At 70.6% G+C, this 47,115-nt stretch carries 41 protein-coding genes, 1 tRNA gene and 1 pseudogene (1 of these 43 cut by a window edge); 16 read left to right on the top strand and 27 right to left on the bottom strand.

Going from position 1 to position 47,115, the window contains the following annotated elements; genetic code table 11:
* The first annotated feature begins 163 nt into the window (after nucleotides 1-163).
* Nucleotides 164-1,402, top strand: coding sequence for a family 16 glycosylhydrolase (locus tag ACZ6QQ_RS14130; RefSeq protein ID WP_465876482.1), 1,239 nt, complete (start codon nucleotides 164-166; stop codon nucleotides 1,400-1,402).
* Nucleotides 1,403-1,437: 35 nt separating this feature from the next.
* Here the strand turns inward: ACZ6QQ_RS14130 and ACZ6QQ_RS14125 are convergent, their stop codons facing one another.
* Entirely contained in the window at nucleotides 1,438-2,382 is a 945-nt protein-coding gene (locus ACZ6QQ_RS14125; protein WP_465876481.1) for a threonine ammonia-lyase, read from the bottom strand.
* A gap of 121 nt (nucleotides 2,383-2,503) precedes the next feature.
* Here ACZ6QQ_RS14125 and ACZ6QQ_RS14120 point away from each other — a divergent pair, with 121 nt between their 5' ends.
* A complete protein-coding gene (locus ACZ6QQ_RS14120) occupies nucleotides 2,504-3,625 on the top strand; it encodes a DUF4352 domain-containing protein (RefSeq protein WP_465876480.1) in 1,122 nt (373 codons plus the stop codon).
* A gap of 7 nt (nucleotides 3,626-3,632) precedes the next feature.
* Here ACZ6QQ_RS14120 and ACZ6QQ_RS14115 read toward each other — a convergent pair.
* Both ACZ6QQ_RS14115 and ACZ6QQ_RS14110 read right to left on the bottom strand, forming a co-directional pair.
* Nucleotides 3,633-4,037: pseudogene (locus ACZ6QQ_RS14115) on the bottom strand (ATP-binding cassette domain-containing protein); the annotation flags it as partial.
* A gap of 72 nt (nucleotides 4,038-4,109) precedes the next feature.
* The gene (locus ACZ6QQ_RS14110) at nucleotides 4,110-4,646 is read right to left on the bottom strand and encodes a PadR family transcriptional regulator (RefSeq protein ID WP_465876478.1); all 537 of its coding nucleotides are present in this window, start codon (nucleotides 4,644-4,646) and stop codon (nucleotides 4,110-4,112) included.
* Nucleotides 4,647-4,846: 200 nt separating this feature from the next.
* Between ACZ6QQ_RS14110 and ACZ6QQ_RS14105 the strand changes: the two genes are divergently transcribed.
* The 4 genes from ACZ6QQ_RS14105 to ACZ6QQ_RS14090 all read left to right on the top strand — a co-directional run bounded on the left by ACZ6QQ_RS14105 (nucleotide 4,847) and on the right by ACZ6QQ_RS14090 (nucleotide 6,569).
* Complete coding sequence (locus ACZ6QQ_RS14105; protein WP_465876476.1) at nucleotides 4,847-5,203, top strand: STAS domain-containing protein; 357 nt, start codon at nucleotides 4,847-4,849, stop codon at nucleotides 5,201-5,203.
* A 125-nt stretch (nucleotides 5,204-5,328) separates the two neighbouring features.
* Complete coding sequence (locus ACZ6QQ_RS14100) at nucleotides 5,329-5,850, top strand: large conductance mechanosensitive channel protein MscL (protein ID WP_465876474.1); 522 nt, start codon at nucleotides 5,329-5,331, stop codon at nucleotides 5,848-5,850.
* A gap of 65 nt (nucleotides 5,851-5,915) precedes the next feature.
* Nucleotides 5,916-6,170 (top strand): hypothetical protein, encoded by a 255-nt coding sequence (locus ACZ6QQ_RS14095; protein ID WP_326561531.1) that lies wholly within the window; start codon nucleotides 5,916-5,918, stop codon nucleotides 6,168-6,170.
* 21 nt (nucleotides 6,171-6,191) lie between these two features.
* Nucleotides 6,192-6,569 carry a hypothetical protein gene (locus tag ACZ6QQ_RS14090; protein ID WP_465876473.1) on the top strand — a complete coding sequence of 126 codons (378 nt, stop codon included), beginning with the start codon at nucleotides 6,192-6,194 and terminating at the stop codon, nucleotides 6,567-6,569.
* 26 nt (nucleotides 6,570-6,595) lie between these two features.
* Here ACZ6QQ_RS14090 and ACZ6QQ_RS14085 read toward each other — a convergent pair whose 3' ends face one another.
* Nucleotides 6,596-7,528, bottom strand: coding sequence for an SCO2521 family protein (locus ACZ6QQ_RS14085; RefSeq protein WP_465876471.1), 933 nt, complete (start codon nucleotides 7,526-7,528; stop codon nucleotides 6,596-6,598).
* A gap of 282 nt (nucleotides 7,529-7,810) precedes the next feature.
* On the opposite strand from ACZ6QQ_RS14085, the gene ACZ6QQ_RS14080 reads away from it, so the two are divergent.
* Complete coding sequence (locus tag ACZ6QQ_RS14080) at nucleotides 7,811-8,782, top strand: FAD-dependent oxidoreductase (RefSeq protein ID WP_465876470.1); 972 nt, start codon at nucleotides 7,811-7,813, stop codon at nucleotides 8,780-8,782.
* A 128-nt stretch (nucleotides 8,783-8,910) separates the two neighbouring features.
* On the top strand, nucleotides 8,911-13,266 hold the full coding sequence (locus tag ACZ6QQ_RS14075; protein WP_465876469.1) for a HEAT repeat domain-containing protein: 4,356 nt from the start codon (nucleotides 8,911-8,913) through the stop codon (nucleotides 13,264-13,266).
* Nucleotides 13,267-13,304: 38 nt separating this feature from the next.
* On the opposite strand, the gene ACZ6QQ_RS14070 is transcribed toward ACZ6QQ_RS14075, so the two are convergent.
* The 4 genes from ACZ6QQ_RS14070 to ACZ6QQ_RS14055 all read right to left on the bottom strand — a co-directional run bounded on the left by ACZ6QQ_RS14070 (nucleotide 13,305) and on the right by ACZ6QQ_RS14055 (nucleotide 18,338).
* On the bottom strand, nucleotides 13,305-14,264 hold the full coding sequence (locus ACZ6QQ_RS14070; protein WP_465876468.1) for an SCO2522 family protein: 960 nt from the start codon (nucleotides 14,262-14,264) through the stop codon (nucleotides 13,305-13,307).
* Nucleotides 14,261-15,181, bottom strand: a complete 921-nt coding sequence (locus tag ACZ6QQ_RS14065) for an SCO2523 family variant P-loop protein (protein ID WP_465876466.1) — start codon at nucleotides 15,179-15,181, stop codon at nucleotides 14,261-14,263. Before ACZ6QQ_RS14065 ends, ACZ6QQ_RS14070 begins: the two co-directional genes overlap by 4 nt.
* Nucleotide 15,182: 1 nt before the next feature.
* Nucleotides 15,183-17,024 carry an SCO2524 family protein gene (locus tag ACZ6QQ_RS14060; RefSeq protein WP_465876465.1) on the bottom strand — a complete coding sequence of 614 codons (1,842 nt, stop codon included), beginning with the start codon at nucleotides 17,022-17,024 and terminating at the stop codon, nucleotides 15,183-15,185.
* A 276-nt stretch (nucleotides 17,025-17,300) separates the two neighbouring features.
* Entirely contained in the window at nucleotides 17,301-18,338 is a 1,038-nt protein-coding gene (locus ACZ6QQ_RS14055; RefSeq protein ID WP_465876463.1) for a helix-turn-helix transcriptional regulator, read from the bottom strand.
* A 63-nt stretch (nucleotides 18,339-18,401) separates the two neighbouring features.
* On the opposite strand from ACZ6QQ_RS14055, the gene ACZ6QQ_RS14050 reads away from it, so the two are divergent.
* On the top strand, nucleotides 18,402-19,121 hold the full coding sequence (locus tag ACZ6QQ_RS14050; protein WP_465876462.1) for a PP2C family protein-serine/threonine phosphatase: 720 nt from the start codon (nucleotides 18,402-18,404) through the stop codon (nucleotides 19,119-19,121).
* Nucleotides 19,122-19,192: 71 nt separating this feature from the next.
* Here ACZ6QQ_RS14050 and ACZ6QQ_RS14045 read toward each other — a convergent pair whose 3' ends face one another.
* Both ACZ6QQ_RS14045 and ACZ6QQ_RS14040 read right to left on the bottom strand, forming a co-directional pair.
* Nucleotides 19,193-19,504 carry a hypothetical protein gene (locus ACZ6QQ_RS14045; RefSeq protein WP_465876461.1) on the bottom strand — a complete coding sequence of 104 codons (312 nt, stop codon included), beginning with the start codon at nucleotides 19,502-19,504 and terminating at the stop codon, nucleotides 19,193-19,195.
* Between the two features lie 100 nt (nucleotides 19,505-19,604).
* Nucleotides 19,605-20,501, bottom strand: a complete 897-nt coding sequence (locus tag ACZ6QQ_RS14040; protein ID WP_465876459.1) for an NAD-dependent protein deacetylase — start codon at nucleotides 20,499-20,501, stop codon at nucleotides 19,605-19,607.
* Between the two features lie 220 nt (nucleotides 20,502-20,721).
* Between ACZ6QQ_RS14040 and ACZ6QQ_RS14035 the strand changes: the two genes are divergently transcribed.
* Nucleotides 20,722-21,513: a DUF4184 family protein gene (locus tag ACZ6QQ_RS14035; RefSeq protein ID WP_465876457.1), complete on the top strand. Its 792-nt coding sequence runs from the start codon at nucleotides 20,722-20,724 to the stop codon at nucleotides 21,511-21,513.
* A 170-nt stretch (nucleotides 21,514-21,683) separates the two neighbouring features.
* Here ACZ6QQ_RS14035 and ACZ6QQ_RS14030 read toward each other — a convergent pair whose 3' ends face one another.
* Nucleotides 21,684-21,866 (bottom strand): DUF397 domain-containing protein, encoded by a 183-nt coding sequence (locus ACZ6QQ_RS14030; protein WP_465876795.1) that lies wholly within the window; start codon nucleotides 21,864-21,866, stop codon nucleotides 21,684-21,686.
* Entirely contained in the window at nucleotides 21,863-22,444 is a 582-nt protein-coding gene (locus ACZ6QQ_RS14025) for a Scr1 family TA system antitoxin-like transcriptional regulator (protein ID WP_465876455.1), read from the bottom strand. The genes ACZ6QQ_RS14030 and ACZ6QQ_RS14025 overlap by 4 nt, the downstream gene beginning before the upstream one ends.
* Nucleotides 22,445-22,924: 480 nt before the next feature.
* On the opposite strand from ACZ6QQ_RS14025, the gene ACZ6QQ_RS14020 reads away from it, so the two are divergent.
* Entirely contained in the window at nucleotides 22,925-23,452 is a 528-nt protein-coding gene (locus ACZ6QQ_RS14020) for a hypothetical protein (protein WP_465876454.1), read from the top strand.
* Nucleotides 23,449-23,655 carry a hypothetical protein gene (locus tag ACZ6QQ_RS14015; protein ID WP_465876452.1) on the top strand — a complete coding sequence of 69 codons (207 nt, stop codon included), beginning with the start codon at nucleotides 23,449-23,451 and terminating at the stop codon, nucleotides 23,653-23,655. Before ACZ6QQ_RS14020 ends, ACZ6QQ_RS14015 begins: the two co-directional genes overlap by 4 nt.
* Before the next feature lie 6 nt (nucleotides 23,656-23,661).
* Here ACZ6QQ_RS14015 and ACZ6QQ_RS14010 read toward each other — a convergent pair whose 3' ends face one another.
* Nucleotides 23,662-23,940 carry a helix-turn-helix domain-containing protein gene (locus ACZ6QQ_RS14010; RefSeq protein WP_465876451.1) on the bottom strand — a complete coding sequence of 93 codons (279 nt, stop codon included), beginning with the start codon at nucleotides 23,938-23,940 and terminating at the stop codon, nucleotides 23,662-23,664.
* 36 nt (nucleotides 23,941-23,976) lie between these two features.
* Between ACZ6QQ_RS14010 and map the strand changes: the two genes are divergently transcribed.
* A complete protein-coding gene (map, locus tag ACZ6QQ_RS14005; protein WP_465876450.1) occupies nucleotides 23,977-24,744 on the top strand; it encodes a type I methionyl aminopeptidase in 768 nt (255 codons plus the stop codon).
* Between the two features lie 15 nt (nucleotides 24,745-24,759).
* Here map and ACZ6QQ_RS14000 read toward each other — a convergent pair whose 3' ends face one another.
* The 9 genes from ACZ6QQ_RS14000 to ACZ6QQ_RS13960 all read right to left on the bottom strand — a co-directional run bounded on the left by ACZ6QQ_RS14000 (nucleotide 24,760) and on the right by ACZ6QQ_RS13960 (nucleotide 38,859).
* Entirely contained in the window at nucleotides 24,760-25,503 is a 744-nt protein-coding gene (locus tag ACZ6QQ_RS14000) for an acetoacetate decarboxylase (protein ID WP_465876449.1), read from the bottom strand.
* A gap of 3 nt (nucleotides 25,504-25,506) precedes the next feature.
* The gene (locus tag ACZ6QQ_RS13995) at nucleotides 25,507-26,808 is read right to left on the bottom strand and encodes a cytochrome P450 (protein WP_465876448.1); all 1,302 of its coding nucleotides are present in this window, start codon (nucleotides 26,806-26,808) and stop codon (nucleotides 25,507-25,509) included.
* 10 nt (nucleotides 26,809-26,818) lie between these two features.
* Entirely contained in the window at nucleotides 26,819-28,390 is a 1,572-nt protein-coding gene (locus ACZ6QQ_RS13990; RefSeq protein WP_465876446.1) for a long-chain-fatty-acid--CoA ligase, read from the bottom strand.
* 48 nt (nucleotides 28,391-28,438) lie between these two features.
* Nucleotides 28,439-29,893, bottom strand: coding sequence for a beta-ketoacyl [acyl carrier protein] synthase domain-containing protein (locus tag ACZ6QQ_RS13985; protein ID WP_465876444.1), 1,455 nt, complete (start codon nucleotides 29,891-29,893; stop codon nucleotides 28,439-28,441).
* Complete coding sequence (locus tag ACZ6QQ_RS13980) at nucleotides 29,890-35,469, bottom strand: type I polyketide synthase (RefSeq protein ID WP_465876443.1); 5,580 nt, start codon at nucleotides 35,467-35,469, stop codon at nucleotides 29,890-29,892. The genes ACZ6QQ_RS13985 and ACZ6QQ_RS13980 overlap by 4 nt, the downstream gene beginning before the upstream one ends.
* A 9-nt stretch (nucleotides 35,470-35,478) precedes the next feature.
* Complete coding sequence (locus tag ACZ6QQ_RS13975) at nucleotides 35,479-35,943, bottom strand: acyl carrier protein (RefSeq protein ID WP_465876442.1); 465 nt, start codon at nucleotides 35,941-35,943, stop codon at nucleotides 35,479-35,481.
* Nucleotides 35,940-36,518 (bottom strand): FcoT family thioesterase, encoded by a 579-nt coding sequence (locus ACZ6QQ_RS13970; RefSeq protein WP_465876440.1) that lies wholly within the window; start codon nucleotides 36,516-36,518, stop codon nucleotides 35,940-35,942. The genes ACZ6QQ_RS13975 and ACZ6QQ_RS13970 overlap by 4 nt, the downstream gene beginning before the upstream one ends.
* Nucleotides 36,515-37,402 (bottom strand): (3R)-3-[(carboxymethyl)amino]fatty acid oxygenase/decarboxylase, encoded by an 888-nt coding sequence (gene scoE / locus ACZ6QQ_RS13965; protein WP_465876438.1) that lies wholly within the window; start codon nucleotides 37,400-37,402, stop codon nucleotides 36,515-36,517. Before scoE ends, ACZ6QQ_RS13970 begins: the two co-directional genes overlap by 4 nt.
* Before the next feature lie 119 nt (nucleotides 37,403-37,521).
* Nucleotides 37,522-38,859 carry an FAD-dependent monooxygenase gene (locus tag ACZ6QQ_RS13960; protein WP_465876437.1) on the bottom strand — a complete coding sequence of 446 codons (1,338 nt, stop codon included), beginning with the start codon at nucleotides 38,857-38,859 and terminating at the stop codon, nucleotides 37,522-37,524.
* A gap of 226 nt (nucleotides 38,860-39,085) precedes the next feature.
* Here ACZ6QQ_RS13960 and ACZ6QQ_RS13955 point away from each other — a divergent pair, with 226 nt between their 5' ends.
* Together ACZ6QQ_RS13955 and ACZ6QQ_RS13950 are read left to right on the top strand one after the other, a co-directional pair.
* Entirely contained in the window at nucleotides 39,086-39,637 is a 552-nt protein-coding gene (locus ACZ6QQ_RS13955; protein ID WP_465876436.1) for an RNA polymerase sigma factor, read from the top strand.
* Nucleotides 39,630-41,015 carry a WD40/YVTN/BNR-like repeat-containing protein gene (locus ACZ6QQ_RS13950; RefSeq protein WP_465876434.1) on the top strand — a complete coding sequence of 462 codons (1,386 nt, stop codon included), beginning with the start codon at nucleotides 39,630-39,632 and terminating at the stop codon, nucleotides 41,013-41,015. The genes ACZ6QQ_RS13955 and ACZ6QQ_RS13950 overlap by 8 nt, the downstream gene beginning before the upstream one ends.
* Before the next feature lie 118 nt (nucleotides 41,016-41,133).
* Here ACZ6QQ_RS13950 and ACZ6QQ_RS13945 read toward each other — a convergent pair whose 3' ends face one another.
* From ACZ6QQ_RS13945 to ACZ6QQ_RS13935, 3 genes are all read right to left on the bottom strand, one after another.
* Nucleotides 41,134-42,213 carry a COG1470 family protein gene (locus tag ACZ6QQ_RS13945; RefSeq protein ID WP_465876433.1) on the bottom strand — a complete coding sequence of 360 codons (1,080 nt, stop codon included), beginning with the start codon at nucleotides 42,211-42,213 and terminating at the stop codon, nucleotides 41,134-41,136.
* A gap of 94 nt (nucleotides 42,214-42,307) precedes the next feature.
* Complete coding sequence (locus tag ACZ6QQ_RS13940) at nucleotides 42,308-44,233, bottom strand: fibronectin type III domain-containing protein (RefSeq protein WP_465876431.1); 1,926 nt, start codon at nucleotides 44,231-44,233, stop codon at nucleotides 42,308-42,310.
* Between the two features lie 145 nt (nucleotides 44,234-44,378).
* Nucleotides 44,379-45,410 (bottom strand): HupE/UreJ family protein, encoded by a 1,032-nt coding sequence (locus ACZ6QQ_RS13935; RefSeq protein ID WP_465876429.1) that lies wholly within the window; start codon nucleotides 45,408-45,410, stop codon nucleotides 44,379-44,381.
* A gap of 371 nt (nucleotides 45,411-45,781) precedes the next feature.
* Here ACZ6QQ_RS13935 and ACZ6QQ_RS13930 point away from each other — a divergent pair, with 371 nt between their 5' ends.
* A complete protein-coding gene (locus ACZ6QQ_RS13930) occupies nucleotides 45,782-46,453 on the top strand; it encodes a type 1 periplasmic-binding domain-containing protein (protein WP_465876427.1) in 672 nt (223 codons plus the stop codon).
* Nucleotides 46,454-46,525: 72 nt separating this feature from the next.
* On the opposite strand, the gene ACZ6QQ_RS13925 is transcribed toward ACZ6QQ_RS13930, so the two are convergent.
* Nucleotides 46,526-46,598: transfer RNA gene (locus tag ACZ6QQ_RS13925), tRNA-Lys, on the bottom strand.
* A gap of 130 nt (nucleotides 46,599-46,728) precedes the next feature.
* Nucleotides 46,729-47,115, bottom strand: the 3' portion of a protein-coding gene (locus ACZ6QQ_RS13920) for an ABC transporter permease (RefSeq protein WP_465876425.1). It continues 939 nt past the right edge of the window; only the last 387 of its 1,326 coding nucleotides appear in the window; the start codon falls outside the window, past its right edge — the gene reads right to left on this strand; it ends in the stop codon at nucleotides 46,729-46,731.

Below are 47,115 nucleotides of genomic sequence, written 5' to 3'. Positions count from 1 at the left end.
GGCCCACCCCCCCCCCCCCCCCCCCCCCCCCCCCCCCCCCCACCCCCCCTCCCCCCCCCTCCCCCCCCCCCCCCCCCCCCGATCCGCCGTTCTTGCCGGAATTGACTTAGTTATTAGTTAACAACCTTGCCAGAAAGCGTCATGTTGTTATAGAAGTATTTCCATGCGTATACGACGGACCGCCCTGGCTCTCGCCCTGCTGGGGGCAAGTCTGGCCACCCTCCTGACGGCGCCGGTGTCCGGCGTCGCCCAGGCGGCGCCGGGCGCACTCACCTGGAGCGACGAGTTCAACGGAGCCGCGGGCACCAGCCCCGACGGCAGCAAGTGGAAGTTCGACATCGGTGGCAGCGGCTGGGGCAACAACGAGCAGCAGTACTACACCAACTCCACCCGCAACGCCGCGCACGACGGCGCCGGCAACATGGTGATCACCGCCCGCCGGGAGAACCCGGCCAACTACCAGTGCCACTACGGCACCTGCCAGTACACCTCGGCCCGGCTGCTGACCGCCGACCGGTTCACCCAGACGTACGGCCGCTACGAGGCCCGGCTGAAGATCCCGCGCGGCCAGGGCATCTGGCCGGCGTTCTGGATGCTCGGCACCGGGTCGCAGGGCTGGCCGGGCAACGGCGAGATCGACATCATGGAGAACATCGGTCGGGAGCCGAACACGGTCTACGGCACCCTGCACGGCCCCGGCTACTCCGGCGGCAGCGCGATCAGCAGCGCGTACAGCCTGCCCGGCGGACAGGCGTTCGCCGACGCCTTCCACACCTTCACGGTCGACTGGGCGCCGGACTCGGTGACCTGGTACGTCGACGGCATCCAGTACGCCCGCAAGACCGCCGCCGACCTGCGCGGCAACCCGTGGGTCTACGACCACCCGTTCTTCATGATCATGAACGTGGCGGTCGGTGGCTACTGGCCCGGCTACCCCGACGGCACCACCCAGATGCCCCAGCAGATGCTGATCGACTACGTCCGGGTCTATGCCTGGAACACCGGTGGCGGCACGCCCCCCACCGGCGGCTCACTGATCGGGTACGGCAACAAGTGCGTCGACGTGCCCGGCGGCACGCCCACCGACGGCAGCCAGTTGCAGCTCTGGGACTGCAACGGGACCGACGCGCAGCGGTGGAGCTTCCCCGGCGACGGCACCGTCCGGGCGCTGGGCAAGTGCATGGACGTGGCCTGGGGATCGGTCGCCAACGGCGCGAACATCCAACTCGCCACGTGCAGCGGCAACCCGGCCCAGCAGTTCGTCCTCAGCGGTGCCGGTGACCTGGTCAACCCGCAGGCGAACAAGTGTGTCGACGTACGCGACTGGAGCACCGCCAACGGCGCCAAGCTCCAGCTCTGGACCTGCCTCGGCGGCGCGAACCAGAAGTGGCGGCGCGGCTGAGCCGGTGATGAACGGTCGCCTGGGCGCAACCCCGCTCAGGCGACCGCCGCGGCGGCCAGCACGGCCGGATCGACGTTGCCGCCGCTGATCACCGCTACCGTCCGGCCGGGCGGCAACTCGGCCGGACGGAACAGCCGGGCGGCGGTGGCCACCGCGCCGCTCGGCTCGACCACGAGCCGGGCCCGGCGGACCAGGTGGGCGGTGGCGGCGGCGATCTCGTCCTCGGTGACGGTGACGATGCCGTCGAGGTGTTCGCGCAGGTGCGCCAGGGTCAGCTCGGCCAAACTGGTACGCAGCCCGTCCGCGCTGGTCCGGTGGGTGCGGGCCAGGTCCCAGACGACGAGTTCACCGGTGGCGAGCGACTCCTGCGCGTCGGCCGCGTACGCGGGTTCGACGCCGTAGACACGGGTCGACGGGGAGAGCGCCTTGATCGCGGTGGCGACGCCGGAGGAGAGGCCACCGCCGCCGACCGGGACCAGCACCACGTCCACCTCGGGCAGGTCCTCGACGATCTCCAGCCCGATGGTGCCCTGGCCGGCGATGACGTTCCGGTCGTCGTACGGCGGGATCAGCGTCCGGCCCCGCTCGGCGACGATCCGCTCGGCGGTGCTCAACCGCTGCGCGGGCGGCACGAGCAGGACCTCGGCGCCGAGCGTACGGACTTGTTCGATCTTGATGGCGGGTGCACCATCCGGGATCACCACCGTGCACGGCACCCGGGCGGCGCGGGCCGCGTACGCCAGCGCCTGGCCGTGGTTGCCGGAGGAGTGGGTGACCACGCCACGGCCGCGCTGGGGCTCGGTCAGCCGGGCGACCGCGTTGGTCGCGCCGCGCAGCTTGAACGAGCCGACCGGCTGGAGGCTCTCCGGCTTGAGCCAGAGGTCCGAGTCCCAGCCGGTGGGCAGCAGCGGGGTACGCACCACCCGGCCGGTGATCCGTGACGCGGCGGCCCGGATGTCGTGCAGCGTCACCAGATCCATTCGATCATCATGCCGCAGGAACGGCTCCGGCAACCGACACCGGAAACCCCGATCTTGAACGGGCAAAGCAGCACTAAAGCCTAGAATCAGGCAAAGTGTTCCGCGTGATCGGGGGACCGCGATGCCCACGCCCGACCCGCCGGAGAGCGGCCCGCCCGAGCCGTCCCCGGACCCGGACCGATCACCACCACCCCGGTCACAGCCACCGGCTCCGTCCGAACCGGCCCCCGCGTCCGGTCCACCGGACCAGTCCGGCCCGCACGCCCAGCCCTGGACCTGGTCGGTGGACCCGGACCCACCCACCCGCGAGCCGACCCCGGACCCGGAGGGCGGCCCCTTCGTGGACGACCCGCCACCCCCGCCGCCCGTCACCGGGCCGTCGGTGCCCGCACCACCCGCCACGCCACCGGCGGCGGCACCGCCCGACCGGCCGCCGGACTGGTCCACCCCGGACACCCCCGCCGTCGCCCCGCCGATCGGCGGCGACCCCTGGCCGCCGCCCCCCGACCAACCATCGCCGTACGCCGACCCGTCGGCACCGTGGGCCGACCCCTCGCCCGAGCAGCAGTACCCCGAGCAGAGGTTCTCCGACCAGCACCACCCCGACCGGCAGGACCCCGAGCAGCCGTACCCGGACGAGCCGGGTCCGTACTGGCCGGACCGAGCGCCGTGGCTGGACGAGCAACCCGAACAGCCGTACGCCACACCGGTACGGCGACGGCGCCTCTGGCTGCTGCTCGGGGTGAGCGTCGCACTGGTGCTCTGCTGCTGTGCCGGGGTGGTCGGAACGGCGCTGACCTGGGGCGGCGACCTCTACGCCGAGGTGGAGAGCCGGGGCCAGCGGATCGTCGGGCTGAACCAGCCCGGCCGCGACGGCGACCTCGAATTCCTGGTCCGCGAAGTCAGGTGCGGCGTCGGCCGGGTCGGTGACCCGCTGGTCAACCAGGCGGCGATCGGCCAGTTCTGTCTGGTCGAACTGGCCGTACGCAACGTCGGCAAGCGGCCGGTCTTCTTCACCGACACCCTCCAGCGGGCCTACGGACCCGACGGTGAGCAGTTCGGTGCCGACAGCGGTGCGAGCGTGCTCGCCAACTCCGACCGGCAGGTCTTCCTCAGCGAGATCAACCCCGGCAACCAGGTGACCGGTGCGGTGGTCTACGACATTCCGGCCCACGCCCGGATCGTCCGGCTCCGGCTGCACCACGCACCCACCTCACTCGGCGTGGTGGTCCGGGTGGAGTAACCGCTCAGCCCACCCGAAGCTCGGACACTGCCGTGCTTCGCTGGTCCAGCCGGGCCAGCGCCGCCGACCGCGCTGCTCGCCGCCCCGTGCCGGCGAGCAGCAGCGGCAGCGCGACGTTCTCCGCGGCCGTCAACTCGGCCACCAGTTGGCCGAACTGGAACAGCACCCCGCACTCGGTCCGGCGCGGCCGTGAGCGGGCCGCCTCGGACCAGGTGTCGAGCCGGTGTTCGCCGTAGTGGACCTCCCCTGAGTCGGGGCGGAGGATGCCGGCCAGGCAGAGCAGCAGGGTGGACTTGCCGCAGCCACTCGGGCCGGTGATCGCCACGATCTCGCCTTCGCCGACCGTCAGGTCGATCCCGCGCAGCGCCGGGGTGCGGCCGTACGCCTTCACCAGGTTGTCGACGCGTAGCAGGGGGGTTCGGGTTCGGGGTCGCGGTCATCCGTGCTCCTCGCTCGGCTTGGTCGGGCTGTTCGTTCGGCTCGGTCACGGCCGCACCTCCCGGTGCCAGTCGGAGACGCGTTCCAGGGTGATTTGCAGCCACCGCAGGTCGGCGTCGAGATGGGCGATGGCGAAGTCGGCGGCGACCACCTCGGGGAGGCTGGCCGTGGCGTCCGTCTTGGCCTGGGTCAGCTCGCGCAGCCGGAGCATGTGCGCCTGCCGTTGCGCGATCAGGTATTCGCGGGTCCGGTCGGCGCCGACCACCAGCAGCGCCACCGTGGCCTTGACGAACAGGATGCTGCTCACGTAGGGCGCCGGTGGCTCGACCACCTCCAGCCAGGCGTCGAGCGCGGCGCGCCCGGCATCGGTGAGCGCGTACGACGTGCGGTCCGGCCCGCCGTCGCGGTCCTGGCCGACCGGGGTGACCAGGCCGTCCCGGGTGAGTCGGCCGAGGGTGGCGTAGACCTGCCCGTAGCCCACCGGCCTGGTCCGGGGCAGGCGCTCGTCATGGGCCCGTTTCAGCTCGTAACCGTGCTGCGGCCCGGCGGCGAGCAGCCCGAGCAGCACCTGTGCCGTCGACACGGCTCGACTATTCATTGAATGAATAGCCTCGGTCAAGCCCCCGCCCCGCCTCCGACACACACCGCGCGGACGACCTTGGGCGGGGGCGCCCGCCTCCGGTCGCCGAGTGCCTAGGAAGATGGGCACGCCAACCAGGGCGTGCGGTCCTGCCACCGAACCCACCGGTGGAGTACCGTTCGATCGATAACAGGAGGTCGCGAATGTCCTTGACGGTGCACACCGAGCAGCGCGGCGACGTCGTCGTCGTGGCGGTCGCGGGCGAGCTGGACATGGCGACCGCGCCCCAGTTGCAGGACGAGATCACGGATCTGCTCGACCGGGGCAGGAGCCGGCTGGTGTTCGACCTGTCCGAGCTGACCTTCTGCGACTCGACCGGACTCTCCGTCTTCGTACGCGCGAAGAACAGCAGCGACGAGGCCGGCGGGGTGGTCCGACTCGCCGCACCGCAGCGCGGCGTGTTGCGCATCCTGGAGGTCAGCGGCCTGGTCGACGTGTTGCAGACCCACCCCTCGGTGGAACAGGCCATCTCGGCGGACCAGACCCCCGCCTCGTCGTAGTCGCACACCCGGTCATGACGCAGTGACCGCCCGGTCCGCCGCGGGGCGGGCCAGGCGGCACTTTTCCGTGCGCCACCGACGGGGCATAGGTTGTCGGTCGACACCGCCAACCTTCGGAGAAGCGAATGCTCAAGGGTTTCAAAGACTTCATCATGCGCGGCAACGTCGTCGACCTCGCGGTCGGCATCGTCATCGGCGCGGCGTTCACGACCGTGGTCAACCAGCTCACCCTGTCGTTCCTCAAGCCTCTGATCCAGCTGTTGGGTGGCTCGTCGACCAGCCCCGCGCCGACCGGCGCGCCGGGCACGCCCGGCACGGAGACGGGGCCACCGCCGGGGGCCTGGAAGGTCGCCGGCGTCGTGTTCGACTGGGCCGCCTTCGTCAACGCGGTGATCACGTTCTTCATCACGGCGGCGGTGCTCTACTTCCTGGTCGTCCTGCCGCTCAACAAGCTGGCCGAGCGCCGTCGCCGGGGCGAGGAGCCGCCGCCCGCCGCACCGAGCGAGGAGGTCAAGCTGCTGACCGAGATCCGCGACGCGCTGGTGGCCGGCGGTCGGGTGCCCGCGCAGCACCGGGAGTCGTTCGACAACCTGACCGGCCGCGACCACCCGCCCGCCGGTCGGGAGTACCCCTCGGCCGGCCGCTGAGCGGCCGGCACACAACTTTCCCCCTCCCCGCACCCTATCGAACACGTGTTCGATAGGGTGCGATCATGGAACAGCGAAAGCACTGGTGGAACGGCAAGTGGGGACACCTCGCACGGCGTGACGTCTACCTGCGGACCGACGCCGACCAGTGGCACCTGGAACAGCGTGCCGGCGGCGCCGAGGGGATCTCCCGGTTCTACGAGTTCGACAGCGAGGACGAGGCGTACGAGGCGGTGCGCGGCCTGCTGGTCGGACCGGACAACTGGCGGGAACTCTCGGCCCGGCCACCGGGACTCGGCAGTGGTGGTTTAACCGGCTGACCGGGCGGGAATCGCCCAGACATGCACACCGATGTCCCGAACAGCGCCGAACCCATCGCCCAGGTGACCAGCGGCATGCGAGTGGTCGATCCGGGCGGCGAGGAGGTGGGCACCGTCGTCGCGGTCCGGCTCGGCGACCCGAACGCGGTGACCGCCCAGGACCCACCGACCGGTCACGGCGTACTCGGCGCGGACGTGCCGCACACGGAGAACGGGGACGAGCCCGACGTACCGCCGGACCTGGCGGCCCGACTGCTGCGTACGGGCTACCTGAAGGTCGACAGCCGGGGCCTGCTCGCCCACGATCTCTACGTCGAGGCCGACCAGATCGCGAAGGTGAACCAGGACGTGGTGGAGCTGACCGTCGACCGGGCCCGGCTCATCCCCGAAGCCCGCTGAGCCGAACCGACGCCCGCCGAGCCCGGCTATCGGGACGGGGTTTCCAGCAGGGCGATGGTGCTGAGGCTGACCTGGTCCCGGATCCGGGTCACCGACGACTGCCACTGCCGGCTGAACCCCGGCCGCCGCTCCAGCGCCTGCCAGACCGACAGCACGGACTCGTCCAGCCGGGCGGCGGGCATCCAGAGGTGCAGCAGGCAGTCGATCGCGGGGCGGAGCCGGTCCAGCTTCTGCGACCGCGTACCCGGCCCGGTGAGGCTCGACTCCATCAGCGACAGCAGGGTGGTGAGCAGCCAGTCGTGCAGGGCCAGGTCCTCGCAGAGTTCGACGATCGCCTGCACGTCCTGCTCGGCCACGGTCAGTTCCAGCGTACGCAGGGTGTCCGACTCGACCCGGAAGGTGCCCTGCAACTCGGCCGCCGGGTCCTCGGCCGGGATCACCGCCCAGCGCAGGCAGGTGCGCTGGGCCCGGAACGGCGGCCGGTGGTCCAGCGTCGGCGACGCCTGCACGGTGTCCATGAACCGGGCGCTGATCGCACCGAGGTTCAGCGCCGAGGCCTGGTACGCCGAGCCGAGGAAACCACGGGTCACGTCCCGTACGTCGATCTTGCCGATCGTCTCCACCTGCCCCGGCCGGGAGAGGTAGTGCGACCAGACCAACCGGCGGTTGGCGGCGGCGCGGCCGATCCGGGTGTGGCTCGACCCCTGGAGCACGTGCCCGCCGGTCACCGCGGCGTGTGAGACGACCGTGCCGACGCCCCGGCTGCGACTGCCGGAACCGGTCGGCAGCCGGCAGTCCACCCCGGTGAGCTGGTCCGGCGAGACGGCGTACGCGATCGGTCGTTCGGAGCGGCGGACCCGTTCACCCACCAGCAGGTCGAGCAGTGCGGCGGTCCGGTCCAGCGACAGTGCGGTCGAGTTCTGCAACAACCCGGTGTGGACCTCGCCCACGGTCAGCATGGCACCTCCGCAACGTCACGCGTCGCCACCGGCCACGGTCACGCCGTGGTCAGGGCCGATCGACCGGTTTCATCCCATCATCGGACCGGCACGCAACGTACCGGACACGCATGGGCGCGAATGACAATTCCCGGTTTTCACGTGCACCCCCACGGGAAATACCGCCGGCCGGATCAGACGTCCGGGCGGGCCGAGCGGTTTCTGTGGGAAGTCCCGGATGCGCCTTTTCACCGAACTTCCGGTGGGACGGCCGGAACCCATTTCGCACCATAGGCTCGTCTGGTGACTCCTGCGAACATAGACGTACTCGTCGTCGGTGCCGGGGTGACCGGTCTGACCACGGCGGTGTGTCTGGCCGAGAGCGGGCGTACCGTGCTGGTCCGGACCCGGGACCGACCGGCGGACACCACCTCGTTCGCGGCCGGCGCGATCTGGGGACGGGTCATCGCGGCGCACGAACGGGCGACGCACTGGGGTGAACAGACGCTCTCCCTGCTCAAGCCGCTGGCCCGAGCCGCCGGGACCGGGGTACGCCTGGTCACCGGCGTGGAGGCGACGCGGGTGCCGAGCCCGCCGCACCCGTGGTTGAGCGGCGTCGACGACTTCGAGGTCTGCCCGCCGGCCGACCTGCCCGCCGGTTTCGTCTCCGGCTGGCGCTACACCGCGCCGGTGGTCGACATGCCCCGCTACCTGGAATACCTGGTACGCCGGCTGCACCTGGCCGGCGGCCGGATCGAGCGGGCCACCGTCGGCTCGTTGAAGCGGGCGTCGACCGAGGCGCCGGTGGTGGTCAACTGCACCGGCTCCAGCGCGCGGGAACTGGTGCCGGACGTCGAGGTGCAGCCGACCCGTGGCCAACTGGTCGTGGTCGACAACCCCGGTGTGGACTGGTTCTTCGCGGAGAGCCCGACCGGGACCACCGAGCTGACCTATTTCCTGCCGCACGGCGACCACGTGGTGCTCGGCGGAACGATGGAGGTCGGACATTCCGACGCCACACCGAGGGCCGAGACGGCAGCGGCGATCGTGGCCCGCTGCGCCGCCGTCGAACCCGCCCTGGGCCGGGCCCGGATTCTCGCGCACCGGGTCGGTTTCCGGCCCGTACGCCCACGGGTGAGGGTGGAGGAATTGGATCTCGACGGCGGTCGGGTGATCCACAATTACGGGCACGGCGGCAGCGGGATCAGCCTTTCCTGGGGCTGCGCACTGGAGGTCGTGAACATGATCGAAACACGTACGGCAACCTCGTCTTGAAAATCATTGGCGCCGATGTCTTCGTCGGCCGCCGATACTGCTGTCGGAGGAGGGACGGGGGACAAAATATTCTTGCCTCCCATTGATACGGTGACGTCACGTGCCGCTCACGCCGCATAGGAGCCGCCGTGACCAAGGTCTACGTATCAGCCACTTTCCGAGATCTACAAGAATGTCGCGCCGCGGTGCAGCTCGCGCTGCGTCGGCTGCGGGTCGAGGACATGGCGATGGAGTCCTATGTCGCGGAAGATCGACGACCACTGGAAAGGTGTCTGGCTGACGTCCGTGAATGTGACGTCTACGTGGGCATCTTCGCCTGGCGCTACGGTTTCGTGCCCCCCGGTTACGGCCGGTCGATCACGGAGTTGGAATACCGCGAGGCACTGAACCACGGAAAGCCGTGTCTGATCTTCCTGCTCGACGAGGAAGCACCCTGGCCCCGCCGGTTCGTGGACCGGGGCACGGAGGCCGAACAGATCGAGGCACTCCGGGCCGAACTCGCCGACCGGCACATGTGCAGCATCTTCACCGAACCGAGCGACCTCGCCGCCCGGGTCACCGCGGCGGTCGCCATGCGACTGGCGGAGACCGACTGGGCGGCGGGACACGGCCTCAACGCCCTCGGTCAGGACACCGTCCAGCGCTACTTCTCCCGGCTCCGCCAGCACTACGGCGTACTGAACCTGGACGCGTTGACGCCGACGGAGAGCGAGGACTACCTCCAGATCGGGTTGGCCTCGGTCTTCGTCGAGCAGTCCGTACGGGCGGATCCGCCGCCGGCCGAGATGCCCCGCGAGTGGCGTCGCCGGGTGCCGACCAACGGGATCCTGAGCAGCGAGGACGTGCCGACCTCGGTGAACCCGACGGACCTTCGGCACCTCCAGGAGTCGTACCGGGCCAAGCCGTTGCAGCGGCTGTTCGACGTACTCGCCTCACCGGAGCAGCGGGCGGTGGTGCTGCTCGGCGATCCCGGCTCGGGCAAGTCCACCGCCGCCCGGTACCTGGCCCTCGCCCTGGCCGGCGGGCACCCCGACGACCGGCTCGCCGCCCTGGTCGACCACCTCCCGCTCCTGGTCGAGCTGCGTTCCTACGTCACCCTCGCGGCCGAGAACCGCTGCCAGGGCTTCGTGGACTACCTGGACCACCGCGCCCACACCGACGGGTTGGGCATCGACCGGACGGCCCTGCTGCGCCACCTCACCCTCGGCCGTACGGTGGCCGTCTTCGATGGCCTCGACGAGGTGTTCGACCGCCGACGCCGGGAGGAGGTGGCCAGCCAGATCGCCAACTTCGCCGCCGACTTCCCCCAGGTACGGGTGGTTGTCACGTCACGGGTGATCGGCTACTCCCGGCGGATCCTCACCGACGTCGGCTTCACCCACTTCACCCTCCAGGATCTCGACCCGGACCAGACCTCGGAGTTCCTCGGCCACTGGTACCGGTTGGCCATCCACGACCAGCCGCAGGAGACACTGGTCCGCCGGGCCCGGCTGCTCGACGCGATGCGGCACTCGCACGCGATGCGGGAACTGGCCGGCAACCCGCTGCTGCTGACCATCCTGGCGATCATCGGCAAGCACCAGGCCCTGCCGCGCGAGCGGTGGCGGCTCTACGACCACGCGGCCACCGTGCTGGTCGAGCACTGGGACGTGGACCGGCACCTGCGCGACCAGCACCAGGACCCGGACTTCATCGGCACCGAGGACAAGAAGGAGTTGCTGCGCCGGCTCGCGTACCGGATGCAGTCGGCCGAACGGGGTCTGAGCGCGAACTACATCGCGGCCGAGGAGCTGAGCGAGGTCTTCGAGGACTACCTGGTCGAGCGCTACCACCGGGACCCGGCCGCCGCGCGGTCCATCGCCCAGTCGATGATCAACCAGTTCCGGGAGCGGAACTTCATCCTCAGCCGGTACGGCCCGCACCTGTACGGCTTCGTCCACCGCACCTTCCTGGAGTTCTTCTGCGCCGACGCGGTGCTGACCAAGTTCCAGCACGACCGGGTGCTCACCATCGGCGAAGTGAAGGACCTGTTCCGCCGGCACTGGGTGAACCCGTCCTGGCGGGAGGTGCTCCGGCTGCTCGCCGGGGCGCTGCCCGAGGAACGCGCCGCCGAGGTGATCGACCTGTTGACCAACGAGATGAACCGGTCCTGGCCGCCGACCGCGTTCCCCGCGCCACCGTGGAACCTGGCCCTCGCGGTGCAGTGCCTCGCCGAGGTCCGGACGATCTCACCGGTGGTGGCGAAGCCGGCCGCCGCCCTGCTCCGCAAGGTCATCCTGGTGCTGGAGCACGGCGTGGCGATCAACGACCGGGAGACCGCCACCCTGGTCGAGGAGGAGATCCTGCCGGCCGCCCAGGCGATCGGCACCGGCTGGCCGGGCCGGGAGGCGTACCTGTCCTGGTACCGGCGGCGCGGCGTCCGGGTGGTGTGGAGCCCGGTCTCGGCGTACGCCGCCCGGCTGGCCGCGATGCTCTCCACCCCGGCAGAACGGATCGACGACCTGTTCGACGAGGTGCTCGGCGGACTCGACGACAGCTCCGCCGCGTACGCCTGGGTCGCCGGCCTGGCCGAGGTGGCGCAACTCGCGACCGCCACCGAGGACAGCCCACCGCATCGCGCCGCCGCCGAACGGGTCCGCGGCCGGCTGATCAAACGCGCCCGCCACGACGGGTACAGCGGGGCGCGGCTCACCGCCGTGCAGGCCCTCGGGGAACGGTTCGGCACCGATACCCGCGCCCGTGACCTGCTCGTCGAACGCGCCCGCGAGGACGGGTACGCCGGAGTCCGGCTCGCCGCCGTGCAGGCCCTCGGCGAACGCTTCCGGGGCGAGGCGCCGGTCCGGAACCTGCTGCTGGAACAGGCGGGCGCCGACAGCTTCGCCGGCGTCCGGCGGGCCGCCCTCCAACTCCTCGGCGAGCGGTGCGGCGGTGACGACGAACTGCGGCCGATCCTGCTCGACCGGCTCGCCACCGACGTCGACGCCGACGTGGTCCGGATGGCCGCCCAGGTCCTGATCGAACGGTTCAACGCCGCCGGAGAAGCACGCGACCTGCTCATCGGGCGGGCCGGCGGCGACGAGGACCCGGTGGTGCGCCGGGCCGTGGTCCGGGCCCTCGGCGAACGGCTCGGCATCGACCTGGTGGTCCAGACGGTGCTGGTGGAACGGATCCGGGCGGACAGCGACGCCGGGGTGCTCCGCGCCGCCACCCAGTCCCTGGTGGAGCGGTTCGGCCCGGACGAGGAGCTGCGTCAGCTGCTCGTCTCCCGCGCCCTGGACGACGCCGACGAGGTGGTCCGCCGGGCGGCGCTGCGACTGCTGATCGAGTGTTTCGCCCACGAGGTGCCCCTGGGCGACCTGCTGGTCCGGGTGGCGCGGGTCGACCGGGACGCCGACGTGCGGTTGGTCGCCGTACGGGCGCTGGCCGACCAGGTCGGCACGGCACCGGACGCGGTCGGCGCGCTCACCGAGCTGGCCCGTACCGACGGGGCGCCCCGGATCCGGCTGGTGGCGGTCGGCGCGCTGGTCGACCGGGTCGGGATGGACCCCGGCGTACGGGACGTGCTCGCCGGGCTGGCCCGCGCCGACACCAGCGCGGCGGTACGGCTCGCCGCCGTACGCGCCCTTGCCGAGTGGGTGACCGAGCCCGAACTGCGCGAACTGATCGTCGAACGGGCCCGTGGCGACAGCGGGGCGGAGGTCCGGCTGGCCGCCGTACGCGCCCTGGCCCGTGAGGCGGGCACGGACGCGCAGGTGCACGCCGTACTCGTGGACCGGGCCCGGTGCGACCCGGACGGTGGGGTCTTCGCGCACGCCTCGGCCGTGCTGGCCGGGCTGACCGACGACGACGAACCCGCCTGGGAACTGCTCGCCCGGCGGGTCGGCGTCGACCGCAACCCCCGGCTGCGGCTCGCCGCGATGCGGATGCTGGTCGACCGGTTCGGTAACCGGCCGGAGTTGTCCGACGTCCTGCTCGACCGGGTCCGCCTCGATCCGGACCCGGAGCTGTTCCGGGTGGCGGCGACCGCGCTCGTCGGCCTAGTCGGGCCGGACGTGGCGCAGTGCAAGGCGTTGATGAGCCGGGCCGACAGCGACGACGCCCCGGTCCGCTGCGTCGCGGTACGGATCCTCGGCGAGGAGTTCGGCCGCGACCGGGGCGTACGCGAGCTGCTGATCGACCGGGCCCGTGACGACGACGACGTGCAGGTACGCCGGGAGGTGCTGCGGGTCCTCGGTGAACGGCTCGCCGACCACCCGGAGGTGCGGGCGCTCTTCGTCGAGCGGTTGCACGACCACGACTGGTCGGTACGGGTCACCGCCGTACGGCTGCTCGGCACCCGGTTCGGCACCGACCCGCAGACCCGTGCCCTGCTCACCGAGCTGGCCCGTAACGACGCCGATCTCGGGTTCCGCCGGTTCGCCGGGCAGGCGCTGACCTGGTTGCCCGGTGCGGACCCGGACCAGCTGCCGGACGTGCCGCGATGAGCCCGAACCCCTACCGGCCGGACCGGGACACGCGTCGGTCAGTCCGAGATGAACACGTACTCGATCCGTTCGACCAGGTCCTTCGGCACGTCGACGTGCTCGTGCCGGCTGCGGGTGTGGATCTGGTCGAGCACCGCCGGGCCGATCGACACCTGGCTGAGGATGGTCCGGACCGCGTGCTCGATCGGCAGGAACCGCGACCCGAGGACCGAGAAGGTGCGGTACGCGCTGAACGGTGCCGCCCTCGGGTTGAGCCGGACCACGGCCGGCAACTCGTCCCAGTCGTCCGGCCACTCCTCGACCTGGTACGGGTTCGTCACCCCTTCACCCTCGTGGCGCAGCAGCCCCAGCCGCATGAGCTGCCACACCCCGGCGAGGAAGGGGCAGGACCAGCGCAGCTGCCCGTCCTCCTCGTAGTCCCACAGCTCGACGTCCATGAAGATCGAGTGCCGGTTGGCCGCGTTCTGCGACGGCGGCTGCCAGGTGTAGTCGCTCATCGCCTGTGCCGGTCCGCTGGCCGGGGAACGTTTGCCGTTGCAGAGCCAGCCGGTCTCGGTGAGCGGTGGCCGCTCGCCGTTGGTCTCCGGGACCGGATCGGAGACGAGCTGGTCGAGCACCAGTTTGGCGAGCGGGATGTCGTCGGCCTGGGCGCAGCCGGACTCGCGGGCGAAGTAGTCGATCACCAGCCCGGTGCCCTCGGTCGCCTCCTGGAGTTGCCGGACCACCTCGCCGGGCGTACTGAACCGGGTGAAGTAGTCGTCGATGAGGAAGCAGGTGCTGATCCGGGCCCGGCCCTTGGGCACCCGGTCGATCGCCGCCTGCCGGGCCGCCGCCGCCCACGGCGCGACCCGGGAGAAATGTCGTCGGAGCTGTTCGACGCCGCCGGCGAACTCCTCGATGTAGAGGTGGCCGAGTTCGATCGAGAGATGGGACAGGGGGACCGACTCGACGCTGCGTCGGGCCGCGGTCTCCTCGAAGCTGACATCCGGTTTGGTCACAGGGTCTCCCAGGCCGCGTCGTCGACTAAACGTTTGGCGAGGGAGGAGAAGGCCTCGACCGTCTCCAGGTTGGCGATGCGTCGGGCGTACACGTCGTTGTCGGAGATGAGCTGCTCACGCCATTGCAGGACCGGGTCCAACGGCACCGAGCCGATCATCATGGTCCGACCCACCCGGTTGTTGCTGGCCAACTCCAGCAGGTCCTGGTTGCACTCACGCAGCCAGGCCACCTGCGGTGGCTGGAGTCCCTCCAGCTCCGGTGAGTCGGGGTCGACCACGGCCGTACGCACGAAGCGCAGCCCATTGATCAGGTCATCGTGTTTGTGGCCGCGCCGTACGCCCGTGTCGAGGATTCCCTTGGCGCCGTACACGAGGCCGGAGGCGGCCAGCACGTGTTGCCTGGTCCAGCGGTGGAACACCAGCCAACGGGCCTTGACCGAACGCAGTTCGGGCGACGCGGTGGCGGCGAGCACGATGTCGGTGGCGTACGACCGACCCGCGCTCAGGTCGATCAGGCTGAGTTCGAACTCCTCTTCGAGCCGGAGGAAGAGCCGGATGCACTGCCGGACCCGTTCCTCGCTGCTCGGGAACTCTCCCCCGCCGATGTCGCCGGGGAGCAGCATCAGCCGTCCCGCGCCCGGTGGCCGGTTGCGCAGGCTGGCCCGGTCGGATTCGGTCCACACGTCGATGCGGTGCGGCTCGGCGCACTCGCCGTTGAGGTAGACGTGCATCCCGGTCTGGGTGGTGGTGCCGTGCACGGCGTTGTCGATGTTGAAGATGGCGCCGGCCGTGGGTGAGCCGAAGTCGAAGTCGAGGTAGCAGACGTCGGTGCCCTGCAACGCGCTCCGGTAGAGCACGTTGCTGCTGGTCACCGAGCGGCCGGTGCCGCCCTTGTCGGAGGTCGCGAAGATCAGCATGTCAGCCCGCCTCGGAGACGTCACGGCGGGCGGCGTTCAGCTCGTCGAGCGAACGCAGCACCTCGGTCGCGAGCGACGTGGCGGTGCCGGGCCGATCCTGGAGGATCTCCCGCGCTCTACGCAGGTTCACCCGGATCAGGTGCAGGGTCTGCTGCATCTTCGGGCCGCCCTCGCCCGCGCCGCTGAGCAGCTCCATGTCGTACAGGTGCTCGGCCTCGCTGAGCAGGTCGGATGCGTAGTCGGCGAGCCGGTCGCTGCGCAGCGGGGGCCGGTTGAGCATGTTGGCCGTGGTGACCAGCCCCTGCACGACCCGCTCGGTGTAGTACCAGGAGGTGCCGTCCTGGGTGGGCTTGAGCTGGCGGAAGACCTTCGCCGGCTGGTCCCAGAGGCTGCGGCCGGTGCCGCCGTCGAGCCGCCGGGCGGCCAGGTGGTCCCAGACCCGGTCGGCGAGCTCCAGCAGCGCGGCGCGTTGCTCGGCGTCGCTGAGCAGGCCGGCGATGAACGCGGTCCGTTGCAGCAGCAACGCGGAGAACTCGCTGACCATCCAGCGCAGGCGCGGGCCGTCGAGCTGTTCGCTGCCGCTGAGGGTCAGTCGTACGCCGGGTGAGTGCAGGGTCAACGCCGGGTCGGCGTCGAACGGGCGGCGGGTGATCCGGGCCCGGTTGGCCAGCTCACCCAGGACCAGCCCGACCCGGGACAGCTCGGCGTCCGAGCCGCGCTCCTGCATCAGGCCCTTGACCGCCAGCGAGGTGACCAGCAGCGTGTAGTAGTCGGAGGAGTCCTCGTCGGTGGTCCGCCACGGGATGTCCTCCAGCGGCCACCGTTGCCCGTCGCCGAAGGTGGCGACCGTGGCCCAGTAGGTCCTGGTCAACTCCCACCGCAGTTGCAGCGCCCGGGACAACCGCTGCTGCTCGTCGTTGAGCAGACCGAGGATCCGGGTACGTTCGGAGAAGAGGTCCTCGATGGCGTCCACGGCGATGACGGTGAAGTAGAGCCAGGGCAGCTCGTGCGCCACGCCCTTGGCCTGGTCGCCGACGGGCTCGTTCGTCTCGACCAGCGGGGCGTCGTTGACGATTCCCCAGGCCCAGCCACACTCGAACAGCCGGTTGGCGCTCTCCAGGTCGGCGACCTGCCCGGACCCGATCAGGACCTCACGGAAGGTCGCCATGGTCTGGCGCAGGGCCCGGCGGAGTTGGGAGACGATCTGGCGCTGCGGCAGCCCGGCCTGGTTGACGGTGCGGATCAGGGCCCGGCCCTCGGTGGAGTCCACGTCGAAAACGTTCACCGCGAAACTGCGCAGCAGGCCGACCATGGCCGCGCTGAGCCGGGTGCTGGCCATCGTCTCCAGTTCGGTGATGTCCTGGAGGATCTCCTCGCGGCGGACCGCGCCCCGGAACACCCGGAGGAAACCGATCGTCGCCAGCGACAGGGTGACCGACATCGCGAACGAGTCCACGATGTCCAGTTCGCGTTGCTGCTGGGTGGCCGGCTGGGCGGGATCGTCAATGCCGAAATAGCTGCCACCCGAAAAATTGGGCGTACCGGACTCGTGCGTGTAGCGCTCGAAGTATTCCCGCAGGATCTGTACCAGCACCAGCGGTATCTGGGTGGCCGTGCCGAGCGGGCGGAGGACCTTGATCATTTCATCGGCGGTCTCGTCCGGACGGTCGATGTTGAACGCGTCCACCTGGGTCGCCGGCAGGAGCAGACAGAGCAGTTGCTCGGCGTCGCTGATCGAATTGGAGCCGTTCTCACCGCCCCACACCCACCGGCCGTCGCGCCACGACGACCGGACGACGGCCGCCCAGATCTCCAGGAGCTGCTGACGAGGCTGAATCCTCATCGCTCGTGCACCACCATCCGCCAATTGTCATGGTTCCAGGTACGCCGGAGACCCGCGAAGCAGGTGATTATCGATCAAGGTTCGGCGCGAATGCGACCCGGAACCAGGTCAGTGAATCAAGCAAAGAAGCTGGCCAGCCCAGGGATTAAATGATCTTTCTACAGTGGCGCCACGAATCATGGCGACCACCCCCTCTCACGGGCCCAGTCCTATCTGCCAATGATGTCCTACGCGTCAAGGGTGGGGAAATTGATCAATTAGCCACAGTGGTGCTGGTCAGACAGGCTGGGTCGGTCCGGTCAACTGTCGGCGTACCGCCCAGAGGGCCGCTTCCGTACGCGACGCGGTGCCGGTCTTGCGCAGCAGATTCGACACGTGCACGGTGACCGTCCGAACCGAGATGCCCAATGATCTCGCCACCTGCTTGTTCGACATCCCGGCGGCCAGACAGCCGAGCACCTCTATCTCCCGCGCGGTCAGCTCCGCACCGGCCAGCTCCGCACCGATCGGCTCGGCCGGCAACCTCGGGTGCTCCGGCAGCGGCTCCCGGACCAGACCCTCCGGCCCGTGCCCGCCCCGCGTCGCGAGCAGCTCGGTGAGCCGGTACGGATTCCCGCCCGTCCGCTCCCGCACCGCCTCCACCAGGTCCCGGTCCACTGGCCCGTCCGGGTACACCTGGGCCAGCACCGCCGCCACCTGGTCGGCGGTCAACGCGCCGAGGTGCTGGCGTACGGCACCGGGCGCACCGGTCAGCCGGGCCAGCGTACGGGCGGCCAGCTCCGGCGCGAGCGCGGTCTCCGGTGGCCGGCTGGCGACCATCAGCAACGCCGGCAACTCCGGTGCGGCGGCCAACTCGCCGATCAGGTTCAGGCTCGCCGGGTCGAGCGCGTGCAGGTCCTCGACCACGATCACCGCCGGCCCCGCCCCGACCAGCGCCCGTACGGTCGCCACCGCCAGTCGGAGCAGCGTGCCGGGGGCGTACCGCTCACGGGGTGCGTTGGGGTGCTGGGCCAGCCAGGCCAGTGCGTCGGCGGGCAACGGCAGACCGGTGGTGTCCCGGCCGCTGAGCACGGCGGCCAGCCAGTCGTACGGCGCCGGACTGTGCACCCGCGCGGTGCCGAACAGCACGGTGCTCGGCCGGGGGTCGTCGAACCCGTCCAGCGCGGCGGCGAGCAGCAGGCTCTTGCCCACTCCGGCCGCCCCGGTGATCACCACCGTACGGCGGGTCGTCGTGCCCGAGCCGGCCAGGCTGGACCAGGCGCGGGTCAGCTCGGTCAGCTCACCGACGCGCCCGACCATGGGGACCGGCATCATGGACCAACCCTACGCAACAGTGCGTAGAGACGATTCGGTGCTCCGCTTGGCATGCTGCACGGCATGAACCTGCGCCTGCGTACCGCGATCGTCAGCGATCCCGGCCTGGTCCGCACGAACAACGAGGACGCCGCCCACGCCGGCGAACGGTTGCTCGTGGTCGCCGACGGCGTCGGCGGGCAACCGGCCGGCGAGGTCGCCAGCGAAATCGTGATCCGGAACCTGCTACCGCTGGACCGGGGCCCGATCGACGGCGACCCCACCACGGCACTCACCGGGGCGCTCCTCGCCGCGAACCAGCAGATCGCCGAGACCGGTCGCTCCGACCCGAGCCGAACCGGTCTGGGCACCACGGTCACCGCCGTGCTGCTGATCGCCGACCGGCTCTCCGTGCTGCACGTCGGCGACTCCCGCTGCTATCTGGCCCGCGACCCGAACTTCTACCAGCTGACCAGGGACGACACCTTCGTCCAGGAGTTGGTGGACCGGGGCGCGTTGACGCCGGAGCAGGCCCACCGGCACCCGCAGCGGTCGCTGATCACGCAGGCGGTGCAGGGCGGCGAACTCGTCCCGGCGACCGTGGTCGTACCGGTGGTGGCCGGGGACCGGCTGCTGCTGTGCAGCGACGGCCTCTCCGACGTGATCGACGACGACGCGATCGGCGAGGCGCTGGCCCGGTACGCCGAGCCCCAGCAGTGCGCCGAACAACTGGTCAAGCTCGCCCACCAGGGCGGCGCCCCGGACAACGTCACCGTCATCATCGCCGACCTCTTCACCGCCTAGCCCCGCTCCCTCATGATCCCGGAGAGTTCGGTTCGCCATAGGCCGAACTCTCCGGGATCATGGAAACCTGCTCACAGGCCGAAGACGTCCTCGGCCGCACCGTCGCGGGCGCCGTCGACGAAGCCCCGGAAGGCGGGATCGGCGGGGTCGGCGGTCACACTGGTGGTCGTCTCCCCGGTCGCCTCCGCCACCGCGTCCACCAGTGGCGGATAGTCCAGCTCGACGTCACCGAGATCGTCCTCGTCCGCGTCGGCCAGGCTCAGCACCTGCTGGAGGTCGTCCGCGGAGGTGTCCTGGTCCGTCGCCCAGTCGTGCCCGATCGAGTAGCACTCGTCGTACAGGCCGCGTTGGTCGTCGGTCCAGTCGTCGTCGTAGTCCGGCACGCTGCGCCTCCTTCGGGGGCCGTTCCCTTTGCAGCATGCCCGGCCGCACCGCGAGGACGCGCAGAGACGACAAAAACTCACACTTCGGGTACGCCCGGGATCAGCTCGCCACGGGTCGGGTCGCCGGCCCGGTCCCGGCCGGCAGCCGTACGGTCAGCGGCTCCGGGCAGAGCCGGACGAGTTCCGGCAGCACCACACCGAGCGGGGCGTCGATGGTGAGCGCGGAGTACGTCTCGCCCCGGGTCGGCCCCTGGTTCACGATCATCACCGGGATGCCGAGTTTCGCCGCCCGGATGACGAACCGGCGACCCGACATCACCGCCAACGACGACCCGAGCACCAGCAGCATCCGGGCGTTCTCCACCAGGTCGAAGCACTCCCGTACCCGGTCGGCGGGGACCGTCTCGCCGAAGAAGACCACGTCCGGCTTGAGCGTGTCGCCGTCGCACGCCGTACACCGGACCATCCGGAACCGGTCCACCTCCCGGTCCGACAGGTCCACGTCGCCGTCCGGGTTGACCGCGGTCGCCTCCGCGTCGAACCTCGGATTCGCCAGGCCGAGGCGCCGGTCCAGCTCGGCCCGCGAGGTCACGTCGCCGCAGCCGAGGCAGATCACCTTGGCCAGGCTGCCGTGCAACTCGATCACCCGGTCGGCGCCGCCCGCCTGGTGCAACCCGTCCACGTTCTGGGTGACGACGCCGGTCACCAGCCCCCGCCGCTGCAACTGAGCGACCGCGCGGTGCCCGGCGTTCGGGCGGGTCCGGGCCATCCGCCGCCAGCCGAGGAAGCTGCGCGCCCAGTAGCGCTGCCGGGCCACCGGATCCCCGGTGAAGGTCTGGTACGTCATCGGGCTGGTGCGCACCAGCGCGCCGCTCGGGCCCCGGTAGTCCGGGATCCCCGAGTCGGTGGAGAGCCCCGCCCCGCTGAGCACCACGACACCGCCGCCGGCCAGCGACCCGGCCAGCTCGGCGCACTTCTCGGCCGTACCCTCATGCACCCGTCCATGCTGCCGCACCCGGCGGCCGATCGACCAGGCGCGGCGAACAACGTGGGCGATGACTCAGACGGTACGGTGCAGCCGTCGACAATTCCGGCTGATTGAGTTATTTCGCCCGTTTCACGAATGGCTGACGGCGGCGGTTCGGCGCACCGCGCCGGGCCCGTGGCGGTTAGCTGGAGCAGACCGGCCACGTACCACCGCGCGGATCGGAGGAACCATGCCGTTCACCGGCAGCCACCCCGCCGCCGTACTGCCGTTCCTGCGCTCCGGGCTGGTGCCGTCCGCCCTGATCATCGGCAGCATGACACCGGACCTGCCGTACTTCGTCCCGCTCAGGTTCTCCGGGAGCACCACCCACACGCTGACCGGGGCGCTGACCGTGGACGTACTCCTGGGAGGGTTGGCCTTCGGGGTGTGGCAGGCGGTGCTGGCGCCGTTCGCGATCGCCATCGCCCCGGCGGCGCTACGGAATCGCCTCGATCCCCGGCTGCCGCGCGGGCTCCTCTTCCACCTGCGAAGCCTGCGCCGGCTGGCGCTGCTCGGCGCCTCGCTGGCGGTCGGCGCCGCGACCCACGTCGGCTGGGACTCGTTCACCCACGTCCCCGCCTGGGGGCCGACGCACATCGCCTGGCTGAACGGGATCCACGCCGGGATCCCCGGCTACCGCTGGGTGCAGTACCTCAGCACCATGCTCGGCGCGGCAGCCCTGGTCGTCTGGTGCGGCCACTGGTGGTTCACGAGTACGCGCCAGCCGCGCAGCGACGCTCCTGCGGCGATGCCGCCCCTGGTCGCAGGCGCGGCATGGGCCCTCATCGGGTTCGCCACGGTTGCCGGCGGCCTGCTCGCCGCCCGCCCCGCCTACCTGAACGGCTCCGGCCCGTACGTCACCGTGTTCCTGGCATTGACCAGGGGCGGCGGTGCCGGCCTGATCGCCGCCGTGGGCTGCGCCCTCGGCTGGTTCTACTACCGCAAACAGTCACTCACCACCCCACTGCCCCCGCACCGATAACAGCCCACACAGCAACGCCCCACCCGCACTCGCTCGCGATCTAGGGCAAATGGGGGTGATCGGAGATCATCAAACACGTATATGCCCTAGATCAACGGCGTCAGGGACGGGCCACAGACACAGCAACGCCCCCACACCGAGGCGGTGCGAGGGCGTGAAGTCGAAGAGGGTCAGTGCTGCTTTGCGAGGCCGACGAACGCGCGCCACGCCTGCGGCCCGAAGGCCAGGGTGCCGCCGTCACGATCCTTGGTGTCCCGCACCAGGACGCGCCCAGGGAGATTGTCGGCCACCTCTACGCAAGACCCACCGTTGACCCCGGAGCGGCTGGACTTACGCCAATTCGCACCCGTCATGTCGTCCATGCCTTCACCGCTTTCTTGATCAGCTCGATGGATTGCGCTCTGGGGAGCGAGTCGCTCCTGATCGCCTCCGGTCGACCTTGCACAATCGGCCGATGCAGGATCGTCTCGTCTATCACAAAGACGAATCTCGTCGGAGAGTCGCGTTTGAGAGCCCCCTGCCGCTCCAGCCTGGATGCCAACAGCTCCTCGGCCGTCTCGCGGCTCATCCGCGCATCCCGCAGCACCGCTCGCGCGTACGCCTCCGTCTGCAACATGCCCGGTAGGTAAAGCGGCTCGAACCAGCGCAGGAGTGTTGCCTTCTGCTCATGGTCGAGCCAGTCCCGAAGCCAAACCGGCTCAGCCTCGAAACTGGTGAGTTTGACCAAGAGGCGTTTGTAGACCCCGCCGGTTTCGAATGCCGTATCGACGGCAGTGACGTAGTCGGTGGTTGGTGGTCGGTGTCGGGTCTCGACGGAGCTGACGTGGGTTGGTGAGAACTTGACCAGACGCGCCCACTCTTCCTGGGTCAGGCCTCGGGACGTGCGTGCCGCAAACAGTTCGTCAACCAGTAGATCAATTGCCGCGCCCATCTACTCAACCTCCACTCGGATTCCCTCGGCAACTACTCGTCCCACGCACCACTACGCACATCATCGCTTGACCAGCGCAAACAGTGCGTGAGGGTATCGACAGTAGTGCAGTCCTATCCAGACTGTCATCAGGCGGGACCACCCGAATCCGGCTACCCGATCGCGCACTGCGAAAAAGACGGGTGGAACCGCGTGGACCACCCCGGCCTTCCCTATCCCCCGGGGTGGTCCGCATCCAATACGGAGCAGGAGGTGTGCGATGTTCAGGACCATTCGCGATTGGTGGATCATCCGTCGACCCCGATCACGAAAGATCATCGAGCAGGGGACCGGACAATCGGCCGAGCTGTGGCGTTTCAGTGCCCCTATGGGGGTAGCAGAACGCCACAGCCCGGCGTGGCACAGTGCGCCAACTGCCGAATACCAGCCGAGGATCTTCACGCTCGGGCAGTTGACGGCGTACCGGGTGGGGCGGTCGCGGTGAGTGGGACGTTTCGGGTGCGGGTGGGAGACATCCTGGACCTGGCCGCCGGGGACTATCTGATCAGTCCCGATCCGTCGACCGGTGGCAAAGACCTCCGGGTACGGGTGAAGCACGTCCCGCCGGGCGCGATCGGTTGGCAGGGCGACTGGTTGAGCCTGCTCGCCGTCGAACTGCTTCCCGGTGACCTCGACGGTCGCGACCTGGCGCTGGTTGTACACCGTCGCGCCCTACCCGAACCACTGACGGGACGACACGGAACCTCGGCACACGACCTCGGGCTGCACGTGCCGATGCGGCCGATGTGGATCTGTCGACTCGACGCGATGCCGTGGCCGTGCGCCGAAAGCAGGCTCCGGCTGATCGGAGGCTACCGGGGGCAGGAAATAAGTCTCTGCTGCTACCTTGCCACCCAGTTTCAGCAGGCGATGACCGACCTGCACACCCTCAACCCGGACACCGCACCCGAACCGCGCGCCCTCTACGAGCGGTTTCTCGGCTGGGTGCCGATCCGCAGGTCCCGATGACCGAGCTGACGAAGATCACCGTCAACCTGACTCCGGCAGCCGAGGCGGCGTTGACCAGACTTGCGGTTGTCCAGCGGGATACGCGTACCGATGCGTTGAACCGGGCCCTGCGACTGGCCGCACTGATGCTCGACCTGGCCCCCGACGGACATTTCACGCTCGTCCAGCCGGACGGTTCACTCGACCGCGTTCATTTCGTCTGAACGCGGCTACGAGGCCAGCCGGTCCGGCAGGCGGCGTACGGGCGGCATGGCGAGCGCGTCGGCCAGGTCGTTGAGGTCCAGGTCGAGAACGTCGGCGAGGGCGGCGACGGTGAAGAAGGCGGGGGTGGGGATCGCGCCCCGCTCGATCTTGCGGAGCGTGTCCAGGGAGATGCCGGCGCGTAGCGCCACCTCGGCGGCGCTGCGGGTGCCCCGGGCCCGTTGCAGCATCCGGCCCAGTGCGAGTCCCCGTTCCCGTTCGTCCTCGGTCAGCGGTGTACGAACCATGGCCTGGATAGTAATCCTAGTATTAAAATACCAGGCATGGTTGTGCTCAAATCAGAAGCCGAGATCGCCACGATGCGCGAGGCCGGACGGATCGTCGCCACCACCCTGGCCGCCGTCGCAGCCGCCGCCCGCGTCGGCGTACGCCTCATCGATCTCGACGAACTCGCCGCCGGGCTGATCGCCAGCGGCGGGGCCAAGCCGTCCTTCCTGAACTACCACCCCTCGTGGGCACCGATGCCCTACCCCGGCGTGCTGTGCCTGTCGGTCAACGACAACGTCGTACACGGCATCCCGGACCGCCGGGTGCTGGCCGAGGGCGACCTGCTCTCCATCGACTGCGGCGCGTACGTCGACGGCTACCACGGCGACTCGGCGATCACCGTCGCCGTCGGGGAGATCGACGCCGCCGCCCGGCGGCTCGCCGATGCCACCGACCGGGCCCTCGCCGCCGGCATCGCCGCCGCCACGGTCGGCGCCCGGATCGGCGACATCTCGCACGCCGTCGAAACCGTCGCCCGCGAAACCGGGTACGGCCTGCCGGACGGCCTCGGCGGACACGGGGTCGGCACCGCCATGCACGAAGCACCCTCGGTGCCGAACACCGGCCCGGCCAACCAGGGCATGGTGCTGGCCGAAGGACTGGTGATCGCGATCGAACCGATGCTGCTCGAAAGCGGATCGAGCCGCTGCCGCACCCTTGCCGACGGCTGGACGATCGCCACCGCCGACGGCAGCCGGGCCGCCCACGCCGAGCACACCATCGCCGTCACCGCCGCCGGCCCGGTCATCCTGACCGCTCCCTGACCCCGGCCGGGCCGGCTACCCGTCCCCGGCGAGGTAGTCGTAGACCGGTCGTACGGGGCCGAGGCTCAGGTCGGTGACGATGTGGGTGGCCGAGACGATCTCGCGTACGGGCAGGTCCGCCAGCGGGGCGAGGACGTGCTCGAACAGTTGCAGCCGGGCGGGCCCGGTCCACGCCTCGACGATGGTCACGTCCTCGATCTGGGTCCGGGTCAGCTCGCACACCCGTTTCGTGGCGTCGTAGCCGACGACGAACTTCACCGCGAAGGTGGGGATCGTGACGCTGGCCCGGGCCTCGTCGGGATCCAACGCGTGGTGCTTGTAGCCCATCGTCGCGGTCGCCACCCGCAGCGAGCCGTAGTCGAGGGTGCCGACCAGGGCCGCCTGGTCCACGTAGAGGCGGGGCGAGCCGAGCACCTTCGGATAGGCGTTGATCTCGCGACCGATGGCGATCGCCGGGAAGTTGTCGACGTACATCGAGCTCAGGTACTCGCCCCGCTCACCGTCGAAGCTGACCGCGATCGCCTGACCCGCCTCGACGTACGGCCCGTACGCCGTCACGTCGCCCATCTTCATCAGCTCGAACCGGACGATCGGGTCCTCGACCAGCAACGGTTCCGGTGTCACCGCGCGGGCCGCCTCGAAGTCCGTGCGGTAGTAGATGTTCAGGTACTCGCGGTTGGTGAACCGGGGAATCGCCGGTGCGTACGCGGGCGCGGTGAGCGGCGTCGTGTAGCGCTGGCGGACCTCGTCGGCGCGCACCCGTCACCCGTTCCGGCTCAGGCCCGGCACGGACCGGGTCCGGCCGACCCGCAACGGCAGGATGGTCGGGCTCCGGTGCCCTCGGGTCGCGCCCATCCGGGGCCGCCCCGCCATTTGCAGGTCGGGGAAGCGGGCGAAGACCTCACCCACCATGATCTCAGCCTGCAACCGGGCCAGGCCCGCTCCGATGCAGTGGTGCGCCCCGCCGGAGAAGGTGACGTGCTCGCGGCTGTTGGGGCGGGTCACGTCGAACCGGTGCGGGTCGGTGAAGACGCCCGGATCCCGGTTCGCCCCCGCGATGAAGTGGATCAGGATCGAGCCGGCCGGAACGGTCTGTCCGCGAACCGTCACCGTCTCGCCGGCCAACCGTACGATCAGCCGCCCGGAGGGGTCGAAACGCAGCGACTCCTCGACCACGTTCGCGGCGATGTCGGGATCGGCCAGCAGCAGGTCCTTCTGCTCCGGATGTTCGAGCAGCAGGCGTACGCAGTTGTTCAGCAGGCAGGCGGCGGTCGGCTGCCCGGCGATGAAGACCAGACCGAGCAGGGCGACGGCCTCCCCGTCGTCGTCGGTGTCCCGGACCACCTCGCTGATCAGGTCGTCACCCGGTGCCTTGCGACGCTGCGCCACCAGTGCGGCGAAGAACGCCGTCATCTCGACCAGGGCGGTACGCACGTTGCGGCGTTCGGTCATCGTGTGCGGACCGTCCACGGCGTTGACGAGCACGCTCGCCCACCAGATCTGCCGGTCCCGGTCGCCCCCCACCGGAATGTTCATCATTTCCCGCAGGATCTCGTACGGCACGTACTTCGACACCTGGCTGACCAGGTCGAACTCGCCCCGGTCGGCGATGTCGTCGAGCAGCCGCCCGATGATCGCCCGGATCTGCGGTGCCCGCGCCCGCAACGCCCGGGGCGTGAACCAGGACGAGACGAGGTTGCGCAGTCGGGTGTGGTCCGGCGCGTTGAGCGAGAGCAGCGACCGCTCGATCGGGTTCACCAGCCGGTCCTGGTCGTCGTCGGCCATCGTCCAGTCGGGTCGGCCGGGTGCCGGCGGCAACGCCCCGAACCGGGGATCGGTGACCACCGAGCGGCAGAACGGCTGGGAGACGGTGCACAGCACGCCGAGCCGGCTGCGGTACAGCTCCCCCTGCTCGCGGATCCGCTCGTAGAGCGGGAACGGGTCGCTGGGCTGCCGTACCCGGAGCAGGTTCGCGGCATGGTCGCCACGCCACGCGTAGAACTCGGTCCGACGCTGGTAGCGGCTGAAGTTGAGTGCGGCCCGAGCCGCGAAGCTGATCGCCATGATGCTCCCCTCAGTTGACCTTGCGTTGCCGGCCGGCCCACAGGCGGTCCCGGAGGGTTCGCCGGAGGATCTTGCCGCTGGGTGTCCTGGGTACGGTGTCGACGAAATCGACACTGGTCGGGATCTTGAACTGGGCCAGCCGCTCGCGCAGGAACGCGGTCAACTCGGGTGCGGTGAGCGTGTGATCCGCCCGTACCACGACAAACGCGCAGATCCGCTCGCCCCAGGTCGCGTCCGGGGCACCGACCACGGCCGACTCGACCACCGAGGGATGTCCGCTGATCGCGTTCTCCACCTCGGCCGGGTAGACGTTCTCGCCGCCCACGATGATCGTGTCGTTGATCCGGTCGCGGATGAACAGGTAACCCTCGTCGTCCACGAAACCCGCGTCACCGGTGTGGATCCACCCGTCGACCAGCGTCGCGGCGGTCTTCTCCGGCTGGTTCCAGTACTCCACCATCCGCGCCGGGGTACGCAGCAGCACCTGGCCGACCTCGCCCGCCGGCACATCCGTACCGTCGGTGTCGACCACCCGCAGCCCGACGCCCGGATAGGGACGGCCGGCGGCGGCCAGCCGCGTACCGTCCGGGCGGTGCTCCGTCGGCGGCAGGCAGACCGCCGTGTTGCCGGTCTCGGTGAGCCCGTAGATCTGCGCCATCTCGCAGTCGAACATGTGCAGGCAGCGCCGGAGCAGCGCGTCGCTGATCGGCGAACCGCCGTAGACCACCTTCCGTACGGAACGGAAGTCGGCCGGGGTGACGCCCGGCTCGTCCACCACCAACCGGAGCATCGCCGGCACCAGGCAGGTCGTGGTGATGCCGAGTTCACGGATCAGTTCGACCGCCCGCTCACTGTCGAACACCGGCAGCACCACGTTGGTGACACCGGCGTTCAGCCCCTGGGTCAGCCACCAGATCCCGCCGATGTGGAAACCGGGCAGGGCGATCAAGCTGCGGTCGTCGGCCCGCCAGTCGATCCAGTCCAACCCGTGCTCGGCCAGCAGCTCGGTGATCGCGAAGAAGGTGCGTTGGGCGAGGACCACGCCCTTCGGGGCGCCGGTCGTACCGCTGGTGTAGACCTGTAGCACCGGAGTGTCCCGCCCCAGACCGGCGGCCGGGTCCGGGGTCGGGTGGTCGCCGTCCCGCCACCGCGCGTACTCGTCGGCGGCCAGCGGCACCGTGGCGCGCAACCGGGGCAGCCCGGCCGCGATGCCGGCCACCACATCGGTCAGCCGTGGCTCGACGAACGCCAGCTCGCTGCCGGAGTCGCGCAGCACATGGTCGACCTCGGGCCCGGTCAGCCGCCAGTCGATCGGCACCAGCACGGCACCGAGCCGGGCGCAGCCCAGCAGCAGTTCGTAGTACAGCTCCGAGTCCCGGCCGAAGTGCGCCACCCGCGAGCCGGCACCGATCCCGGCGGCGGCCAGCGCGGCGGCGGTGGCGCCACCACGCCGGTGCAGCTCGCCGTAGCCGAGCACGGTCGTGCCGCAGACCACCGCCGGGTGGTCCGGCCGGTCCACGGCGTGCCGCCCCACGCTGTCCTGCAACGTCTGCCCCGTTCGGGCGGTCAGGGTAGTGGTCACGCGATACCTTTCCGGACGGTCGGTGCCAGGTGCGCCGATGAGGAACGGTCAGTGCCAGGTGTACGAGTCCAGCCAGTGCCGCCGGCCAGGGGCGAGCAGTGGGGCCGGACGGTCGGGTCGCGGTTGCGCCGCCGCTTCGAGCAGCACGTGTGCACTGGTGCCGGTGAAGCCGTACGCGTTGACCCCGGCGAGCCGCCGCCCGGTGACCGGCCAGGGTGTGCCGGCGGTCGGCACGCTGACCGACAGCCGGGACCACGGAATCCGGGGCGACGGGTCGGCGAAGTCCGGCTGACCGGGCACGGTGGCGTGACGCAGGGCGAGGACCGCACGGAGCAGCCCCGTCGCCCCGGCTGCCGTCTCCAGGTAGCCGATGTTGGCCTTCCCGGATCCGACCAACAGTGGCGGGGCGTCGGCCCGCTGCCGGCCGTACGCGGTGGCCAGCGCGTCCATCTCGACGGCGTCGGCGGCCTGGTCGGAGCTGCCGTGCGCCTCCACGTAGCCCACCTCGGCCGGCTCCACCCCGGCCGCGGCCAGGCAGTCCCGGATCGCGGTCTGTTGGCCGGTCGCGGACGTACCGACCAGCATCGCCCGACCGCCGTGCTGGTGCAACGCACTGGCCCGGACCAACGCGTACGGCGACAGCCCCTCGGCGCGCGCGTCCCGCTCCCGGACCAGGACCAGGACCACGCCGCCCTCGCCCCGGACGTAACCGTCGGCGCGGGCGGTGAAGGGGCGGCAGCGGCCGGTCGGCGAGAGCATCCCCGCCCGAGCCGAAACCGCGGTGGTGAACGGGGAGAGCACCAGGTGGGCGGCGCCGACGATCGCCACGTCGCACTCGTCGCGCCGCAGTGCCACACCGGCCAGGTGCAGTGCGGCGAGCGCGGACGAGCAGGCGGTGTCGACGGTGAGCGCCGGACCGTTGACCCCGAGGGCGACCGCGATCCGTCCGGCGGCCGCGCTCGGTGCCACCCCGGAACTCATCCAGCCGGACAACTCGTCGTCGGGTACGCCGTTGCGGACACCGGCCACCCCGTACTCGGAGGGGGTCGACGCGACGAAGACGCCGACCCGCCGGCCGCGCAGGTCGCCGAGCCCGGCGTCGGCGACGGCGCGGCCGGTCTCGGTCAGCAGCAGCCGGTGCTGCGGGTCCAGGTAACGCGCCTCCTGCTCCGGGACGCCGAAGGCGGCGGCGTCGAACAGGTCGATGTCGTCCAGGTATCCGCCGCTGCGCAGCAGGTCGGCGAAGGGTGCGACATCGTCGGCGGCGAGGTTCCACCGGGGCTGCCCGAGGCTGTCCACCGGCACGTCGGCGGATTCCGTCGGCACCGCCCGACCGTCGCCCACCACGGCCCAGAAGCCGTCCGGGTCGGTGATCCCGCCGGGCAGCCGGCAGCTCGCCCCGACCACCGCCAGGCCCTCGGTCTCGGCCTGCCGCTGCCGGGCCAGGAGCAGGATCAGCTGGCTCCTGGTCAGCGGCTCCAGCGACTCGATGTACGCCTTCACGCGCCCAGTTCCTTGAGCGCGGCCAGTTGCGCGTCGGCGTCGTCGAGATCCGGCCCGGACCGGCCGGCGGTGATCTGCTCGTCGCCTTGCAGGTGGCCGGCGAGGAACTCGGCGAGCAGGTCGGCCGCCGGGTGGTCCAGGGTCACCGAGACCGGCAGCGGCACCCGCAGCGCCGCCTCCAGCTTGTTCTTCACCTCGACCGCCGCCAGCGAGTCCAGGCCCAGGTTGGTGAACCGGGTGTCGAGCGGGATCTCGTCGCCGGTGTCGTAGTGCAGCACCCCGGCGACCGTCTCCCGAACCAGCTCGACCAGAAGTGCCGTACGTTCGGCGGCCGGCAGGGCCCGCAGCGCCTCGACGTCGACCGTCCGTACGGTGTGCGCCGCCCTCCGGGCGACCAGCTCGTAGAGCGCGTTCGGCAGCGGCCGGGTCGCGGCGAACGTCGTCCAGTCGGACTCGCCGACGATCACCTGCGGTATCGGCTGCTGTGCCGGCTCCTGCGTCGGCTGCTCCGGCTGCGACAGCAGGGTGGCGAGCGCGCGCTGACCGTCGTCGGGCTGGATGAAGCCGATGCCCTGCTGGGTGAAGGAGGCCCGGCGCTGCTCGCTCAGCCCGGCGGCCATGCCGACCTCGGTCCACGGACCCCAGTCGATCGCTATGCCGGGCAGCCCCAGCGCCACCCGCGAGTGCATGAGCGCGTCCAGGAACGCGTTGCCGGCCGCGTAGTTCGCCTGCCCGGCCTGCCCGAAAACACTCGAACTGGACGAGTAGCCGACGAAGAAACGCAGCTGCGGCAGCTTGGCGGTGGCCTGGTGCAGCAGCCAACTGCCGTACACCTTGGCCTGGAACACCGTCTCGATGTGCTCCCAGGTCAGCGCGGTGACCGGCCGGTCGGCGAGCACCCCGGCGGCGTGCACCAGGCCGCCGAGCGGCGGGCCGTCCTCCGGCAGCGCCTTGAACAGGGCCTCGACGTCGTCGGGTCGGGCGATGTCGGCGGCGTGGGCGCGTACCGACACCTCCGGTCCCAGGTCGGCCCGGATCGCGGCCAGCTCGGCCGCCTCCGGCGTCCGCCGGCCGACCAGGGCCAGGTGCCGGGCACCGAGACCGACCAGGGTACGGGCGGTCGCCAGGCCCAGGCCGCCCAACCCGCCGGTGATCAGGTACGTGTGTTCCGAGTCGACAACCGGTGCCCGGCTCGCTGGTGACCCGATCGGTGCCGGTTGCCCGGCCGACGGCTCGACAGCGGACGGCTCGACCGGTTCGTGCACCTCGATCCGGCGGACGAACCGCCGCCCGTCGCGGTACGCGACCTGCAACTCCTCCGCCTCGCCGGCCCGGCTCTCGGCGAGCAGCAGGTCCGGGTCGGGTGCCGTACCGGGCGGCAGGTCGAGCAGGGTGACCCGGTAGTTCGGGTACTCGTTGGCGAGCACCGCACCGAACCCCCACACGGTCGCCGCCGCCAGGCGTCGCTCGTCACCGGCGTCGTCGCCGGCGAGCCACTGCCCGCCGCTGGTGACCAGCCACAACCGTTGGTCCGGCCCGAACCCGTGCTGTTCGAGCAGGCGGACGAGGTCCAGCAGCCGGGTGTACCGGCCCCGGAACTCCCGGGCCAGCCCGTTCGGGCCGTCGCCAATCTCCGGCTGACCGTTCGGGCCGTCGGCGGACTCCGGCTGACCGTTCGGGCCGTCGGCGGACTCCGGCTGACCGTTCGGGCCGTCGACGGTTTCCGGTTGCCAGCACCAGAACACGTCGGTCGGGCGCTGGGCGAGCAGGTCCGGCAGATCGGCGAGGTGGTCGACGAGGTCGACCCGCGTACCGGTGTCCGTGGTCGCGGTGTCGACGGCCGGTGCGGTCCCGGCGTGCAGCAGGACGGCGTGCCGTGACCCGGCGCCGGCCGGCGGCAACGGCCGCTCCACCCAGGACGCCCGGTGGAACAGTCGGCGTCGGCTGACGTTCGACTGGTTGATCCGGCGGAACTCCAGGTCGTGCAGGACGCAGATGACCCGGTCGCCCTCGCTGAGCACGACGGTCGCGACGGCGTCGATGCCGGAGGCGGGATCGGTCGGCACCAGCCGGACGACGCTGCGCAACCGCCGGCCCCGGGGCCGGCGCAGGAGTTGGAAGGAGCCGAGACGCACCGGCAGTCCGGGCCCCTGACCGGCGGTTCCGGCGCGCAGGGTCCAGTCCAGCAGCGTCGTCTGCAACGCCGAGTCCAGGATCGGCGGTGGCAGGTGCTCAGCCGGGACCCCGCCGGGACCGGCGATGTCCGCGACCGCGATCTCCTCGCCGTACGGGGTGAGCGAACGAACCCGCCGGAACTCGGGACCGTAGTGCAGCCCGCTCGCGGACAGGTTCGCGTAGAGCGCGTCGACCCGCGCCAGCGCCTCCGGATCCGTCCCCGTCACCGACTCGGTCTCGGTACGCAGCCGGTTGCCGTGCGCGAGCAGTTCGGTGTCCACACCGTCGGAGGCCGGGACGGTGGCGCTGATGTGCAGCCGTTCCAGCCCGGACTGGTCGGTCGAGCTGAGCACCTCGACCTCGTCGCCCCCGTCCGCTCCCGGCCGGATCCGGGTGATCAGGGTGCTGGGTTCCTCGCCGAGCAGCAGCGGCTCGTGGACCCGCAGGTCGCGTACCAGCCGGGTGACCTCGCCGTGCACCGCGTCCAGCCCGGCGACGACCACCTCGACGAACCCGGCGACGGGGAAGACGACCTGGTCGCCGACGACGTGGTCGGAGAGGTAGCGGGGTGTCTGTGGGCCGACCGTGCCGGCGAACTCCCGCTCTCCTCGGGCCAACTGTTCCGGTGTGGACCGTTCGGTGCCGAGCAGGGGGTGGGCGGTGGTCGCCGACTCGACCGGACGGGCCGGCGGCATCCAGTACCGTCGCCGGTCGAACCGGTAGCCGGGCAGGGTGAGGTGCGGCGCGGGTCGGCCGTCGTGGAAGCCGCGCCAGGAGACCGGGAGCCCGGCGGTGTAGAGGGCGGCCACCGTCTCCCGGCTGGCGCGGGCCTGTGCGTCGTCGCGTTCGAGCGAGGCGTGCCACCGGTGTTCGGCCGCCGGTACGCAGGTCCGGGCGGCGTTCACCAGGGTCCGGGCGGGTCCGATCTCCAGCATGGCGTGCGCCCCACGAGCGGCGATCGTCCGTACGCCGTCGGCGAAGAGCACCGGTTCGCGGATCAGCCGTACCCAGTAGTCCGGGTCCCGTACGGTCTCCGGGGCGGCCACCCCGCCGGTGAGGTTCGAGATCAGGGTGATCTCCGGTTCGGCGAACACCATGCCGTCCAGCGCGGCCCGGAACTCGTCGAGCACCTCGTCCATCAGCGGCGAGTGGAACGCGTGGGAGACCGGCAGCCGCTTGGCCCGCAGTCCCCGCTCGGTCAGCTGCGCGGTGAACCCGTCCAGGGCGGTCAGCTCACCGGAGACGACGCACTGGTCGGGGCCGTTGAGGGCGGCCAGGGACAGGTCGGTCCGCCCGGCGAGCAGGGCCCGCAGTTCCTCGGCCGGGGCCCGGACCGCCACCATGCCGCCCGGTGCGCGCACCGACTGCATGAGCCGGGCCCGGGTGGCGACGAGGCGGACCGCGTCCGGCAGGGTGAAGATCCCGGCGACCGCACCGGCGGTCACCTCGCCGATGCTGTGCCCGAGCAGCACGTCCGGCCGGATGCCCCAGGAGGCCCACATCGCGGCCAGGGCGTACTCCAGGGTGAACAGTGCCGGCTGGGTGTAGCGGGTCTGGTCGAGCAGGTCGGCTGCGTCCGGGTCGGTGCCGAACATCAGCCCGGCGATACTGCGACCGTCCAGGTACGGGGCGAAGAGCGCGTCGCACTCGTCGACCGGGTCGGCGAAGCTCCGGTGCCGCCGGTACAGCTCCCGGCCCATGCCGGGGTATTGGCTGCCCTGGCCGCTGAACAGGAACGCCACCTGGCGCAGTTGCCGGGGTTCCTCGGCCGGGCGGGTGAGCAGCTTCGCCAGGTCGGCGCGGCTGGACACCGCCCCGGCCAGGCGTACCGGCAGGTGGGTGCGGCCGACGTTGGCGGCGTGGCAGAACCGGGCCGGGTCGAGGTCCGGGTGCTGGTCGAGGAAGCGCTGGTAATGCTCGATCTGGAGGCCGAGCGACCGGCGGGTCTTGGCCGAGAGGGTGAACACGTGCACGTCCGGTTCGACGGGTTCACCGGTGGCGGATCCGGGCGCGGCGGCACCCGAGCGTCGGGCGTCGGCGAACTCGGGCGCCTGTTCCAGCACCGCCGACGCGATCGTGCCGGCGAAACCGAAGGAGTTGACCATGGCACGGCGTACGCCTGCCGCCGGCCACCGCTGCATCCGGGTCGGCACCGCCAGCGGGATCTCGTCCCAGGCGATCCGGGTCGACGGCGTACGCATGTTCAGGTGCGGGTAGACGAGCCCGTCGTCGAGTTGGAGGACCGCCTTGATGACACCGCTGACGCCGGCCGCCGGCTCACCGTGGCCGATGTTGGTCTTGACCGAGGCGACCAGCAGCGGCGCCTGCCGGGTGTGCGAGTCGGCGAAGACGCCCGCGATCGCGGCCACCTCGATCGGGTCACCGACCGCGGTCCCGGTGCCGTGCGCCTCGACGTACTGGATGTCGCCGGGGGTCAGCGCCGCATTGGCCAGGGCGGCCCGCATCACCCGCTGCTGGGCGCTGCCGTTGGGTACGGTCAGCCCGCCGCTCTCCCCGTCCTGCCGGATCGCGCAGCCCCGGACCAGCGCCAGGATCCGGTCACCGTCCCGGCGGGCGTCGGAGAGCCGCTTGAGCGCCAGCATGCCGCTGCCCTCGCTGCGCGAGTACCCGTCCGCGCTGTCGTCGAAGGTCTTGCACCGGCCGTCCGGCGCCAGCATGTTGGCCTGCGTGGTGACGATGTGCGCCTGCGGGTGGATGGCCAGGTTGACCCCGCCGGCCAGGGCGATGTCGCACTGCCGCTGACGCAGGTCCCGTACCGCCATGTCGAGCGCGACCAGCGACGACGAACAGGCCGTGTCGACGCTGGCGCACGGACCCTGCCAACCGAGGAAGTACGAGAGCCGGCCGGCGGCGGCGCTGTGTGACGTACCGGCGCCGAGGTAACCGTCGATCGCCTCGTCGGGCAGCGCACCGGCGGCCACCATGTAGTCGGCCGAGCTGATGCCGACGTAGACGCCGCCGTTGCCGCCCCGCAACGCGCCCGCGTCCAGTCCGGCGTCTTCGAGCGCGGCCCAGGCGGTCTCCAGCACCAACCGCTGCTGCGGGTCGACGTAACCGGCCTCCTTCGGCGAGATCCCGAAGAAGGCCGGGTCGAACTGGTCCACCCCGTCGAGGAAACCGCCGCCGGCCGTACGGATCTTGCCTCGTGCGGTCGGGTCGGTGGTCGCGAAGGCGGTCACGTCCCAGCGGTCCGGCGGGATCGGACCGATGCCGTCGGATCCGGCCCGCAGGAAGTCCGCGAAGGACTCCCGGTCGTCGTTCCCGCCCGGCATCCGCAGTCCGATGCCGATGATGGCGATCGGCTCGTACTTCTCCAGCAACAGCCGGGTGAGTAGTTCGTCGCCGGTCGGCGGCTGCTCCGGGGATGACGGGGCCGGCATGACACTCCTTCAGCGGTAGAGCTGCTTCAACACGGCGTCGAGCATCGGCGGCGGGGCGTCGGCCGGCGGGCGGGCAGTGTCGGCGTCACCGGCGGCGGGACCGGCGTCGGCCACAGCGGCGAGGTGGTCGAGCAGGCGGTCGAAGGTGCTGTGCTCGAACAGCCGCTCAAGGTCCAGCCGTCGGCCCAGTCGCCGGGACAGCCGCTGACGCAGCTCGCTGACGCGCAGCGAGGTCATGCCGAGGTCGAAGAAGGCGACCTCGCGTGACACCTCGGCGTCCTCGGGCAGGAGCAGCACCGCCCGGAGTTCGGTGAGCAGCAGTTCCTCGACCGCGCGCCGCCGCTGCGCCCGTGGCATCCCGGACACGTCGATCGGCGCCCCGACCGGTGCCGCCTCGTCCGCCACCGGCGCCGCCGCGCCGGTCGGCGGCTCGGGCGTGGCCGGTGGAGGCCCGACGGGTTCGGCTGCGGTCATGCGCCGACCACGCCGGTGGGCGGGTCGGTCAGGACCAGCCTGACCTCACCGTCGCAGAGCCCACCACGGTCGTCCCAGAACCGGCACTCCGTCTCGATGATCAGCAACGGCGCCTTGCCCTCCCGGACGGCGCGGGACCGGGCACTGGTGAAGGTGAGCTCGCCGGTGAACCGGCTCGGGTCGATCGCCCGCCGGAACCGGCTGCGCAACTCGGTGATGAGTACGTTGGGCAGCTGCCGCTGCCAGTAGTCGGCCATCGTCCAGTTGTCGAAGACCGGGAGCAGGTGCTCGCGTACCGACATGGCCAGCAGGTAGTAGGCGACCTGGTTGTAGCAGATGTTGAACTCGACCGAGTTGAAGTGCCCGGTGCTGTCGATGTACCAGGACTCGGCCACGCCGAACTCGCACAACGCCGTCACCCGGTCGTCCTCGCTGCGTACCCGGGCCGACTTGAGATACTGCGCGTGCGGCCGGTAGGGGCGCAGCACGCGTTCCCGGATCGCCGGGTCGTCGGGGAAAACCACCGTCGCGGTGCCGTTGGCGCCGCTGGTGGTGGTTCGGGCCTCCGTGGTCACCGGGCCAGGCCCGGGTAGAACGGGTGGTCGTCGTGCACGGTGACGCGGTGCGAGATGGCCGGCTCCGGCGTCTTGGTGTGCAGCGCCCGGTGCACCAGGCTGCGGTTGTCCCAGATGAGCAGGTCACCCTCGGTGAAGGTCTGGGTGTGGATGTTGGGGTGGGTGAATGTCGTGTCGAGCTGGCCGGTGGCCTCCAGCAGCCGGTCGAGCAGCCCGTCCTCGACCCGGCGGCCGTCCTCGTCGAGCAGTTCACAGGCCAGGCCCTGGCTGAGGTAGAGCACCTCCTCACCGGTCACCGGGTGGGTGAACACGGTGGGATGGGTGCTCGGCGGTGTCTTCTGCTCGATCTCGTCCTGCAACTCGGAGATCGGACGGTAGACGTCGCTCGGCCGGATCTTGAAGTAGCGCCTCGGGCTGTGCACCACCCGCGTACGCCGGGCCGCAGCCTTGAGGTCGTCGGGCAGGTTCCGGAAAGCCTGCCCCATGTCGATGAAGTACGTTCCCCGGTTCTTCTTAGGCACCAGCTGCGGATAGATCATCGTGATACCGAAGGGCTTCGGCATGAACGAGTAGTCCGCGTGCCAGAACTGTCCCGTCTTCGGCACCCCGACCTGCGGGCCCTCCGGCGGCTTCGTGGCCGATACGAAGATCTCCGGGTACTCCGGGTGGTGGTACATCGGCTCGTAGTACGTTTCGACCGTGCCCAGTGCCCGGCCGAATTCGATGAACTGGGCCGAGGTCAGGTGCTGGTCCTTCAGTACCAGAATCTTGTCCCGGTAGATGGCCTGACCCAGCTCGGCGAAGTCCGCCTCGGTCGCCTGGTCCAGCACGAACCCCGTGATGGTGGAACCCATCCGGCGATCTGCCTGCGAAACAATAGTCATGGGAGCACACTTCTTTCCGCGCTTGTGGGCGAGGTCTCCGATTCGTCGTACGGGGAGCCGAAATCCCCGTCACATCCTCACAACCGGGTCTTTACGAAGGCACCTTCCACGTTGCGGTCTCAATTACCCGGACGCGATTTCCGGCCGCCCAGGAACACGCGCAACAGAATTCCGGGCGCCAGAATCGCCCCCGGCGGATCGAGTAGTCCGGCGACCCGCGAGAACGTGGCCGCCACCCGTTTGTCGTGCGCCGCCACCCGATGCAGCCGGGCGACGTACCGGTTGATCAGCCGGGTGGCCAGCGGACGGTGACCCTCGATCTCCGGCAGGGCCAGGTCGCCACCGGCGTTGAGCTGCCAGACCGGGTCGATCACCTTCGCCACGGCCCGGAAGAACCGGCGGGCGAGATCGTCGTCGCCGTCACGCAGGCTCTCCCGCAACGCCGTCGCCTCCAGCGCGGCCACGGTCATCCCCTGCCCGTAGACCGGGTTGAAGCTACAGATCGCGTCGCCGAAGACGAGCAGCCCCGGCGGGAACCGGCGCAACCGCTCGTAGCGGCGACGGATGCTTGTCGGGAACCGGAACGTGGCGAACTCGGTGACCGGCTCGGCGGCCCGCAGCGCCGCGTACACGTCCGGCTGGGACACCGACTTCGCGAAGGCGAAGTACGCCTCCTCGTCCAGGTGCGGCGGCACGTCGCCGGCCATTCCGACCAGGGTGAACAGCCATCGGCCACCCTCCTGTTCGGCCAGTCCGAAGCCGCGCGGGCGACCGGGCAGCGGCCCGACGAGCAGTTGCCTGTCCGGGGCGAGGGCGCCGGGCGGCATCCGCAGGAACCGGCTCACGTACGCCATGTCGATTTTGATTTTGTCCTGCGTCGGCGGCTCGTAGCCGAGCTCGGCCAGCCAGGTCGCGGCCCGACCGGCCCGGCCCATCGCGTCGACGACGAGGTCCGCCCGGACGATCTCCTCGACGCCGTCCGCGGCCCGGTTGCGGATCCGCGCCCCGACGACCCGCCCGTTCTCGGCCTGCACACCCACCACGTCGTGGTTGTCGACGATCTTGACATTGGTCAGGGCGGCGACCCGGTTGCGTACGGTGGTCTCCAGCAGCGGCCGGGTCATCTGGATCGCGGCGGCACCGGTGTCCGCCCTGGCCAGTTCGTGTCCGGAGAGCACCAGCCGGACCTCGCGCAGCAGCTGCGCCCGGGGCGCACCGGCGGCGGCGAGTTCGTCGACCAGACCGGGGAACATCTCCTCGAAGGTCCGGGCTCCCCGTTCGAGGAGCGTGTGCATGTGCCGCCCCTGCGGGATGCCCTGGCGGTCACGGGCGTCGGCCGCCAACTCGTCCCGCTCCACCACCGTCACCCGCTCGTAGAAGTCGGCGAGCGTACGCGCGGCCAGCAGGCCGCCGATGCTCGCGCCGAGTACCACGGCGTGCCCACCCACCCTGCCCATCCGCGTCTCCCCCATCGATCCGTCGCCACGAGCCAGCCCGTTGACAATGACATTGATCGATGCAGGATTTTTCTTTGAGAATGCCCTCTCTCGCACGATCGAAGAACCGGGACGGCTGCCGGTCGGCCGAGCCGGCCGGCAGCCTCGACGGATCGGTGGCACACCTGAGGCAACCTGACGCTGTGGTCGCTGGTCCCCTCTGTGACCGATGCCGAAGGGAACAGGGATGAATGGTGTCGATGCGGTGCATCAGGCATATCAGGCGTACTACCAACGATTAGTGGGGCAGCTCTACGGACTGACCGGTGACCTGCCCGAGGCACAGGACGTGGTGCAGGAGGCGTACGCCCGAGCGCTGGTCCGGCCACAGCACTTCCTCCAGGTCATCGACCCGGAGGCGTGGTTGCGTACGGTCGCGTTCAACGTCGCGCGCAGCCGCTACCGGCGCAGGTGGGCCCTTGACCGGCTGATCCGCTCGGGGCGGGTCGAGGCGTCGAACCCGGTCCCCGGACTGAGCCCCGACCGGGTCGCCCTCGTCGCCGCGCTGCGCAAGCTCGGCCGACCGACCCGTGAGGCGCTGGTGCTCCACCACCTCGCGGACCTGCCGGTGACCGAGGTCGCGGCGGTGCTCGGCGTGCCGATCGGCACGGTCAAGGCCCGACTCTCCCGCGGACGGGCCCTGCTGGCCCGCGAACTGGCCGACGAGCCCCCGGCCACCCGCAGCGAACGCCCCACCGAACGACCCACCATCCGGACGGAGGAGATCAGCCATGCGTGACAACGATCCAGTCGATCTGGACCACTCCCGGTCCGGACCGGGCGACCGCCGGGGCGTGCCCGGTGCCGACTTCCACGGCCTCCGCGACGACCTGGGACGGATCGCCCAGCAGCCCGGTTTCGACCTCGTACGGCGTCGTGCCCGGCGGCTGCGTACCCGCCGGCAGATGGTGGTGGCCGGGGCCGGGCTGGCGGTCGTGGCGGTCCTCGGCGCCGGACTCACGGTGACCCGACCCGCCGCGAGCGATCTTCCGGCGGCCACCCCGAGCCCGTCCGCGACCGTCGCCCCGTCCCCGCCGGCCCCCGCCGTCCTGCCGTCGAGGCCGGCGTCCACGTCGCCGCCCGTCGTGCGTGAACTCCTGGCCGGCGACCCGGACCACCTCTACGCGGTGGTCGAGGACTGTGACTACTGCCAGGGCTGGCTGATGGGCTCGTCGGACGGCGGACGTACCTGGCAGACCCGGCTCGCCGTGAGCACCCGGTTCGACGCGCCCGACCTGCTGCGCGTCGTCGGACCGAGCGCGATCATGGTCGGCAGCCGGAAGCAGCAGCCGAGCCAGGAGCCGTGCCTGCAACCGGCGCAGGGCTGTGTGAGGTACGCCCCGGAACGGACCTGGCGGATCAGTGCGGACGCCGGGGCCACCTGGCGGGACCTCACGGTCGGTGACGAGCCGGTGGAGTCGGTACCAGCGTCGGGAGGGGTGGTCATGGATCTGGCGACAACCGACGCCCAGCCCGGTCGTCTCTACGCCGTCGACCCGGAGCAGGGCCGGATCGCCCCGCTGGCGACCCAACCCCCGCTGGTCGAATCCTCGATCATCACCGTGCCGCTCGGTGCCGGTCTGTGGTTGGAGGGCCTGGATCCGACCACCCGCAGGCCCGCCGTCGTGGTCAGCCGGGACGGCGGTACGAGCTGGGTCACGTCGACCTTCGAGGCCGAGCCGCCGGTCGGGGACCAGGCTCCGTTCCGGCCGGGGATCAGCAGGCCGGAGGTACGGACAGCCGACGGTGACACCGCCTTCGCCATGTTCGCCGACGGGGCGGGCCCGGTCCGGATCTACCGCACCACGGACGGCGGGCAGAGTTGGCTGCGGACGAATCCCGACGCGCGGTCGTGGGACGTGCCCCGGGGTGCGCTGAGCATCGTCATCGCCGGAGGCCGGCACGTGCTGGTCTACCGGAAGGACCCGCTCGGCCCGACCACATTGGCCGAGAGCGCCGACGGCAGGGTCTACCAACCGTTCGCACCGGTCGGCCTGCCACCGGTCGGAATAGCGCCGATCGCGGTGGACGAGAACCTCTTCCTGTACCGGGACTACAACACGATCTACCGGTCGGAGGACGGGGTGCACTGGCAACCGCTGAGCCAGCCGAAGTAACGCCGTTGCCGGTCCGGCCTCCGAGGCCGGGGTGGGCCGGGGACCTGCCACACGTCATGGCAGGTCGTCGGCCCGTTGGGGTGAACGCGTCCGAGCGGCTCGTCGGGCCCGACGGGCGTCAGCTGTTCTGCGGCCCCTTGTCGCGGATCGCCTGCGCGACGGCCTCGCGTACGCGGGCGTCCTCGCGACTCTTGCGCCGGGCGCGGTCGCGGCGGGCGAGCAGGACCGCCCCCACGACCACCACGACGAGTACGACCACCAGCAGCACCAGCGGCCACGGGGCGGCCCAGCCGTGTGCCGTGGCGTGGATCGGCTTGAGCGAGGTGGTGGAACCCGAGACGTCGGTGAGCAGGGGCGTGAGGGTCGCCGTCGCGGCCAGTCTGAGCGTGGGCGCCACGCCGTGGACGGGCACCGTCACCTTCCGGCTCTCGCCGGGAAGCAGCTCCGGCGGCGGCGCGATCGTGCCCGCGCCGACCCGCAGCCAGCCGAACGGGCCGGACACCGACACCGCCTGCTCGGCCGAGAGGGTGGCGTTGCCGGTGTTGTGGATCGTGTAGGTGACGGTGGCGTCCCCCTTGGCGAACGGGCTGGACGACCCGGCATAGCCGACGTGCAGGTCCTCGATCACGAGGTTCGGCTTGAGTTCGCCGCCCACCCGCAGCTTGATCCGGATGCCGAGACGCCGGTCCACGTTGATGCCCTCCGCCGTGTCGGCCTGGGTCAACGAGGTCAGGATGCCGCCCACGTAGTCGCCGGGGGTGGCGTTGGCCGGCACGGTGACCTTGAACGGGACCTCGGCGGACTTCCCGGGCTGGATCGTGACACTGCCGCTGGCGGCGTGGACCCAGGCACCGATTCCGACGGACTTTCCGTCCCTGGCGAGCAGGTCGAGCTGACCCGCGTCGGTCGTGAAGCCGTCGGCGGCGTACACGGCCAGGTCGAGCGGGACCGGGCCGCGGTTGGCCACGACCATCGCGTCCTCGGCCACCGCACCGGGGTTCACGGCATAGCTGAAGCTGGACCGGTCGGCGCCGTAGCTGTTGGACGCCGTCCGCACCGTCCATGCGACGTCGCCATCCGCCGCCAGGGCCGGGCCGGTGGCCAGGCCGGCGACCGCGAAGGTCGCGAGCAGGGCCAGGGCGGCGGTACGGAGAAGGGCGGCGACGTTGGTCTTGCGGAACGTTGCGGACGAATGCATCTCGTGGTCCTCAGGGGGATCTGGAGCGGGTGTGGAGCCCAGCGGCGGGGCGGGCACCCGCAGGTGCCCACCCCGCCCGGAAAAGCTGATCCGATCAGCTGCTGAGCGCGGTGATGGTGAGGGTCGCGCGGTAGTTGCCCTTCGCGACGCTGTCCGGGAACTTCAGGCCCAGGTCGGCACCGAGCTTGGCCGAGCCACGCGGGTGGCCCTGCTCGGCCGAACCGAGGCCGCGCGAGACCGACAGGCCCTGGCCCTGGTCGTCGTAGGCGGAGAGGACCGGGGCGCTCGCCTGCGCACCGGCACCACCGTCGAGCACGTTCGGGGTCCAGCCGAGGTAGGCGCCGGAGAGCGTCTTGTCGCCGTCGCGGAAGTCGCCGACGCTGGCCGAGATCGACCACGGGGCGAGCGAACGGCGGCTGTCCGACACCAGGATCGGGTTGATCTTGCCGGTCGCCTCGAAGTGGTCGCCGTTGACCTCCTGCGCGGTGCCGAGGTCCACCAGGCCGTTGTTGCCGTCGATCGTCCAGCCGAACTCGCCCGGAGCCACGTCCGGCACGTTGACCTGGATGTCCTGGCCGTCGGCGTGGTACGGGTGCACCGAGACCTTGTCGACGATCGAGCCGACGCCCTGGTCGCCGTTGGCGGCGCTGCGGATGTTCTCGACCACCAGCTTGTCGTTGCGTACCTGGACCTTGACGTAGGTCCGTACGTGCTCCTGGTTCTCGACCGAGTTGTACCAGTAGTTGCTTGGGTTCAGCGGGTCCGCGCCGTTACCGGCACCGCTGGTGCCGCTGCTGTCCGGCTTGGTGATGTCGTAGTACTTCGAGCCCGAGGCCGAGTTCGCCGTCACGTAGAGCACGCCGCCGGGGCCGGCGACCACGTCGTCCGCGCCGGGCTGCTCGTTCGGGTCCGCCTTCTCACCGTTCTTGATCAGGTAGCTGCGGGAGTAGCTGTGGTCGTGGCCCTGGAGCACCATGTCGACGCCGAGCTTCGAGAAGGTGGTCGGGAAGTCGACCCGGCGGGCCTTGTTGTCGCCGTCCTTGGCGTGGCTGGCCGGCGAGTAGATCGAGTGGTGGTAGACGAGCACCTTCCACTTGGCCTCGGCACCGTGCTGGTTGATGACGTCGGTGACGTACGCGGTGTGCGCCTCGTCGCCGCCGCCGCCCGAGGAGGTGGCGTAGCTGTTGCTGTTCAGGTCGATGAACAGCACGTCCTTGTAGATGTACCAGTAGTCACCACCGGAGGTGTTGGAGGCCGGGTTCCCGTTGGCGTAGTACGGGGCCGAGCGGTCCGTGTTCGGGGTGAAGTGGTGCTGCTCCCAGGCCTTGCCGCCGACGTCGTGGTTACCGATGGTGGCGGCGACGGGGTACTGGCGCAGCTGGTCGGGCGAGAGGAACGCGTTCCACTGCGCCTCGGTGTTGGCGGTCTCGACGTGGTCACCGCCGGACACCAGCATCTCGATGTCCGGGTTGGCGGTGAGCGCGACGTTCAGCGTGTCCTGCCAGCCGGCCTGGTCCTTCGCGACGTCGCCGGAGGAGCCGATCTGCGGGTCGCCGAAGAACAGGAAGTCGTAGTCGCCCTCGAAGTCCTGCGTCTTGAAGGAGTACGCCGGGGACCAGTTGCCCTCGGCGCCGACCCGGTAGGAGTACGCCGTGTGCTCCTTCAGACCGGTGATGGTCGCGTGGCGGTTGAAGCCGCCGCTGGTGGCGATGTTCGCCGTGCCGGTGGCGTCGAAGCTGGCGGCGCCGGCCGGGAACTCGCCGTTGACGATGTCGGCGGTCGGGGCGAGCTGGATCTTCTGCGCGGTGTCGGCCGAGGAGTACCAGGTGACGATCCGCTGGGTCTCGTCGGCACCCACACCGAGGATGATGCCGGTGAGCGTGGTGGGCTCGGCCGCACCGGCGGCGGTCGCAAAACCGCTACCGACCGCTACGGCCAGACCCAGGAACGCCGCGGTGGCCCCCACGGCCACACGACGCCCCACGGGCCCCGAGGCCCGTGTCGAGTTGCTCAATGTCATCGACTTCCGTTCCTTCTTACCAATGGAAATATGGAAAAGCATTTCCCCAACGCGGAGAAGCCTTCCTCACGCTTTACCCGCATGGTTAACCGGTCATGAACGTGATCTTGCGACTGTTTGCACTTCCGAAAGACCTGGGCCGGCTTCACAACCCGAACGCGCGTTGAACGAACCAGACCAGCCCCATAATGGACACGCCAGCGGAAATGACGCCGGTGGCACCGAGTCCGATTTTCGGCGCACGGTGTCGCAACACCATCAGCAGCGGGAAGACGACGGCGATGACGGACAACTGCACTACTTCGATGCCGACGTTGAACACCAGCAGAGACCAGAGCAGGGTCCACGACCACGCCTCGTCGATCCCCAGCGCGCCCGCGAAGCCGAGGCCGTGCACCAGGCCGAAGCAGAACACCACCCCGAGGCGGATCCAGCCCGCACGGTCCAGGCTGAGGTGGCCCCGGCCCGTCGTCTCGATCTCGGTGGCCTGCTCGCGGCGCCGCCAGATCCGCCACAGGTGCCAGCCGGCAACCACGGCGATCGACAGCGCGATGACCGGTTCCACCACCCTCGGCGGCACGTTGACCAGGCCGAGGGCGGCCAGCATGAACGTCACCGAGTGCGCCAGGGTGAAGCTGGTGGCGGCGAGGACGATCTCGCGCAGGCGCCGTGAACCGGCGATCAGCGCCAGCAGGAACAGGATGTGGTCGACGCCGGTCAGCAGGTGCTCGGCGCCCAGGACGAAGAACTCCCGGAACCGCTCGTACCACGCCTGACCGGTGGAGAAGGACGGGTTGCCCGCGTCCAGCGCCGCGCTGCCCGTACGACCGTCGATCTCGTACGTGACGATCGTCTTGGTGCCCTTGACGTAACCCTCGCCATCAGGGAAAAGACCGCTGCGCACCTCGTGCCGGTCGGCCCGCTCCGGGCAGGTCCAGTCGAGCAGGAGGTCGGCGTACGGCACCCCCTCCCGCTCGGCGACCGTCACGTCGCCGACCCGGGTCGGCAAGCAGGCCTCACCGCCCGAGGTCACCGAGAAGCGCTCGGTGACGTACCTGAGAGTCGAGTCCGGGTGGGTGTCGAGCGCGGCGGCCTGTGCCGGCATGTCCCCCGCGTCGAATGCGGCGGTTCCCGCCCGGAAGAGAGAATCGTCGTCCTCGTAGTCGGCGGCGGACACGACGAAGAGGTCGTATTCCAGCCCCAGCTTCGTCCGTATGTGACCATCGTCTCCCGCTGTGATATTCGCGTACACGGTGGACGAGAATCCGTGGGCGAGCGCCGGAGCGGCATTCAAAAATGCGAATACTCCAGCGGCGATCCCGACAACGGCGACGATAACGGTACGGTGAACAGCTCTCGACATGTGGCTCCCTCGGTCCGGCCAGTGCACGTTGCATGTCGCGGGTTAACACCAGCCCGACCGGCGACGAACCGCTGGAAAACAAACCCCCGGGACGACCACCCGGCCAGATGGGGGCCGAAGGAATTGGGATAGGAATACAAGAAGTACGCGCACCTTTCCGCCACCACCGAAGAGGACGATCAACCTTGCGCCCTCCGCTACGGGCCGTAGCCATACTGGCTGCCGCCGCCGCACTGGTCGCCGGATGCGGCTCCGGCGACGACTGGTCCCGGCCACACCCCCGGCCCACCGCCATCGGCACTCTCGGCCCGGGGTTCGTCGACCCCTCCGCGCCGCCCACGCCGGAGGCGACCATCACGCCGCGCCCCGGCTCCTGGACCGGGGTCCACCCGCCGAAGGACTACCGCGTCGTGCTGCTCACCTCGGGTGACGACGCCCCGACCAAGGCCCTGGTGACGGCGGTCAAGGACTGGGCCTCGGACGAACACCTCGACCTCAGGACGGTGGTCCCCGCCGACGCCCACGACCCCATCCCCAGCATCACCAAGGTTCTGGAGATGGGCCCGGACCTCATCGTCAGCGCGGGCAACAACCTCATCGACCCGCTGGCCATGGTCACCCCGAACCACCTGTCACAGCAGTTCCTGGTCGTCGGCGCGGAACTGGCCGAACCCACCCACAACGTCACGGCCGTCGACTGGTCCGGTGCGTCGTTCCGGGGTGAAGGGCTGGACATGTCCTCGACGTACGACGCCGGCTCGTTCACGGCCGAACGCTGCAACGCCGCCATCAGGGCGGGCGTCGCGGCCGTGCTCAACGACCTGACCGGGATCGTGGTCTGGCTCGACCAGGTCTGACGACGCCGTCGGAGCCGGGCACGGAAAAGGCTCTGACCCGACACGGATGCCAGGTCAGAGCCTCGATCAACGTGGGCCGCCTGGGATTCGAACCCAGAACCCGCGGATTAAAAGTCCGCTGCTCTGCCGGTTGAGCTAACAGCCCGCCGAGGGCCAAGACTACCGGATCAAGCCATGATCGCGCCCGGCTGGCCACCGGGGCAGGGCGTACGGATATCCGACGCACCCGCCCGCCGACGTGCCCCGGCGGACCCGCGCAACGGCGCGACTCCCGCTCAGGCGCGCATCACGGTGGCGATCGGGATCCGGGCGGCCCGGATCGCCGGAATGAGCCCGCCGAGCAACCCGGCGACCAGGCCGGCGATCACTCCCGCCACCCCGGCCTGCCACGGGAAGACGAGATCGGCCAGGAACTGCTCCCGGTCGCCGAAAAGGGCGCTGACCGCGCTCAACCCGGCGGCCGACAACCCGATCGCGACGGCCGCCGTGAACAGCCCGGTCAGCAGGGTCTCCGCGAGCACGATCCCGGCCAGCAACGACCGTGGGGTGCCGACCGCCCGCCGGAGCGCGAACTCCTCGACCCGTTCGCCGACCGTCGCGAGCCCGACGTTCAGGATGCCGGCGACACCGATGAGCAGGACCAGTCCGGCCATGCCGAGGAA

This window comes from Micromonospora sp. NPDC049529 (genome assembly GCF_055586685.1).
The sequence above is the reverse complement of the archived record's forward strand: the minus strand, read 5'-3'. Positions and strand labels throughout refer to the sequence as shown.

Excerpts from the sequence above, each read along its gene's own strand:
- ACZ6QQ_RS13980 (WP_465876443.1), bottom strand. The coding sequence starts at position 35,469 with ATGCCGGCCCCGTCATCCCCGGAGCAGCCGCCGACCGGCGACGAACTA.
- ACZ6QQ_RS14130 (WP_465876482.1), top strand. The coding sequence starts at position 164 with ATGCGTATACGACGGACCGCCCTGGCTCTCGCCCTGCTGGGGGCAAGT.
- ACZ6QQ_RS14085 (WP_465876471.1), bottom strand. The coding sequence starts at position 7,528 with ATGCTGACCGTGGGCGAGGTCCACACCGGGTTGTTGCAGAACTCGACC.
- ACZ6QQ_RS14010 (WP_465876451.1), bottom strand. The coding sequence starts at position 23,940 with ATGGTTCGTACACCGCTGACCGAGGACGAACGGGAACGGGGACTCGCA.
- ACZ6QQ_RS14105 (WP_465876476.1), top strand. The coding sequence starts at position 4,847 with ATGTCCTTGACGGTGCACACCGAGCAGCGCGGCGACGTCGTCGTCGTG.
- ACZ6QQ_RS14025 (WP_465876455.1), bottom strand. The coding sequence starts at position 22,444 with ATGGGCGCGGCAATTGATCTACTGGTTGACGAACTGTTTGCGGCACGC.
- ACZ6QQ_RS14060 (WP_465876465.1), bottom strand. The coding sequence starts at position 17,024 with ATGAGGATTCAGCCTCGTCAGCAGCTCCTGGAGATCTGGGCGGCCGTC.
- ACZ6QQ_RS14030 (WP_465876795.1), bottom strand. The coding sequence starts at position 21,866 with ATGACGGGTGCGAATTGGCGTAAGTCCAGCCGCTCCGGGGTCAACGGT.
- ACZ6QQ_RS14035 (WP_465876457.1), top strand. The coding sequence starts at position 20,722 with ATGCCGTTCACCGGCAGCCACCCCGCCGCCGTACTGCCGTTCCTGCGC.
- ACZ6QQ_RS13940 (WP_465876431.1), bottom strand. The coding sequence starts at position 44,233 with ATGACATTGAGCAACTCGACACGGGCCTCGGGGCCCGTGGGGCGTCGT.
- ACZ6QQ_RS14125 (WP_465876481.1), bottom strand. The coding sequence starts at position 2,382 with ATGGATCTGGTGACGCTGCACGACATCCGGGCCGCCGCGTCACGGATC.
- ACZ6QQ_RS14100 (WP_465876474.1), top strand. The coding sequence starts at position 5,329 with ATGCTCAAGGGTTTCAAAGACTTCATCATGCGCGGCAACGTCGTCGAC.
- ACZ6QQ_RS14120 (WP_465876480.1), top strand. The coding sequence starts at position 2,504 with ATGCCCACGCCCGACCCGCCGGAGAGCGGCCCGCCCGAGCCGTCCCCG.
- ACZ6QQ_RS13955 (WP_465876436.1), top strand. The coding sequence starts at position 39,086 with ATGAATGGTGTCGATGCGGTGCATCAGGCATATCAGGCGTACTACCAA.
- ACZ6QQ_RS14055 (WP_465876463.1), bottom strand. The coding sequence starts at position 18,338 with ATGATGCCGGTCCCCATGGTCGGGCGCGTCGGTGAGCTGACCGAGCTG.
- ACZ6QQ_RS14015 (WP_465876452.1), top strand. The coding sequence starts at position 23,449 with ATGACCGAGCTGACGAAGATCACCGTCAACCTGACTCCGGCAGCCGAG.
- ACZ6QQ_RS14050 (WP_465876462.1), top strand. The coding sequence starts at position 18,402 with ATGAACCTGCGCCTGCGTACCGCGATCGTCAGCGATCCCGGCCTGGTC.
- ACZ6QQ_RS13995 (WP_465876448.1), bottom strand. The coding sequence starts at position 26,808 with ATGGCGATCAGCTTCGCGGCTCGGGCCGCACTCAACTTCAGCCGCTAC.
- ACZ6QQ_RS14065 (WP_465876466.1), bottom strand. The coding sequence starts at position 15,181 with ATGCTGATCTTCGCGACCTCCGACAAGGGCGGCACCGGCCGCTCGGTG.
- scoE (WP_465876438.1), bottom strand. The coding sequence starts at position 37,402 with ATGACTATTGTTTCGCAGGCAGATCGCCGGATGGGTTCCACCATCACG.
- ACZ6QQ_RS13945 (WP_465876433.1), bottom strand. The coding sequence starts at position 42,213 with ATGCATTCGTCCGCAACGTTCCGCAAGACCAACGTCGCCGCCCTTCTC.
- ACZ6QQ_RS14095 (WP_326561531.1), top strand. The coding sequence starts at position 5,916 with ATGGAACAGCGAAAGCACTGGTGGAACGGCAAGTGGGGACACCTCGCA.
- map (WP_465876450.1), top strand. The coding sequence starts at position 23,977 with ATGGTTGTGCTCAAATCAGAAGCCGAGATCGCCACGATGCGCGAGGCC.
- ACZ6QQ_RS13960 (WP_465876437.1), bottom strand. The coding sequence starts at position 38,859 with ATGGGCAGGGTGGGTGGGCACGCCGTGGTACTCGGCGCGAGCATCGGC.
- ACZ6QQ_RS14090 (WP_465876473.1), top strand. The coding sequence starts at position 6,192 with ATGCACACCGATGTCCCGAACAGCGCCGAACCCATCGCCCAGGTGACC.
- ACZ6QQ_RS13975 (WP_465876442.1), bottom strand. The coding sequence starts at position 35,943 with ATGACCGCAGCCGAACCCGTCGGGCCTCCACCGGCCACGCCCGAGCCG.
- ACZ6QQ_RS13950 (WP_465876434.1), top strand. The coding sequence starts at position 39,630 with ATGCGTGACAACGATCCAGTCGATCTGGACCACTCCCGGTCCGGACCG.